Source organism: Apibacter sp. B3706, assembly GCF_011082725.1.
Lineage (GTDB): Bacteria > Bacteroidota > Bacteroidia > Flavobacteriales > Weeksellaceae > Apibacter.
The window spans coordinates 2249185-2297680 of the sequence record NZ_CP049715.1; the positions used below are offsets into that span (position 1 = coordinate 2249185).

Sequence of the window (48496 nt, forward strand, 5' to 3'; positions counted from 1 at the left end):
ATTATACATTTGAGTTGCTACCCCGTTAGCTGTATCCCAGCTGCTGATGCGTTGCGTTTTTAAATCGTTGACAATAGCTTTAATCAACCAATCATCAAAATTTCCTTTTTTTATGATTTCTAACTGATCTAGTAAAAGTTTTTGTACTTGTTCCAAAGATTGTCCTTCTCTTGGAGCTCCATATAAGGAATGAAGACCATAGTCTTTAAAAATAGATATGTAAGATCCAGCCCCTTGAGCTAATTGTTTTTGATTGATATTTATATCGATTAACCCCGCACCGGAATTATTCAAAATCATATTAACCATTTTAACGTAAAGAGCCTCTTTGCTACCGGCTCCACTACACCTAAAAGCTAATTGGATTCTTTCTGAAGATGGACTTTTTACTACTCTTTTAACAACAGAGGTCAACGGCTGTTCAATGGGTTTTTTCAAAACGGGCAATTCTTTATATTTGAAATTGCCGAAATAGGTATCTACTAATTGTATGGTTTCATCAAAATTTAAGTCGCCCACCAATACAATTGCCATATTATTAGGAACATAATAAGTCTCATAATATTCATGAATTGCTTTCATGGATGGATTTTTCAAATGCTCGGATGTTCCTATAGTAGTTTGTTGTCCATAAGGATGGGTAGGAAATAGAGCATCCATCAATTCATAATTAACCAAACGCATATCGTTATCTTGAGCGCGATTAAATTCTTCATAAACAGCTTCCAATTCTGTGTGAAAGAGACGTAAAACTAATTCGGAAAATCGTTCTTTTTCAACAAATAACCATCTTTCTAATTCGTTGGATGGAATATTGTTTTTATAAACCGTTTCATCTAGCCAAGTATGCGCATTGGTTCCGGTTGCGCCCAATTCTGAAATTAATTTGTCGTATTCGTTAGCAATGGCGTATTTAGATGCTTCTTGGGATACTTCATCTATTTTTTTATAAATTTCCTTTTTCTTTTTTGGATTTTTTTCAGCTTTATGTTGTTCGTATAAATCTGAAATACGGTTTAATAATACAGATTCTTTGTCCCAATCAGAAGTTCCGAGTTTACTGGTTCCCTTAAACATCATATGCTCTAAATAATGAGCAAGACCGGTATTCTCGGACGGATCATTAGCAGATCCGGTACGTACCGGAATGTATGTTTGAATTCTTGGTTCATCATTATTTCGGGATAAATATACTTTTAAACCATTTTTCAGCGTATAAATTCTTGAATTGGAGGGATCGTTCGTTACCGTTTCATAAGTATACCCCTTTGAATCTGTTACTGATTTAGTTTTATAGGTTTGTGCGTTCGTGGTCATTATAAAAAATGTTAATACAAGTAATAAAAATATTTTTTTCATATTATTATTAGGTTTAAAGGTGTGAAAATACAAAAGATTTTTGTTAGATTTTATTTTTTCGGAATATAAAATATAAGTATATATATCCAATTAAAGCAGAACATAGGGAGGAAAATAGAATCATAATTTTAGCATGAGTTATATAGTCGGCATGTATAGCCGGATTAAAAGCCAGTAAGGTAATAAAAATAGACATAGTAAATCCAATTCCACCTAAAAAACCGATTCCTATCATTTGCTTCCAATCTGTTTCCGAAGGAAGCCTACAAAATTTCAAAGCACAAGCCAGATAAGTAAATAAAATAATTCCTAAAGGTTTTCCAACGATTAAGCCAAAAAATATTCCAAGAGTGTACGATTGAGAGAAAAGCTCTTGAATATTTAATTGAATAGATAAGGCTGTGTTGGCAAGTGCAAAAAGAGGAAGTATTATAAAATTGACAGGTAATTGGAGTATAGATAGTAATTTCATGGCTTGAACATGGGGATTACCTCCTTCAAAGGGTATGGCAAATGCCAGTAGTATACCCGCAAGAGTTGCATGTACACCGGAATTAAGTAAGCAATACCAAATTCCTATACCGCCGATTATATATAAATATAAATGATTGATCTTTAGTTTTTTAAAAAGTAATAGTATCGTCCATATGAATAAGGCAAAAAATAAAAAGATCCAAGAAAGTTTTTTAGTGTAAAAAAAGGCTATAACTAAAATAGCCCCTAAATCGTCAATTACAGCTAAGGCAGTGAGAAATACACGGAGAGACAAGGGAATTTTTTTTCCTAATAAACTCAATACCCCCAACGCAAATGCTATATCGGTTGCCATAGGAATTCCGGCGCCAGAAATGGTGTCTTTTCCTAAATTTAAATATGCATATATTCCCGCAGGAATAATCATTCCGCCTATAGCTCCCAAAACAGGTAAAAGGGCTTGCGAACGATTGGAAAGTTTTCCAATATGTATTTCACGGATAAGTTCCAATCCCACCATTAAAAAAAATATACTCATTAACCCATCATTTATTAGTTCAGATACAGTTAATGCATTCCCCTGGGTGCTAAAAAGATATTCATTTCCTAATTTGAAGGATACCGATGTTTCCCAAAAATTATGATAGAAAGTGTGAAACGTTGAATTTGACAATATTATGGAAAAGATTGTACACAAGATAAGAAGTATCCCGACGGACTTCTCATTATTCATAAAATCTTTAATCGTTTTTCGCATTATACTCATTTATTGCTAATTACCGTATTGAATTATTAAGATTTGAATTATCGAGGATAATATATATATAGCTAAAATATAATTTTTAAATTTATGTTCACTTATAAATCAAACGGTATACTATTAATTATTTAATTATAAAAATTGAGAAAAAGATAAAACGAACCTTTTCATGCGAATTAACGCTCTATATGTCCAATATATGTCGCAATCTAATGGTATAAGTATTTTAACTACATTTGCATCATATCAGTATAATAAAAAGTAAAATATAAATGCAATCAGTTTTAAGAACATTATTCGGTTATTTAGCCAGACCACAATTATATCCGGAATTAGTAAGAAAAATTTATAAAAATATTTTCGACAGAGGGAGCGCGGTTCAAGGAAAAAAAGAATCCGAAATATGGTGTGCAGAAAGAGCAATCAGTCAGGATGATGCAATTTACCAGATTACAAAAAATGAATACTCTTTATATAAAGATTTTGCAGGACCAATGGAGGAGTCCAAAAAAATTGAGGCGGCTTGTCCGGTTAAAATGGGCGGAGCCGGAGCACTAGATCTTATCTACGCATTATGTGAATATACTCTGGCTAAAAATGTTATAGAAACCGGAGTAGCTTACGGATGGAGTTCTCTGGCGGCTTTATTGTCTTTACAAAAAAGAGGTGGAAATTTGTATAGTTCAGATATGCCTTATTTGGACAGGAATAATGATAAATTTGTTGGATGTGTAGTACCTGATAATCTTAGAAACTATTGGAAATTATTTAGACAAGCAGATAAAGAATCTTTGCCTAAAATATTCAAAGAACAACAGACTTTTGAGATAGCTCATTATGATAGCGATAAAAGTTATAAAGGTAGAATGTGGGCCTATCCTTTACTATGGGAAAGAATAGAAAAAAACGGCTTTTTTATCAGTGATGATATTGGAGATAATTCTGCTTTTATGGATTGGGTAAATCAAAATCATTTACAAACGGTAATTGTCGAATTTGAAGGAAAATATGTGGGAATTGTAAAAAAAGTATAGAGAAATAATTTCTTTATTAAAAAATGGTTATTTAAAATTTTACGGATTACTTCAAGTGTATTTTAATTTTTAATAATATAAATCGTATTATTTTTAGTCATGCAGACATATGAAGAAATTTTAGAGTGGTTGTATACCCAAGTTTCAAATTATCAAAATGTCGGGAATTCTGCATATAAGCCCGGATTTGAAAATATAATAAAACTGAGTGAAATTTTAGGAAATCCTCACAGAAAATTTAAATCCATACATATTGCGGGAACTAATGGAAAAGGGAGTGTTTCTAATATGACCGCCTCCATTTTAAAAGAAGCCGGGTATAAAGTGGGATTATTTACTTCTCCTCATCTTAAAAATTTCACTGAACGGATAAGGGTTGACGGAAAAGAATGCCCCTCAGAGTTTGTATATAATTTTTTAATTACTATTAGAGATCATTTTACTAAGGATTTTAATCCTTCCTTCTTTGAATTAACAACCGCTATGGCTTTTAGCTATTTTGCTAAAGAAAAAGTTGATATAGCTGTAATAGAGGTTGGAATAGGCGGAAGGTTAGATTCAACAAATATCATTACTCCCGAAGTATGTGCAATAACAAGTATATCGATGGATCATGTGGATTTATTGGGAGATACACTTGAAAAAATAGCCACAGAAAAAGCGGGGATTATTAAACCCGGAATTCCTGTAGTTATTGGAGAAGATAAGGAAGAAGTTAAAAAATTACTAGTACATATTGCTCAAGAGCGTAATGCCGAATATATAGATGCGACAAAAAATAAGGTAAACTATCCATCAGATTTAAAAGGTATATATCAAGAAAAAAATAAAAAAACGGTAGTAAGTATTATCGATGTTTTAAATGATAAAGGATTTAAAATATCTGTTGATCAGGTTAAAAAGGGCCTTTTGCATGTAAAAGATTCAATGAACTTTAGAGGAAGATGGGAGATTTTGCAATGGGAAAATCCAGTGATTATCTGCGATACGGCCCATAATGAGGATGGCTTTAAACAATTGGCCGAACAATTTAAACGGGTAACCTATAAAAAACTGAGAATTGTAATCGGTTTTGTAAAAGGTAAAGATTTAGATAAAATATTTCCACTATTGCCGATTGATGCCATCTATTATTTTGTAAAACCGGCTATTCAAAGAGGACTACATCCCAATGAATATACCGAAAAAATAGATTTATACTTCAAAAATTATCAAAAATTCGATAGTGTAGCAGAAGGATTTGATGCCGCTAAAACCCAGTCTGACAAAGAAGATTTGATTTTTATAGGAGGAAGTAATTTTGTGGTAGCAGAAATTTTTTAAAAAAAATATTTGCAAGTATAAAAAATGAGCGTATATTTGCAATCCAATTACGGAACAAAGTAATAAAGAAAAGCTCTTAAATATCTTTGTTTTAAAGGGGCGATTAGCTCAGCTGGTTCAGAGCACCTGCCTTACAAGCAGGGGGTCGCAGGTTCGAATCCTGCATCGCCCACAACAAGAAAAACCTTGATTTTTTTCAGTTAAGGTTTTTTTGTTGGTACAGACCCATGGTGTAACGGTAGCACACCGGTTTTTGGTACCGTTTGTCGGGGTTCGAATCCCTGTGGGTCTACAACAAATTAAATGAAAAAGTATATTTGTAGGATTGTAAAAAATAATTACATTTGCACCGCAAATAGATAATGAAAAGAAAGAATTAAAATGGCAAATCATAAGTCAGCAATAAAAAGAATAAGACAGAATCACGTAAGAAGATTACGTAATAAGTATTATCATAAATCAGCTCGTACAGCTATTAAAGAATTAAGAGCTGAAACAGATAAAACTGTAGCGGTAGGTAAATTACCGGCTGTTTTTTCTCAGATTGATAAGTTAGCAAAAAGAAACATTATTCATAAGAATAAAGCGTCTAACTTGAAATCTAAATTAAACAAGCACGTTAACGCATTAGCGTAAATAAAAATAATAGTAGGCCCGTTCGTCTATCGGTTAGGACTTCAGATTTTCATTCTGGCAAGAGGGGTTCGACTCCCCTACGGGCTACTAATCTCAGGCTTAAATTACTTTAATAATTTAAGCCTTTTTTTATGAAAATTAATTGTCATTTCAGGAAGTAAGAAAAAATTATGAATAAATTAATTGTAATATTTTATAATGTTTATTTACTATTCGATTTAATGGCTTCTTATAATTTTCCAATGCTCAAATCTTTTTAATATAGAGACCTTTTGTTATTTAAAAAGTTTAGAATAACAATAAATGAAGCAAAATATCATTTTTTAATATTATATAGTTATTGGTAAAATTGTATTATAATAGCACCCCCCTTTCAATAGCTAATTCTAATTCTTTTATACTAAGATCCTTTAATTCTTTTTCATAAATTAATCGTTGATAAAGAAAAATATTTACGGTTTTATTAAATATACTTTTTAATATATCTAACGCAGAATAGCTTTCAGGATAAAACCTTTCGTTAAATTTAAATTCATTGCTAATCTTTACATTAAATTCTTTCGTAAAATATGTAAGAAAATCATTTGCATCATGTCCAATTAATCCAAAATCTTCATATAATTTCATTTCAGGTTTAAATTGTATTTTATTCTCCCATTGGGATAATAAAACTTTCTCTAAAAATAATTGTAATTTATGATCAACCATATTTATTAAATTTATGATACCTCTAATTTTAACTACATCATTAATAAAATGATTATTTTTATTCAAAGACACAGAATGTCATTTGAAATTCGTAACTAGTTGTTTACGTGTCTAATCCAATCAATACCATAGTCAATTCATATCAATCACTAAGAAAGTACACAGATCAATGCAGTACTTATAAATTTCAACTATGATAAGGAGGTGAATTAAATGGTTATAAGATAGGATTTTCGTTTTTTACTAAGTAATTGTTGGAGACACCTAATTAGGCAATATTAGGTTATTCAAAAGTATGTGATCTAATGTAGTATGATAAAGTTTTTATATTTTGTAAATGTATAAAAAGGCATAGTAAATTGCAAATATATATTTAATAAAAATACATTTATATTAATAAAATGCATAACAACATAAATATCGACATATAATATAGTTTTATGAATATGCAAAAACTTACCATTTTTTATTAAAAATATGTATATAAAAGCTTTTAATTTGAATAGTTTGTTGATGAAATTTTCATTAAAACTAAAACTCATAAGGAATAGAATAAAATAAAAGTCCTGATTTCAATTGAAATCAGGACCATATGTTTAGTTAAATATTTGAGAAAAGCTATTCGAAGAGAATAACTTACTATGAAAAGAACTTTTTTTAATATTTTTATTTTAAGCTAGCTTAAAAAATATAATTTTGTTAATTTCATAAGAAGTTAACACATATTAGAGATTTTTAACCTTTAAAACATGTAAATTGGAATCTAATTCATAGAGTCTGGGCACTCCTGTAGCTATTTCAAATTTTATAATTTCTTCTGGAGTCATTTTTTCTAAATACATAACTAATGCACGTAAACTATTTCCATGTGCAGCTATGATTATGTTTTTTCCCTCCTTAATTTTTGGAACTATCTCACTTTCAAAATAAGGAATTACTCTTTCTGCAGTATCTTTAAGGCTCTCTCCATTAGGCGGAGCTACATCGTAACTTCTTCGCCAAATATGAACTTGTTCATCTCCAAATTTCTTAGCTGTTTCAGCCTTATTTAAGCCTTGTAGATCTCCATACATTCTTTCATTTAATGCTTTATCAAATTTCGTAGGTACATTTTTTATTCCGGCTTCATTCAACGCGATTTGTAAAGTTTCTTGAGCTCTTTTCAAAGCAGATGAATACGCATAATCAAAATGTAAACCTTTAAGCTGATCGCCGGCTTTTTTAGCCTCTTCTTTTCCTTTGTCGGATAATTCTACATCAACCCAACCGGTAAATTTATTTTCCAGATTCCAAACACTCTGACCGTGTCTCAGTAATACTAAAATTGCCATGATTACAAAATATTTATATTAACTATATTATCTTGAAATAATTGTGCCAATATAAAAATAATGACTATTAATTTACCCATAAATCTGATTAAAATTAAGAAGTAATGAAATAAGTGTTTAAGAAAATGTTAATTTTGAAATTATTTCAAAAAACGGAAAGAGTTAGTAATGAGAAAAAGTAGTTTACTTGTATCAATTCTAATCGGGATTTTTACTATGGCACAAAAACAAAATTTGACTCCTGAATTACTTTGGAGTTTAGGTAGGGTATCTATAGACGCTGTAAATGATACCGGAGACATTATTTATGGTGTTCAATATTATAATGTTGATGAAAATAACAGTACCAGAGATTTATATCATCTAAATCTAGATGGGCAAATTATCAGACTTAATGAAAGTAAAGACAAGGAAAAAGCATTATCTTTTCATTCACAAAATGAATTTATATATTCGGTGGGAGAAGATATCTATTCTTATAATCTAAAAACTAAGAAAACAGAAAAAATTAATAAAGAAAACGAAATTCTTTCCGGGTTACTTTATGCGAATAATTCCAACTATTTTGCTATATCTAAACCGGTAAAATTAGAAAAAGTTTTAGGCTCAGATATATATCCAACAATGGAAAAATCAGATGTGAAAGTTTATGATCATTTAATGTATAGACATTGGGATACCTGGAAAGACGGAAAATTTAAACATATATTCATTGGTAGTACAAACGGAAGTTTGGTGGATATCAATAAGGATGAAAAATATAATTCCGAAGATTATTCATTTTCTCCGGATAGTAAATATTTAGTTTACCAATCCAAAAAACTTTTCGGAACTCAAGATGCAATTTCTACCAATACGGATATATACCTTTATGATATATTTTCACAACAAACGCAAAATTTAACTGTTGAAAATAAAGGATACGATACTAACCCTAAGTTTAGTCCACAAGGTGGAGTATTGGCGTGGTTGTCAATGAAAACAGACGGATATGAGGCAGATAAAAATGATCTAAAAATTTATGATTTGGCTACTCAGAAAACAATAAATTTAACTTCAACTTGGGATAATACGGTAATAGACTATGTTTGGGCTAAAAATGGAAAGAAAATTTATTTTTTGGCCGGTATCAACGCTACTAAACAATTTTTTGAGTTAGATATCAAAACAAAAAAAATCAGACAAATTACCAAAGGTCAGCATGATTATGTTAGCATACGTATCACCGGTGATTATTTGGTTGGAGAGCGTCAAGACATGAATCATGCGTCTGAAATTTATAAAGTAAATATTAAAACCGGAGTAGAAACTAAGTTAACTTCAGTAAATGATGACCTCTATCAAAAGATAAAAAGTTGTAGAGTTGAAGAAAGATGGATTGACACTACTGATGGAAAAAAAATGTTGGTTTGGGTAATATATCCTCCAGATTTTGATAAAAATAAAAAATACCCTACTTTATTATACTGTCAGGGAGGGCCTCAAAGTACGGTATCTCAATTTTACAGTTTCCGTTGGAACTTTCAGATTATGGCATCCAACGGTTATATTGTTGTAGCCCCCAATCGAAGAGGATTGCCTTCTTTCGGCGTGAAATGGAATGAAGAGATATCAGGTGACTGGGGTGGACAACCTATGAGAGACTATTTATCTGCTATTGATGAAGTTTCTAAAGAACCCTATGTGGACAAAAATCGTTTAGGTGCTGTAGGAGCCAGTTATGGCGGTTATTCGGTTTATTATTTAGCAGGTATTCATAAGAAAAGATTTAAAACTTTTATTTCACATTGTGGGGTATTTGACTTAGAATCCATGTATGGATCAACCGAAGAAATATTCTTTCCCAATTATGATATAGGTGGAGCTTATTGGGAAAATCCTCAACCCAAAGCTTATAAAGAATTTAATCCTATTAAATTAGTTTCTAATTGGGATACTCCTATATTGATTATTCATGGGGGAAGAGATTATCGAGTTCCTTATACTCAAGGTCTTGAAGCTTTTCAAGCGGCGCAGTTGAAGGGCATAAAGAGCCGACTTTTGTATTTTCCGGAAGAAAGCCATTGGGTTCAACAACCTCAAAATGGTATAATTTGGCAAAAAGAATTTTTTAAATGGTTAAAAGAGACACTTTAGTTTTTAATTATCCATTCAATATAATAATATCTTATTATATCTATTACAAAAGTTAAAATATATAAATAATGGTCTAAAAAAGGTTGGAAGATTTTTTTTTCCAACCTTTTTTTATAAATATAAAAAAAAACTTTTAATCAAGCTTGTTTATAAAAATTAAAGAAGGCAAGATTATTTTCAATTTATGGTAATATTTTATTCCATTAAAGATGTGAATGTTAAGTGTATTATTAAAATATAAAGGCTTAAATTGGTTATTAAAATTAAATGACATCACATAATAAATGCATTTATTTATTACATTTGAATATAATTTTTAAAGAATTAACTATGAGAAATTTTTTGTTTTTTTTATTATTTATATTTAATTGCCTGCCGATATGGTCTAAACAAATAGATCAGGAAGAAGCAAAACACATTGCTGAAAATTTTATAAATAATCAATTTTCAAACTTAAAGAGAAGTAATGGGTTTAAACTAGACTTAGTTTATACTGCAGAGAATGAAGTAAATAAGCTAAAGAAAAATCATTCCGAAAAGTATTATTATGTTTATAATATTGGAGCAAATCAAGGCTTTATTATCATTTCAGCAGACGATATAAATTATCCGATCATAGGATATTCCAATTCCGGATATTATGATGCAGCTAATCTTCCGGAAAATTTCCAATCTTGGATGAAAACCGTTGAATTGGGTATGCAACAAGCTTTTGATAACTCAACCAAGCCTACCAAAGAAATTGAAAAGGAATGGGAATTATATAGAATTTCAAAAAAAAGCATCCCAACCAGACTTACCGCATTAGAACCGCTTATTAAAACAAAATGGAATCAAAGAACACCTTATAATAGTCAAATTCCTTATGAAGTTCTTACCGGTTGTGTAGCAACGGCTACCGCACAGATTATGAAATTTCATCAACACCCTAAAAAAGGAACAGGTATCATTCCGGCTTATCAGACCATAGACCCCAGTAACAATGTAACCTATAATATACAGCAGATAGATTTAAAGCAATACGAGTATGATTGGGCAAATATGTTAAATGAATATTATAATTCACCTACTCTCAATTATACCAATGAACAAGCAAAGGCTGTAGGGCTATTAATGTATCATATAGGAGCAAGTGCCCAAATGAAATATGGAGTAAAAGAAAGCGGGACTTCAAGCCGGAAAGCTTTAAAGGCATTGTATACTTATTATGATTATGACAAAAGTATAGATTATATAATTCGAGGTAAATATTTCAGTAATTTAAATGAAATACCTATCAGTGATGAAGAATGGGAGGAGATAATAATAAAAGAATTAAATGAAGATAGACCCGTCTATTATTCAGGAAATACGGACAAAAATTCTGGACATGCATTTGTTTGTGATGGATATGATTCCAACGGACTCTTACATTTTAATTTTGGATGGGGAGGAAATCAAGACGGATATTATAATTCAAATGCCCCATTAGAATATAAATATGGCCAAAGTATAGGTATAAATATAAAACCCAATGAAGGAGGAGAAAAAGTAAATAAATATTTTGTAAATAAGCTTACAATTTCAACTAATAAAGTATATAAAGATGAATGTTTTGTAGAAAAACATGATTTATACAACATAAATATAGAAGATACGATTATATATAAAAATCAATACATGGCTTTATATGATCTTAACAATACAATGGTAACTCTACTTAATGAAAGTACAAATCCGAATAATTTTAACAATAATTATTATACGCTAAACAGTACTATTAAAGCAGGGAAGTATCGTTTAAAAGTAGTGGAAAAGAAAGGAGATGCGTATATACCAATTAAAACGGCTCAAAATGTAGATGATACAAGTATAATAGAATTACTGGATGGTGTTAAATCGCATAACCTTAATTTATTAAATAATAAAGTTCTTACGGCTAACATAAAACAAGCTAAACCTAAAGATTACCTGCAAGTAGAATTTTCATTTGGAAATAATCGATGTAAACCTTTTAATGGAACGATAGCTTTAGCTTTGACTAATGATGAGGATAAATTGATCTATATTCTTGGAAAAGATTTAATAAATAATTTAAGAGAGGGTTATTACTATGGATCATATATAATTTCAGGTTACATACCGGATGATATTGCTAATGGAGCGTATCGAATCAGGATCTTTGCACGTGAAAATGATGGTCAAGAATGGCAATTGTTGGATGGGGCAGCCGTTAATTATCTTCCTCTAACCGTTGTAAATGGAAAACTGGGAATAGAAGAACTAAAAAATGATACGAATGAGTTTCTAATCTACCCTAATCCGGTTAAAGATATTTTATATATCAAATCTGATTCAGAACAACAAATTAAATCCATTTCAATTTTTGATTTTTCAGGTAAAGAAGTATTGCAAAGCAATATAGATCCTACTAATGGAGTAAATGTTAGCTCATTAAGTTCAGGAGCTTACATAATAAAAATTAAAACGTCTAAAGAAATAAAGAAATATAAATTTATTAAAATATAAATTTTACTTAAATTATCAGTAAAACATTTAAAATTTAAAAAAGGGTGAAGAATTTTCTTCACCCTTTTTTAGTAGTTAAAAAAATTAATTTTATAAAATGAAAATTAATTAAAATTTAAGTATATTATTATGTAATTATATAATAAATAATCATAATATATATTTTTTTTAAAAATAATTCAATAAATAATTATTTATTTTATTAAATTTGAAGATAACTGAAAAATTTTATTATGAGAAAACTTTTATTATCTATTTTACTATTATTTATATTTAGTAATTTACATTTATGGTCAAAACAAATAGATCAAGAAGAAGCAAAACGTATTGCAGAAAATTTTATTAATAATCAATTTTCCAACCTAAAAAAAAGTCAAAGATTCCAATTACAATTAGTTTATACGGCAGAGAATGAAATAAATAACTTAAAGAAAAATCATTCTCAAAAATATTACTATGTTTACAACATTGGAGCAAATCAAGGCTTTATAATCATTTCAGCAGACGATATAAATTATCCGATTATAGGATATGCCAATTCCGGATATTATGATGCAGCTAATCTTCCGGACAATTTCCAATCTTGGATGAAAACCGTAGAATTGGGTATGCAACAAGCTTTTGATAATTCAATCAAACCTACCAAAGAAATTGAAAAGGAATGGGAATTGTATAGAAATTCAAATAAGGGCATAAATACCAGGATTACTCCGCTGCAGCCTTTACTTAAAACAAAATGGAATCAAGATGAGCCTTATAATAGTCAAATACCTTATAAAGTTTATACCGGTTGTGTAGCAACGGCTACCGCGCAGATTATGAAATTTTATCAATACCCTAACAAAGGAATTGGTATCATTCCGGCCTATCAGACCACAGACCCTAGTAACAATGCAATCTATAACATTCCACAGATAGATTTACAACAATACGAATATGATTGGTCTAATATGTTAAATGAGTATTATAATTCACCCACTACCAATTATACTAATGAGCAAGCAAAGGCTGTAGGGCTTTTAATGTATCATATAGGAGCAAGTGCTCAAATGAAATATGGAGTAAAAGCAAGTGGAACTTCTAGCGAGAAAGCATTAAAATCATTGTATACTTATTTTGGTTATGATAAAAGTATAGATTATATAATAAGAGGTCGATATTATAATGGAAATTTTAATGAAATACCTATCAGTGATGAAGAATGGAATACTATCATAATAAAGGAATTAAATGAAGGTAGACCCGTCTATTATTCAGGAAGTACGGAAAATAGATCGGGACATGCATTTGTTTGTGATGGATACGATTCCAACGGACTCTTGCATTTTAATTTTGGATGGGGAGGATATCAAGATGGATATTACAATTCAAATGCCCCATTAGAATATAAATATGGCCAAAGTATAGGCATAAATATAAAACCCAATGAAGGAGGAGAAAAAGTCAATAGATATTTTGTAAATAAGCTTTCGATTTCTAAAAATAAAGTATATAAAGATGAATGTTTTGTAGAAAAACATGATTTATACAACATAAGTATAGAAGATACCATTATATATAAAAATCAATATATGGCCTTATATGATCTTAACAATACAATGGTAACCCTACTTGATGAAAGTAATCATCCGTATAATTATAACAATAATTATTATACGCTAAACAGTACTATTAAAGCGGGGAAGTATCGTTTAAAAGTTGTGGAAAAGAAAGGAGAGGCGTATATACCTGTTAAAACGGCTCAAAATGTAGATGATACAAGTATAATTGAATTACTGGATGGTGTTAAATCGCATAATCTTAATTTATTAAATAATAAAAATCTTACGGCCAACATAAGACAAGCTAAACCTAAAGATTATCTTAGAGTAGAATTTTCATTTGAAAATAATCGATGTAAACCTTTTAATGGAAAAATAGTTTTAGCTTTGACTAATGAGAAGGATGAATTGCAATATATACTTAGAGAAAATTCAGTAAATAATTTCGGAGAAGGTCATTACTATGGATCATATATAATATCAGGTTACATACCAGATGATATAGTAAATGGAGCGTATCGAATCAGAATTTTTGCACGTGAAAATGATGGTCAAGAATGGCAATTCTTGGAAGGAGCAACCGTTAATTACCTTCCCCTAACCATTGTAAATGGCAAATTGGGAATAGAAGAGCTGAAAAATAAAACGAATGAATTTGTAATCTATCCTAATCCGGTTAAAGATATTTTATATATCAAATCTTATTCAGAACAACAAATTAAATCCATTTCAATTTTTGATTTATCAGGTAAAGAAGTATTGTGTAGCAATATAGATTCTTCTAATGAGGTAAATGTGAGTTCATTAAGTTCAGGGGCTTACATTATAAAAATTCAAACGTCTAAAGAAATAATGAAATATAAGTTTATTAAAAAATAATTCATAAAATTTAATATATAAATAAGCGTTTCCCAATAACCTAAAGGAAACGCTTTTTGCTATAAAAAACTATATAAATTTGTAATGAAAATGTTTGAAATTTTATTTATATCACTGCATTACTAATTAATAAATATCTCATTTAAAAAATCTGTATATTTGTCCTTATAGCATTTAAAAAATTGAAGTAGATTAATATAAATCTAAAGTAATAAGCCATGAATTTACATGAATATCAAGGAAAAGAAATACTTGCATCATTTGGAGTAAGAGTCCAAAGGGGAATAGTTGCTACTACACCGGAGAAAGCTGTAGAAGCAGCTAAAGAAATGAATGATCAAACAGGTACCAAATGGTGGGTGGTAAAAGCTCAGATTCATGCAGGAGGAAGAGGAAAAGGAGGAGGAGTTAAATTGGCAAAATCTTTGGATGAAGTTAAAGAAATCACCTCCGAAATCATAGGAATGAATCTAATCACTCCCCAAACACCTAAAAAAGGTAAGAAAGTTCATCAGGTATTTATTGCGGAAGATATGTATTATCCCGGAGAGGGTAAAATTGAAGAATTTTATATGTCTGTTTTATTAGACAGAGTGAAAGGAAAAAATGTAATTATATATTCTACAGAAGGAGGTATGGACATTGAAACGGTAGCAGAAAAAACTCCGTCACTTATATTTAATGAAGAAATAGACCCATCGGTTGGTTTACAAAATTTTCAAGCAAGAAAAATTGCTTTTAATCTCGGATTGTTCGGAGAGGCGTTTAAAAATATGGTAAAATTTGTGACTGCATTATATAAAGCTTATATAAAAAGCGATGCTACCTTATTCGAGATAAATCCAGTTTTAAAAACATCAGATAATCAAATTGCGGCAGTAGACGCAAAAGTTACCATTGATAGCAACGCTCTTTTCAGGCATCCAGAATATGTGAAATTAAGAGATATAAGAGAAGAAGATCCAACTGAAGTACTAGCAGGAGAGGCAGGATTAAATTTCGTAAAACTAGAAGGCAATGTAGGATGTATGGTAAACGGTGCCGGATTAGCTATGGCAACGATGGATATCATTAAACTTTCAGGAGGAGACCCGGCAAATTTTTTAGATGTTGGGGGAACTGCTGATGCTGAAAGAGTAGAAAAAGCATTTAGAATAATTTTAGCGGATGATAGAGTACAAGCGATACTCGTAAATATATTTGGAGGTATTGTTCGTTGCGATCGAGTAGCGCAAGGCATTTTAGATGCCTATAAAAATATGAGTGATTTTATAAAAGTTCCAATCATAGTACGATTACAGGGAACTAATGCAGAAATAGCTAAAAAAATGATTGATGAAAGTGGATTAAAAGTTATATCTGCTCTTACCTTAGAAGATGCGGCAAATGAGGTTACAAAAGCTTTAGCATAATCATAAAAATAAATAGTAAAAAAGGCTATCAATGGATAGCCTTTCTTTATTATTATTGTAAAGGAGTCAAAAAGGGATAAGTTAACCATTGAAAGCTATTGGAATTTGTTTTTTTGACATAGCCAATACCCGGATAAGGAAGATGATAACCAAAAACAAGGGTTTTATCCCTGCTTAAAGTATCAAGAACGGAAATACGTGTTTTAACTGCCAAATCAAAATTCCAGTCAAAAGATGTTCCCCATTCAGGATGTGGGAATAATAATACTCCATAATGAACTAAATCAGCAATATGGACCAATGATTCATTGTTGGAATAAATTGTTGAAATAATATGTCCCGGAGTGTGTCCCGGAGCTAATGAAAATGTAATGCAATTTAAAATGGTTTCCTTATCCTTGATAAATTTAATTTTCGATTTTATCGATTTTAATTTAGTACTGATTGCTTTAATACTTTCTTTTAATTCAGCTTCATTTCCTGATCGTTTAGACTTTGAAAAATCCTGTTTTTTACCCGTCCAGAAATCATATTCTTTTTTAGTTAAATAAATAGTGGCATTCGGAAAAACCGGTTTATTATCGGCAACTAATCCTCCAATATGATCTAAATGAGCATGAGTAATCACAATATCTGTAATTTGTTCCGGTTTAATACCGACCACAGATAGGGCGTTAAGCAATTTTCCACCATTACCATTAATCTCTCCCGTTCCGGTGTCAAATAAAATTAAATGGTTATCCTTTTTTAATAATAATACATTTAAGGCCAATTTTAATTTATCGGTAGGTAAATAATTGTCTAAAAGTATTTTATTAACATCTTCGGCTTTTGCTACAGGTGCTATTTCAGGTTGTACCGAGGGATTATAAAAGTAACCATCGGTAAGTAATACTCCTTGAATATCACCGATTTTCAAATTTTGGAATCCGGAATTATTAAAATTTTGAGCAGATGTAACCCCGGTAACAAAAAGGGTAAATACAATTAATTGATTTAAAAAGTTTTTCATATTTAAAGGTTTTTAAAGATTTCATTAGGAAGCTTTTAAAGTTAATATGGCTTTTTGTAAAATTAAGTTATTCGGAAAAGTTACCGGAAATCCATCATCGGTACGTAGCACAACATAGAAAGCCTTAATATCTTCAACAGTTGCGGTGATTGGATTATCTTTATCAATAATTTTTATAATGTCTCCTATCCGAAATGGAACTGTGAAATAGATGATAAAACCCGCAGTTACATTGCTTAATAATGACCATTGGGCAAAAAAGGCGACACCTACAATTGCAAAAAAAGAGGCAAATGTAGCAAATATCCATTCCGGAGTAACTCCCCATATGGTTATAAGAAGAACAAAGCCCAAAATATTAATTAATATACTTGAATATTTAATCACTACTCGTGTTCGTAATTCTTTAATATGGGTATGATTACCATATTTTAAAATTATTTTATTTATAATAAGTTTTAAAAAATATATCCCCATAATAACAATTATAGTAGCTATTAATTGAAGGTGATAATCTTTAAAAAATTTACTTAATAATTCCATTTTATATTATATCGTTTGTTTTGTTTGTAAATATTCTTTGTAAACTAGTTGTATGCTGTTGGAAAGGCATTTTTTTCTCAAAATAAAAAAATCAATACTACTTTTTTAGAAAAAAATGTTTAGCTTACTTTATATATACACATAAGTTTTAAGGCTCATTTAAAAAAAGAAATATTCTCCTAAGATGAAATGTCTTATTTACAATACATTATTTATTATTAATGATAAGTTCGGCATTATGGTATATAATTATTATGAACTCGTTAAAACGAAGGCAAATTTACAAACAAAATTCATCAATTTTTATTTAATTTAGAACTAATTTATCAGATTATAAAAATTTAATACCGGGATATGTTGAATTATATTATTTCATACGGTATTTTAATTATAAAATTTTACATTGTATTTTTGTACTACTTATGATTACTCAAGAAAATCTAAAAGAATTACAGACAAGGATAAACGATTTGTATGAATACTTAGAAATAGAAAAAAAGCAAGTAGAAATACAAAATGAAGAAGAAAAATCTGCAGATCCTTCATTTTGGGAAGATCCAAAAGAAGCAGAAAAAATATTAAAACAATTAAGAGCCAAAAAAAAATGGGTTGAAGAGTACCGGGAAATCCACGCACAATATGAAGACTTAGTGGTTTTATACGATTTTTTTAAATCAGGAGATGTTTCCGAAGATGAAATAAATTCTCATTATCAGACAGTTGTTACTTTGCTTGAAAATATAGAATTTAAAAATATGTTATCATCTGAAGGAGACGATTTAAACGCTGTGATACAAATAACAGCAGGAGCAGGTGGTACCGAAAGCTGTGATTGGGCGAGTATGCTCATGCGTATGTATATTATGTGGGCAGAAAAACATAATTTTAAAGTGAAAGAGCTTAATTATCAGGCTGGAGATGTAGCAGGTGTAAAAACTGTAACATTAGAGATTGAAGGAGACTATGCCTTTGGTTATTTAAAAGGAGAAAACGGAGTGCATCGATTGGTTCGAATTTCACCGTTCGATTCCAATGCAAAAAGACATACCTCTTTTGCTTCTGTGTATGTGTATCCTTTAGTAGATGAATCCATTGAGATTCAGATTAATCAAGCTTCGCTTTCATGGGATACGTTTCGTTCCAGTGGAGCCGGTGGACAAAATGTTAATAAAGTGGAAACAGGAGTTAGATTACGCTATAAATATAAAGATGATGACACAGCAGAAGAAAAAGAGATCATCATTGAAAATACAGAAAGTAGATCCCAACTACAAAATAAGGAAAAAGCATTGCAATTATTAAAATCACGCTTATTTGAAATTGAACTTGAAAAAAGAAATGCGAAACGCGATGAAATAGAGGCGGGTAAAATGAAGATAGAATGGGGAAGTCAGATAAGAAATTATGTAATGCAGCCCTATCGATTGATTAAAGATGTTCGAACAGGTACTGAAACTTCAGATGTTGACTCAGTTATGAATGGTAATATAGATGATTTTTTAAAGTCCTATTTAATGTTGATGGGACAGAGACCTCAATAAGATACGATAAAATAAAATTATTTATATTTGTTTTTAATAAAAATAAAAATATTTGATAAATTATGGGTATTATACTACTATTTGTTCTATTTATATTATTTTTTTTAGGCGCGCCTATATTTGTTGTAAAGCAACAAACATCAGTAATAATTGAAAGATTTGGAAAATTTAATTCCTCACGAAATGCTGGGATTAATTTTAAAGTTCCTTTCATAGATAAGATCGCAGGAAGAGTTAATTTAAAAATCCAGCAATTGGATGTAATGATTGAAACAAAAACAAAAGATAATGTATTTGTTCACCTTAAAGTTTCAGTCCAATATCATGTAGTTCAAACAGCTGTGTATGATGCATTTTACAAATTACAAAATCCATACGAACAAATCACTTCTTATGTTTTTGATGTAGTACGTGCTGAAGTTCCTAAATTACGGTTAGATGATGTATTTGAAAGAAAAGATGACATAGCAATTGCTGTTAAAAGTGAATTGCAAGAAGCGATGCAGAGCTATGGGCACAGCATTGTAAAAGCCTTAGTTACAGATATAGATCCGGATGAGCAAGTTAAACAAGCAATGAATCGTATAAATTCAGCAGAAAGAGAAAAGGTTGCTGCAGAATATGAAGCAGAAGCAGAGCGTATAAAAATTGTAGCTAAAGCCAAAGCAGAAGCAGAAAGTAAACAATTACAAGGAAAAGGTATTGCTGATCAAAGGAGAGAAATCGCACGAGGTTTAGAGGAATCAGTTAAAGTATTAAACGGAGTAAATATAAACTCACAAGAGGCCTCTTCTTTAATTGTAGTTACTCAACATTACGATACATTAAGCTCGATAGGAGCCAGTTCTCGATCTAATTTAATATTGCTGCCCAATAATCCGAGTGCAGCAAGTGATATGTTAACTAATACAATCACTTCTTTTGTAGCTTCACAAAAAGTTAGCGATCAATTAAATGATAAACGATCCATGTAATAAAATTAATTAAAGAATATAAAAAAGAGGCATTGATTTCCAATGCCTCTTTTTTATGAAAATATATTAGATATTTATCCAAAAATTATTTTTTAGTGGCCTCCTTAATATCATTTTTAGAATCCTCAGCAGCATTTTTCACACCTTCTTTAGCGTTATTAGCTGTTTCTTTGATATTATGGTTTTGATCGTTTGCTTCGTCCTTAACTTTATCAACAGTCTTGTCTAAGCTTTCTTTAGCTTCATGAGCTGTTTCTTTTATATGAGCGGTAGCAGAATCGGTAAAATTTCCAATTTTTTCACCTAAAGTCGCTGTATCTTTTGCAAGAGAATCAGCAGTTGAACTAGAGGCATCTACATGATTAACTTGTTTTTTTTCACAAGCAATAAAAGAAATAGAAGTAATAGTAGCAATAGTTAAGATGTTTAAAATTGTTTTTCTCATAACGATAAATTTTTAAATGATTTTTTTTGAAATTTAATTTATTTTTAGTTGCTCTCATCTAATGCTGAGCTGGGAGCAATTTCTTGCTGAGGTTGAGCATTCATGCCCGGGATAGCAGGATTGTTATTGTTCTTAAGGTTAGCAGAACTGTCTATAGGAGGAGCCGGCGCTATTTCTTGCTGAGGCTGAGCATTTAGTCCTTGCACGGAATTTATTTCATTAGTTTTATTTTTATGATTATTTTCACATGCAATGAAGGAGCTAGTTATACTAAGTAACGTGATGGCAGTAAATTTCAAAAAATTTTTATTCATCACTTAAGGTTTTTGTTAAGTTTTAAAAAAGTAAAAATTTACTTTCAGAAAAAAGGCTACAAAAAAGTTGTAACCTTTTGTGAATTTTGTTTAATTTAAACAAATTATTTTGCTTTTTCAGCTTCCTCAGCTTTAGGAGCAGCAGCTTCTTCAGCTTTAGGAGCTTCAGCTTTAACTGTGTCTGTTGCAGGAGCTTGAGTTTGAGGAGCTTCTTCAACCGCAGTAGAATCAACAGCTGGAGCAGCAGTTGCAGTAGAATCAGTTGTAGCAGCAGCATCACTACTAGCTTGTTTTTTATCACATGCGATGAAAGAAGTTGTTGCAATAACAGTTACAGCTGCAATGTTTAAGATTAGTTTTTTCATTTTTTAGTTTTTTTAATTATATATAATTTAAATTAGAGAAACAAATATAGGAGAGTTAAACTTTGTTGCAAGATTCAAATGCTTGTAATATTTTTGTAAAAACTGTTTTTTGGATTTTACAAAAAATATATACTGATTATCAGTGTGTTAAAATTATTTTACAAATGAAGGGTCAGGAAAAAATACTTTTTGAGCAATTAAAAAAGGAGGTTACCCAAACCTTTTTAGAAGATTTTCCTACCTTAAATCCTGACATTTCAAAATGGAAAGGATTAGACATTATATATTTTCAAGAACATTTAAGACAGAAAGTTAGAGGAAACGTTAGCGAAAAATGGTTCTATACCTATTTTAAATCTTCATTTGAAAAATTACCCAGAATTGATATGCTCAATTTATTAACTCAATATTGTGGATATAAGAGAGGATGGACAGAATTTCAGGAAAAATATCAATCTAAAATATCTCAAGACAATCTAACTTCACATGTGACGAATGAGCCATTGATAAACAAAACCGTTGGCGATGATAAAAAAAAATTTTTAGAAAATGTAGAGGTAAAAACTAATGGTTATGATGATGAAACTATACAAACAGAATCTTTAGGCATAAATGTATCTAAAAATAAAAATCATTCGTTTGGCATTAAAAAATTAATATATATACTGTTAGGATTGATCACATTATTAGTTGTAGTTTTTTCAGTAGATAAATATTACGAATATAGAAATACCTTCAAGTTTTGTTTTTATGATGCCGATAGAAGCTCTTTAATAAAATCCAAATTAGAAATAATTATCCAAAAAAATGGAGTATCTCCTGAATATTATACTGTTACTAACGGTTGTTTTACCTATCGATCATCAACAGACACTCTCAAAATGACTATTAGCTCACCGATGTATAAAAAGGAATCTTTTGTAGTCGGACTTAAAGAAATAAGAGATAAGGGAGAAGAGAATAATAGAAACTTCAAATTGAGACCTGATGATTATGCTATCATGTTATATTATTATTCAACAGGTGTAAACGATGCAGATGAAAATAAAAAATCGCAATTAATAAAACAAAGAAAAGAAGAATTAAATAAACTAATCGCTGATGATGCACTTATTTATCAAGTATACGATAATGAATTATTTGGTGTTGAAGTGCTGGATAAGAAAAAATACATTGACTTTATGACTACTCCTACTACCTCACTCAAAAATTATATTCTGATTAACAGTCAGATTAATAAGAACAAAAAAATAGATTTAATTAAATTCAAAATACAAAAAAATGAAAAATAAGCATATAATTCAAATTATTATAGTTTTTCTGATAATAGGTTTTGTAGCTTGTAAGAAGGAAAAGTATTACGAAGGAGAAAAAGATCCCATTAAAATAAAAGAATATAACAACAAAAATTATTATGCTTCTGAAAAAATGGATTCATTGGCAGTAATATCACATATAACAGAACAAAAGTTACAAGAAGTTTATGATTTAGCTATTTTAGCAACCGAAAATAAATCAAACAAAGATATTGATACTCTTATAGTTTCACAATTAAAAGGATATTTTCCTAAAAAAGACACGGTGTATGTGAGTAAAATTGTGAATAATTTGGATTCTTTAAAGGTAAAATATGTTACAATTGAACTTGAAAAGAAAAAATCAGATACCACTACTATTCTAAATGATTCAATAGGAGTAGTACATTATAAGGTTCATTATTATAATAATAAGAAAAAATATTTCTCTACTCAGAGATCCCAAGCAAATTATATTTTAAAAAAGAATCCGGAAAAATTTAAATCGGAATTTAAATTTTACTTTACCTCAATTGGAAAAACCGAATAATAATTGGGAGTTATAATATAATCCAAAGGTATATCCGATCTTGAAATATCGTTAATTGAATCCAAGGGTTCAAAAAAAGAAAGTCCAACTTTAGTAGAAGAAAGGTGGTTTTTAAGGAAGTTGTCATAATATCCTTTACCATATCCTACGCGGTTTCCTAAAATATCATAAGCCAATAAAGGAGTAAATATGCAATCTATATTCTTAATTTGTATATTATCTTGATCTGTCGGTTCAGGGATTCCCCACAAATTTTTTTCAAGTTTAGTTTCAGGAGTAAGTTCAAAATGTAATAAAGAATTATGATGGACTTTGGAGCAATAAACCTTTTTTTGATTAGCCCACAAATAATTTAGTATGAAAGAAGTATCAACCTCCTTTTTGTCAGAAATGGTTAAGAAAATATGGTAAGAATTGTAGTCGGACAAAATGGATTTTTTCCACTGTAAAAAAATTTGCTCAGATTTAGATAATACCTGCTTTTTCGTAAGCAAAGATCTTAACATTAGAAAATTCTTACGAGCCTCTTTTTTTAACATGAATCATATTTTTTTTACAGAAATAATTTTAACAGGACAGGCTTTAGCCGCTTTATCTGCAGCCTCAAAACAATTGTTATCAGGATTTTTTAAAGTGAAAAAACCCTTTTTTTCAGTAGACCTTAGTAAAACAGATTTTCCATCTTTTTTAGACATGCGGAAATTTTCAGGATCAAACTCCGAACAATAATTGCATCCTATGCATTTATCTCTTTGCAATGTAATGATTACCATATTTTAATTAAAAATTCGAAAATCTACGCTTTAACAACTTTATATAATTTATCGGACGGACGTATTTTAAAACCAATAGGTAAAGTAAGTATATCTCCCTTTTTAGCTTCCTGAGCGGGTATATCATCGACCATCATCGAAGAAACTTCAGCTTCTTGTGAACCGGTAGTAGGTCCCTGAATTAATATTTTATCACCAACATTTAAACTATAAGCCTCAATCTCAAATTCACCAATTTTAGTTTTCGGGTAAAAATGTCGACCTTTTCCAATATAAACCTTTTTTTGTGTAGCATTAGATCCCGGATTATCAGACCATTCCCCTAATTTTTGCCCAAGATAATAACCGCTCCAAAATCCTCGGTTATAAACAGTTTCTAACTTTTTCATCCATTCGGCTACTGCTTCTTTAGTAAAAGATCCGGAAGCAATGGCATCAATGGCTTCACGATAGCATTTAGTTACAGTAGCTACGTATTCCGGCGCCCTTCCTCTACCTTCTATTTTCAATACTTTTACCCCGGAATCAATAACTTGATCAAGAAAATCAATTGTACATAAATCTTTAGGGGACATCATATATTCATTATCGATTTCAATCTCAAAACCGGATTCTTGATCGATAACGGTGTATTTTTTTCTGCAATTTTGCTTACAAGCTCCTCGATTAGCAGAAGAATTATGAGAATGTAGACTCAAATAACATTTCCCCGATACAGCCATGCACAAAGCGCCATGTCCAAAAATTTCAATTTCAACTAATTTTCCACCCGGGCCTTTAATTTGTTCTTTATTAATTTGAGAAGTGATCTTTTTAACTTGACTTAAGCTCAATTCTCTGCTTAAAACCATAGTATCGGCAAATAAAGAATAAAATTTTACCGTTTCAATGTTGGTAATATTTATTTGGGTTGAAATATGAACTTCCATTCCAATTTGTCTCGCATAAGCAATAACCGCTTGATCCATGGCAATAACTGCTGTTATGGAAGCAGATTTTGCTCGATCCAAGACAGTTTTTATTATGGATAAATCGTGATCATAAATAATTGTGTTCAAGGTCAAGTAGGTTCGTACCCCTTTTTGAGAACATCTTTTGGAAATTTCTTCCAAATCGTCTAAAGTAAAATTAACAGATGAACGCGCACGCATATTTAATTGCTCGACTCCAAAATAAATTGAATCTGCACCATTATCCAAAGCTGCTTGCAATGATTCAAAATTACCTGCCGGACACATCAATTCTATCTTTCCACTTTCTGTCATTACTGAATTAAAATTTTACGCAAAAATAATAAATATAACCTATATAAAAAGAAGCCTTTATTTAGGTTGGTAAACCATGATTAAAACCTTTCAATATTTCCCAGTTAATTTTAGCCTGTTAAATATTTATTAACGCATAATATCATCTTAGAGAAAACCGTATCTTTGTAAAGAAATTGATATAATGATAAGGAAAATAGCAATATTCCCACTAGTTGTATTAATACGCTTTTATCAGATCGCTATATCTCCTTGGATGGGAAATAATTGCAGGTTTACTCCCACCTGTTCCGCATATATGTTGGAAGCATTAAAAATTCATGGACTGTTCTATGGATTTTGGTTGGGAAGTAAACGTATTTTTCGTTGTCATCCTTGGGGAGGAGAGGGGTACGATCCGGTGCCACATAAAAAACATAATTAAAACTAGATGAATCAACTTTTATATATTACTTGGGATCCGAGTTTAGGTATACATATAGGCAGCTTTACCTTAAGATACTACAGCTTGATGTATGTTATTGCTTTTGGCTTAGGTTTTTATCTCATGGAATTTATTTTTAAAAAAGATAAGGAAGATAAAAAATTATTAGATCCCTTGTTCATCTATATGTTTTTGGCCGTAATAATTGGAGCTAGATTGGGGCATGTGCTTTTTTATCAAAAACAATTATTTATACAAGATCCATTAGCAGTTTTCTTACCCATACGAACTAAACCTCATTTTGAATTTACAGGCTATTCAGGATTAGCCAGTCATGGAGCTGCTATAGGAATTCTAATTTCTTTATATCTATTTACAAGAAAATATTTAAAACGAACTTTTTATTGGATATTAGACAGAATAGTTATTCCGGTTTCCATAGGAGGAATGTTTATACGTTTTGGAAATTTTTTTAATTCGGAAATTATTGGAAAGCCTTCTTCACTTCCATGGGCTGTACTTTTTATTCAACAGGATACCGATGAATACGGAAGTATTGTTCCACGCCATCCCTCTCAATTATATGAAGCCTTTGGCTATTTACTTTTGTTTATATCCCTTATGTTTATCTATTTAAAAACCGATAAAAAGAAATATTCGGGTTGGATATTTGGATATTTTTTAATTGTACTTTTCGGTATCAGGTTTATCGTAGAATTTTTTAAGGAACCACAGGGAGAAGAATATATTAATTGGCTGGGATTAAATACCGGACAATGGTTAAGTGTACCCTTTATTATCGCAGGAATTTGCATACTAGTTACCGCAAAAAATAGGATTTATACATCAAAAGCAATATAAAATGAAAAATCTAATAACAAAACTAATACTATGTTTGCTGATTGTTATAAGTATAGTGGGTTGTAAAGATCCTAAGAATATAAGTATTAGTACCAATTTCGATAAATTAGATGATAAACCCTTACACATAGGAGATAAATTACCTTTAGAATTTAATACACAAGATGGAATTATTGATTCGTATAGTATTAAATTGAATGATCAAACATACGATAAAAAAAATATTACTTTAAATGAATCCAATGCTAAGTTGGGAACAAATTATATAGTACTCACAATCAATTATAATGGAAAATATAAAAAAGAAATTGATGCAACTTTTACCGTGTTTCCAAACGAAAAAGAAAAGGATCTACATTATAAATTGATTCAAGAATTTCCGCACAATCCTGAATTATTTACACAAGGATTTACCTATAAAGACGGATGGATTACGGAAAGTTCAGGACTTTATGGGAAATCATTATTAGTTAAATATAAATTAGGTTCAACTTCTTACTCTCAAAGCGTTAAAATAGACCCTAAATTTTTCGCAGAAGGGTTTGCCTTGCTAAATGAGAAATTATATTTACTTACTTGGAGAGAAAAAAAAGGATTCATTTACAATGCATCAGATTTTAAACTTTTAAAAGAATTCAACTATCCGGGTACTTTATATGAAGGTTGGGGAGCAACAACCATAGGAGATGAAATGGTTGTTTCTGACGGGTCTTCTGAATTAAAGTTTTATGATAAAGATTTTAATTTAAAAAAGAGTATTTCAGTGATTGGTTATGAAAATATTTATTCTAGGATTAATGAATTGGAGTACGCTAACGGATATATTTATGCCAATGTTTTCGATGAACCAATCATTTTAAAAATTGATCCTAGTACAGGAATTGTGGTTGCTAAAGCAGATTTTTCGGATTTAGTTAAAATGAACCAAACCAATGAGGAGGCTGTTTTGAATGGGATTGCCTATGTTGATGGAGATACTTTCTTAATTACTGGAAAACTATGGTCTAAAATTTATAAAGTTGAATTTACGAAGTAAGTAAAATGATTTTTCTAGTGAATCGTGATTATAGCTAAAATATAATTTTAGAAAAAAAACACCATTTCCATTCTCTATATACATTAACTTAAGGGATCGTTTAATTTACATGTTTTTCAGCATGATAAGATGAGCGAACTAGCGGGCTGCTTTCAATATGTCTGAAATTTCCTAAACTTTTAGCGTAATCTTCATAATCTTTAAACTGTTCCAACGAAATAAATTCCTTTACAGGAAGATGCTTTTTACTAGGTTGTAAATATTGACCGATCGTGATTACATCAACTTGGGCGTCATGTATTTCTCTAATAGATTCATAAACTTCAGAAGGTTTTTCTCCAAGACCTAGCATAATTCCTGTTTTCGTTCTTCGTTGCCCTTGTTCTTTCATATATCGGAGAACTTCCAAACTTCGATCATATTTTGCCTGTATACGTACTTCACGGGTTAATCGTCTAACCGTTTCCATATTATGGGATATGACATCAGGAGCAGCTTCCAGAATTCTATTTATATGCCTGTGAATTCCTTGGAAATCAGGTATTAAGGTTTCCATGGTTGTGTTGGGACTAATTCTGCGTACCGCTTTTATGGTTTCTGCCCAAATAATAGATCCCATATCTTTAAGATCATCACGGTCAACGGAAGTTAATACCGCATGTTTAATTTTCATTAATTTAATAGAACGCGCAACTTTTTCGGGTTCCTCCCAATCAATTTCAGAGGGGCGCCCTGTTTTAACACCACAAAACCCACAACTTCTGGTACAGATATTACCCAAAATCATAAATGTCGCAGTGCCTTCACCCCAACATTCTCCCATATTTGGACAGCTTCCACTTTGGCAAATCGTATTAAGCTTATATTTATCTACAATTCCCCTAAGTTCTTTATAATTCTTACCGGAAGGCAGCTTAACCCGAATCCATTTAGGTTTTGTTATTGTTGACGAGTCCATAAAACAAATTTATATCGTACAAAGTTAGTAACTTTATTACGGATAATTATTTAAGCTATAAATATAAAAAAAATATAATTATATAATTATACTGCTATAAATATATAAAATTAGGAGTTTTAATATAAATTTTAACGATTTATTAGCAGCACAATTAGAATAAAATAGTGAACTTTGCAGCTAGCTAATTTTTAGAAAGCATGGAGTATACATCGACTTCCGAAGATATAAAAATTATTATTGAAAAAGTACGGGAAAAAAGCAAAGATTTTAGTTTACTAAGTAAAGAAATAAATCAGGTGATCGTTGGTCAAAAATACATGATTAACCGCCTGTTAATTGGTTTATTAAGTAACGGTCATGTTTTATTGGAAGGTGTTCCCGGATTAGCAAAGACTTTGGCAATAAAAACACTTGCAGAGGCTCTTGATGGAGAGTTTTCTCGAATTCAATTTACGCCTGATTTATTACCTGCGGATGTTTTAGGAACCTTAATATATAATATGAAAGAAAACGATTTTTCTATTAAAAAGGGGCCTATCTTTGCTAACTTTATTTTGGCAGATGAAATTAATCGTTCTCCGGCTAAGGTTCAATCAGCTCTGTTGGAAGCCATGCAGGAAAAACAGGTAACCATTGGAGATGAAACATTTAAATTGAAAGAACCTTTCTTGGTTTTGGCAACACAAAACCCTATAGATCAAGAAGGAACTTATCCACTCCCTGAAGCTCAAGTCGATAGATTTATGTTAAAATGCGTTGTTTCTTATCCTGATTTTGAACAAGAAAGAACAATCCTTAGACAAAATATTTCAGGAGAAAAACATGAGGTTAAGAAAATTATCACTTTAGAAAAGATATTTGAGGCGAGGGAGTTGGTGAAAGAAATTTACATGGATGAAAAGATTGAAAGTTATATCCTAAATGTGATATTTGCTACCCGTTATCCTGAAAAATATAATATGCCAAATCTTAAACCTTACATACTTTTCGGCTCTTCACCTAGAGGTAGCATAAGTATGGCATTGGCGGCAAAAGCAAATGCTTTTCTAAACCAAAGAGGATTTGTAGTACCGGAAGATGTTAAATCCGTTGCCAAAGATGTCCTTCGTCATCGCGTCGGAATAACCTATGAGGCAGAAGCAGAAAATATAACTTCCGAGGATATTATTGATCAAATTCTCAGTTCAGTAAAAGCTCCGTAGTATTATAAAAAATAAAAAAATTGACGACAGAAGAACTTCTAAAAAAGGTAAGGCTTATTGAGCTAAAGTCTAAAAGAAGAATTAATTCAATATTCTTAGGGGAATATCACAGTTCTTTTAAGGGCATAGGAATGACATTTTCAGAAGTTCGTCAATACCAATTTGGAGACGATGTCAGAAAAATTGATTGGAATAAAACAGCCCGTTTTAATGAACCTTTTGTAAAAATATTTGAAGAGGAAAGAGAAATGGTATCTATGATTTTAATAGATATTAGCGCCTCGATGAATTTTGGAACCAAAAAACAATTAAAAAAAGAATTGGTTGCTGAAATAGGAGCAACTCTTGCTCTTTCTGCCATTAAAAATAATGATAAGGTAGGGTTGGTTTTATTTTCGGATAAAATTGATTGTTTTATTGCTCCCAAAAAAGGAAATGCTCACATTGTAAGAATCATAAAAACGATTTTAGAAGCAGAGCCTAAACATACTAAAACAGATTTATCGGTAGTTTTTGATTTTATTATAAAAACTATAAAAAGAAAATCTACCATTTTTCTTATATCTGATTTTGATGTCACCTATTTTGAAAGAAATTTACGGATATTGACTAAAAAGCATGATATTACAGGGATTCGAGTTTACGATCGTTGGGAGAAAATATTTCCCGATATGGGCTTAATTTATCTTGAAGATTTAGAGACAGGAAAATTGCAATGGGTAGATACTTCTTCAAAAACTGTTCGAGATAAATATTCAGCATATTATCAGCGATTAACTACTACAACAGAAAATGCATTTATTAAAAATGGTGCCGGTTTTGTAAATATTCCTTCCGAAGGTGATTATATAAAAATATTGTTTAATTATTTTAGAGGACATCATTAATTGTGAAGTTTAAAATTTTCATAGTATATTTTTTTATAGCAGTAATACTTATTCGTGCACAAATCCCTGTTTCCAAAATTTCAACAGATAATATAAAATTTGGAGAACCTATTGTTTTAAAAATAACAGTTAAAACCGGTCAAAAGGATACCATAATTTTTCCAACGATTACAGATACACTCAGTGAAAAATTTGAAGTTTTAAGACAAAAAAAAGATACGCTAAGAAAAAACAATTCTATTTTTATAAGTGACAGTATAATTTTTTCAGCTTATGAAGAAGGAACTTTTTCGGTTCCGCCTCAAAGAATTTTAGTCAATTCAAAAGAATATTTTACTCCTTCCTATAAAGTCACGGTAGCTCCTGTTGTTACGGATAGCGTAAAAACTCCTTTATTCGATATTAAAAGTATTGTACAGATTCCTAAAAATGTATGGGATTATATACAGCCTTACCTAGGGTATGTACTAATATTACTTGTAATCCTAGTATGTGTAATCATCTATTTGATAAGAAGAAAGAATAAAAAATCGGAAACCCATAAAAGCGAACCGGATGTATTAGCCATTAAAAGATTGAAAAAGCTCAAGAAGTCTAATTACATAGCTAAAGATTTATATAAAAAATATTATTCAGAATTAACGTCCATAATAAAAGAATATATGGAAGCTCGTTGGAATTTTCCGGCAACCAAACTTTTATCTGATGATTTGTTGGAGTATTTAAAAAAAGAAAAATGGATAGATGAAAATGAAATTGAAAATCTGAGCGGTATTTTCAAAACTTCAGACTTGGCAAAGTTTGCGAAATATAAACCAACTCCGGAAGAAACGAAATTACATATGGAAAAGGCAATTAATTTCATAAATCTTACTAAAACAGATTCACCTAAAATAAAGCTGCAAGATGAATCATAATATACTGTTTGGTTATCCTTGGATGTTGCTTCTTTTACTGGTAATACCCATTTTTATATATTTAAAATTTAGAACGAAAGTTAAGACAAAGGCGGTATTGATACCGAATGTCTCTGCTTTTAAATCGGAAAAAAATTATAAAACATATTTAAGGCCTTTATTATTTTGGATACGTTTGCTTATCCTAGCATTATTAATATTTGCCATGGCAAGACCTAAAGTTATAGGCACCTCGCAAGTTTACCAGAGCGATAAGGGGATAGATATCATGCTGACTGTTGATGTTTCTTTAAGTATGTTAGCAAAGGATTTGAATCCGGATAGATTATCAGCACTTAAAAAAGTAGCGCAGAAATTTGCATTAGAAAGATATGTTGACCGAATCGGGTTAATTGCTTATTCCGGAGAAGCACTTACTATGGTTCCTCTTACGGTAGACAGAAAAATTCTTATTCAACAAATTGAAAATCTAAGAACGCAGACACTTGAAGGAGGAACGGCTATAGGGGTGGGCTTAGCTACAGCTGTCAATCATCTTAAAAAAAGTAAGGCAAAAAGTAAAGTAGTTATTTTAATGACAGACGGAGTAAATAATGACGGATATGTAGAGCCAATTGTTGCAGCAGATATTGCAGCTGCTGAAGGGATTAAAGTCTATACCATAGGTATCGGTACTAATGGCTACGCATTATTTCCTACTCAAATAGACCGCTTAACCGGAAAAATTTATTTTGAAAAACAAAAAGTGGAAATTGATGAAGATTTATTAAAGAAAATAGCCCAAAAAACAGGCGGAGCCTATTTTAGAGCTACTGATGTGGAAAGTCTTCAAAATATTTACAATAGAATAAATAAATTAGAAAAATCAGATATAAATGATTTAAAATATTATAATTATAAAGAGAAATATAGAATATTTCTATTTCCTGCATTAATACTTTTGTTACTAGAATTATTCTTAAGAGGCTTTGTAGTTAGAAGTATAAATTAAAAAGATATTATGAATTGGCAGTTTGAGAAAATATCATATTTTTATTTATTGTTATTCATACCCTTTCTATTATGGAGATTACTATATCTCATAAAATGGAAAAAGTCCAAAATAAATCAATTTGCTGAACCAAGTTTTCAAAAAATGATTTTTGGAAAGGTAAATTATTCAAAATTTATTTTAAGTAATATAGGAATAATTATAGCCTATATCCTGATGATTTTAGGATTAGCTAACTTTTTAGGAGGAACAGAGAAAAAAGAAGTAAAGAGTGAAGGAATTGATTTGGTTTTTGTAATAGATGTCTCCAAATCCATGAATGCAGAAGATATAGCTCCTTCAAGATTGGAAAAAGCCAAAAAAATTGTTTGTGATTTTTTATCTAAACTAGGGGGGGATCGAGTAGGAATAGTAGCATTTGCAGGAAATTCCTATCCCATTATGCCTTTATCCAGTGATTATAGCGTTGCTCAGCTCTACTTAAATGGTATTGATACTAATCTTATTACAACCCAGGGAACAAATATAGCAGATGCCGTTTTAAAAGCTTCCACTCTTTTATCTCAAACCTCCAATACATCCAAAGTAATTTTTATAATATCTGATGGAGAAGCCCACGAAGGAGACGTTAAACGGGCAATAAATACGGCAAAGAAAAATAAAATTTCCATATTTTCCGTAGGGGTAGGTACAACTCAAGGAGCCCCCATTCCTTTATTTTATGAAGGTAAATATTCAGAATACAAAAAAGATGATAATGGGGATATTGTATTAACGAAATTGCAAGAAAGTACATTAAAACAATTGGCAGCAGGAACCGGAGGTAAATATTTCTATGGCGGTCATAATACAAAAGATGTTGTTAATAAGCTATTTAAATCCATGTCCACCTTAGACAAAACTAACCAATCCGTAAGTATTAATTACGACACAAAACAGTATTTTCATTATTTTATAGGAGCCGCATTTTTAGTTATTTTTATTGTTTCTTTAACAAATTATAGGAGAGATTTTATGATTTAATCTTAGTATCTTTGTTAAAATGTATTTAAAAAATAAATATTTAGTTATAATTTTTATTTCACTAATAAATATTTTTCAAGCTCAGACGAAAGCATCAAGAAAGCATTTATTAGAGGGTAATAATAAATATTTGGCTGAATCTTATAAAGATGCAGCAGCTAATTATTTATATTCGATACAAGACGGAGAAGATTCATATAGATCTAATTACAATTTAGGAAATGCCATGTATAAACTAAAAAAATATGATGACGCATTGATTCAATATGAAAAATCACTCCAATTGGCAGCAAATCAGTCGGAAAAAGCCAATGCTTTATTCAATATGGGAAACAGCTATTTTCAAAAAGGAGAATATGAAAGAGCAGCCGAAGCGTTTAAAAATACTTTGAAATTAAATCCGAAAGATGATAAGGCGAGGTATAATTATACGATGTCAAAACAAAAAGTAAAAGAAGCTCAACAAAAACATGAGGAGCAAAATTCCAAAGATCAAGATAAGAACCAAGGAGATAAAGAAGATAAAAAGGATAATTCTCAGCAAAATGGAAATGATCTACTGAATTCATCCAATGCTAAAGAAGATAAAACTGATAATTCAACCGATAAAAAAGATAAAGATAATTCTTTAAATAATAAAGAAACACAGCCCAATAAAAATGAAAAAAATTCAATAAACAATCAGAAATCACAAGCTGATACAAATAATGCTAATCTGTCAGATGCCTCTAATCAACATTATGAAAATATTTTAGGAGCAATGGAAGAACAAGAAAAAAGAGCGCATCAAAAGATTATTAATAAAAGAGCTAATTCAAATCAAGGACAAAGTAGCAAAGATTGGTGATGAAGAAATATGTAATACTCTTTTTACTTATCTTTTTAAGCGGAATTTGGGCAAAAGCTCAGGTTTCTTTTCAACTCATACCCCAAAAAAATGAGGTAGGAGTCAATGAGCCTGTACGCCTACAATTTTTACTTTCCATTAAAAATGAAGAAATTAAAAATATGGGGCGTTTAAAATTACCTTCTTTTTCTAATACGCAGGTAATTGGCAGGCAGGTAATTCAGAACCAAGGCTTTGATGATGAAGGGAACAGTGTTTTCGAATATGGAATTGAAATTATATTAAGAGCTGTTAAAAAAGTGAATATCCGTATAGATGCCGCACAAATAACTGTTAATAATAGGAAATATGAGACCAAGCCCACCGTAATAACTGTGTCAGGAAATTCTAGTGGAAGTGAAGATGACACAGCTTTTAATTCAAAATTGGGTGAAGTATTTCTTAAATTTAAAGTATCAGAAAAGAATCCGTATCAAAATGAAGGGGTAGTTGCTAATTTAAAATTTTATACTCGAAGGATTGAATTACTCAATAGTATGACCAATCTGGTTTCTCCGGATTGGCAGGGGGTATTTGTACAGCCGGTAAAAGAAAGAAGCCATACCTACGAACAGGAAATAATTAATGGAGAATCCTATTTTTCAAGAGTTATAGGGACTTATGTTATGTTTCCAACTCAATCGGGAACCCTTGTCATAAATCCGTTTACCTTAACATTAACAATTCCGGATGGATTTTTTGATGAACACGATTTAAATATAAAATCTGCACCGGTTACATTACAAGTTAAGAGACTTCCTGATAATGCTCCAAAAGATTTTCATGGGCTGGTAGGTCAATTTACTATGAGAGCTTCAGCAAACAAAAAAGATTTACAAGCAGAAGAAGCAGTAACTGTAAATGTAGAAATAAATGGTAAGGGAAATCTTACGCTTCTTAAATCCCCCGGACTTCTAATGTCTGATGATATAGAACAATATACCCCTAAAAGTAAATTTGATTCAGAGGCAACCGTACAAGGGATAAAAGGAAAATTAAATACATCTACCATATTAGTTCCTCAAAAAGAAGGTACTTACAATATAAATGTAGAATCAATTAGCTATTTTGATCCCATAGATGAGAAATATAAAAGTTTAATTGTACAACCAATTCCCATTAAAGTATCAGGAAATACTTTAGCAAAAAATGATGAAAAAACCGGTACAGTCATCAAAAAGGACACAAGTGATGTCAACCAATATGATCCCAAATCTGCTATTAAAAATAAGGTCACCGAAGTATTGAAAAGAGACCATAACAGCTTAGGAAAAATATTGATAATTATATTATTTACAGGAGTTATATCAATTATAGTTATTCTGGTAATTTGTATATTAATAATAAAAAGAAATAAAAAAAATAAGCTAAAAAAACAAGAAGAAGAACAATCGTTTGATTCATTAAATAAAGAAAAAAAATTTACATCACGTAATTTACCTTATACAAGCTCTAACATTACTAATGATTTTAAAAATGAATTATCACAATTAAATCATTTAGCACAAGAAGGAACAGATAAAAAAGAATTTTACATTCTTTTGGAAAAGACTTTGATAGAAGCAGCAAAACAATATTTAAATTTAGAAAAAGATAGTTTTGTTTCTACTTCAGACTTAGAAGATGAATTAGCTCAGAGATTAGGAGATGAAATTTCAGAAGAATGGAAGAATATGGTTATTCAATCTCAAATTGAACGATATTCAAGCGTAACAGAACAAGAATCCCTAGAATCTGTGTATACAAAAGCTAAAGACTTAATTAAGAAATTAAATATAAAAAAATAGAGCGCCTAAAAACTTTTTAGGAAATTTAATTAACAAAATTCTTTAAAAATATAATTTTACTATGCCTTTACATTTTTCTATCCAGGAAATAGCAAGTTGTTTTATGGTTTTATTTGCCATTATAGATATTTTTGGCAGTGTTCCCGTAATAGTAAGCATAAAAAGTAAAGTCGGTTATCTTCAGGCTAAAAAAACAACATTGGTAGCTTGTGCAATCATGATATCCTTTTTGTTCGTTGGTGATAAATTACTAAAACTTATAGGAATTGATGTATATTCATTTGCTGTAGCAGGTGCTTTAGTTTTATTTGTTATTGCACTGGAAATGATTTTGGGCATTGAAATTAATAAAATCGATGAGCCGCATTCTGCTTCCATAATTCCTTTAGCATTTCCATTAATAGCAGGAGCAGGAGCTTTAACCGCCGTATTGGCTTTAAAAGCAGAATATCATACGGAAAATATAATCATAGCCATACTCCTTAATATGGTAGTCGTATATTTAGTATTAAGATATTCGGGTAAATTAGAACAAATTTTAGGACAAGGAGTAATTTCAATTATGAAAAAAGTTTTCGGTATTATCTTATTAGCTATTTCCATTAAGTTATTTACTGCAAACATAACCTCTTTGTTAGAAAAAGTATCTCCTTAAAAAATAAGATCTCATTTTGTATATTTGTAAAAATATAAAGATGAAATATTTTTTAAATCTTACTCTTTTAGCTTTTGTCCTCTTAATAATTTTTAATGCAACGCGAATTAATTATAGTTACGGGATAACTACCGATCCAAACGATAAATATTTTTATTCAATTTTATTTGCTATTGTAGGCATTTTAATAGTATTCATAATAAAAGGACTAAAAAAATTATCCCAAACCAAATAAATTAATCTGAAAATTTAATTTTTTCAAGCAATTTCAAATAACAGCTCTCCAATTCTTTATAGGCAGGTATTTTTTTGTCTTTACCATTATAGACAATCATTAGTAAATGAGATGTTGTAAAAGTGTTGTTTAGCTCATTTTTATGCAAGCGGAAACATTCACGCAAAAGTCTTTTTACCCGATTTCTATCCACTGCATGTTTAAAAATTTTTTTAGAAACGGACACTCCAACCTTATGGGTTTCCAAAAATTCAGGAGAAGGACAATAAACCATAGCTAAAGGATATTTTTTATTCCACGTCCCTTTTTCAAACAAATATTTAATAAGCTTATATCCTTTTAAATGTTCTTCTTTCGTATACTTTTGGTTCATATAATATGCATTTCATCACAATACCATTCCCAAAGATGATATTATTGAGACTTTTGATTACATAAAATTTCAAGAAATGTTTTGTCAAAGATAGGGCATTTGTAATAATCATAAACATTAATTAATTTTGTATAACAATAAAAACTAATATAAAATATGTATCCAGAAGAAATGGTTGCGCCAATGAAAGCGCAATTAACAAATAAAGGTTTTGAAGATTTAAACACATCAGAAAAAGTAGAAGAAGCATTAAAAAGACCCGGTACAACCTTATTAATAATTAATTCCGTTTGTGGATGTGCTGCCGGAGGAGCTCGTCCCGGAGTAATATTATCTGTAGAAGGCGAAGGAAAAAAACCGGATCATTTAACTACTTCATTTGCAGGATTTGATGTGGATGCAGTTAAAACCGCTAGAGAACATCTTGCCCCTTTTCCACCTTCATCTCCGTCCATAGCACTTTTTAAAGATGGAGAATTGGTTCATTTTCTAGAAAGACATCATATTGAAGGTCATTCTCCTGAAATAATTGCTGAAAATTTAAAACAAGCATACGCTGAATTTTGCTAACATGTCTTTAAACGAAGAACAAATACAATCTCTGTCAGAAAAAATCGTTGAAAAATTAAAAACGGTTTACGATCCTGAAATTCCCGTGGATGTTTATGAACTAGGATTGATTTATGATATTCAGATTAGTACAGAAGGAGACGTGGAAATATTGATGACCTTGACAACCCCTAATTGTCCCGTGGCAGAAACATTACCCATGGAAGTAGAAGAAAAAATCAGTGCTATAGATGAAGTAAAAGAAGTAAATGTAAAAATTACTTTCGAACCAACTTGGGATAAAGATATGATGAGCGAAGAAGCTAAATTTAATTTAGGACTTTTATAGCATCATAAGACAAAAGCTAAGTAACTAAACTCTAGTAAGTAAATGATAGTAAAGGACAGATCAAATTATATTAATCTGTCCTTTTTTCCTAAATTTAAAAAGTAGTGGAATTGAATAAATTTAAGTGATAATAGAAAAGTGAAATTTGAGATTATGTTGAAATTGAAGCAAATGGTTAAAAAATTTATACAACTTTAACTCAATAAATACTATCATCTCAATTCACCGGTAAATAATTACATTTGTTAAATATAAGATTGATCTCATGAGATTATTTATAGGAGAGATATATCCGAATGAAGTGCAACTAAGGGAAGAAGAAGAACACCATATAGTAAGAGTGTTGCGATTGAAAGAAGGAGATATGGTCTATGTGACCAATGGAAAAGGAGCATTAATAAAAGGACAATTACAAATAACAGGAAAGAAAGTTAAGGTTCAAATAATTGAAACTTTTCCCCATTCAAATAGTGGGCAAAATGGATTACATATTGCTATTGCTCCAACTAAAAATATAGACAGATTTGAGTTTTTTGTAGAAAAAGCAGTTGAATTAGGAGTATCTAAAATTACTCCACTTTTATGTACTAATTCAGAGAGAAAGGTTTTAAATACGGAAAAAATCAAGAAACAAATTGAAACCGCCTGTAAACAATCTTTGAGAATAAATTTTCCTGAACTCTATCCATTAACTCCTTTGAAGGATTTTATACAATCTTCGAAAACAAAATTATACCTTACCCATTGTTATAAAGAATATGAGAAGATCACTTTAAACGAAACGTTAAACAGAGAAAAAGAAATAACCTTAATGGTTGGACCGGAAGGAGATTTTTCTAAAAAAGAAGTAGAAGAGCTTTATTCTTTAGGCTCTATAGGGGTTAGTTTAGGAGAGAATCGTTTGAGGACAGAAACTGCCGGAATTTTCATTGCTTCCAGTTATTATTTTTTTCACAACCAACCATAAACAGAATCATTAAAATTTATATGATCAATTTTTTATTGACTATAATTTTAAATAAAATGTTATGACCTATAAAATTAAGTTTTAAGTCAATTATTGTAAGTGAACCAAATAATCAACAATAATTTGAACCGAATCAGGTTTACTAAAGACATATTCGCGAGCTCTTTCACCCATTCTATATCTTTTATTTGTATCTGTAAGTAATTCAACGAGTACTTCATTAAATTCATTTTGATTGTGAATTACTTTTGCTCCTCCATACTGGATTAATTCTACGGCCTCGATAAATTTATCATAAATGGGTCCGAATAAAACTGGAGAAGCAAAAACGGCCGGCTCCAATACGTTGTGTACCCCTTCTTTACCAAATGCACCTCCCACATAAGAAATATCGGCATAGGAATAAACTTTCGTCAATATACCAACCGTATCTAAAATTAATACTTGATAGTCTGCAGGATGGGTGTGACTTAATTCTGAAAATAATACCGTTTTAGGTAATAACTCCGCTTTTAATTTCTGAAAATATTCATGATTCATATTATGTGGAGCTATAAGTATCTTACAATTCATAAAGAAAGAAGAATTAATAAAGTTTTTTAACAGCGTATCATCTTCTTTCCACGTACTTCCTGCAACAATTAAGGTATTGGTTCCTTTAAACAAAGACAACCAGCTTAAGTGGTTATTCTGTTTACTTAACATTTTAACTCTGTCAAAACGTGTATCCCCTGAAACCGTTACTTGTTGAATGCCGATGGAATTCAATAATTTTTTTGAATTTTCATCCTGTACAAAAAAATGAGTTACTTTCTTTAAAATCGATACAAACCATTTTCCGTTAGGCTTAAAATATATCTGGTCTTGACGAAAAATACTTGAGATAAATAAAGTAGGTATTTTTTTTGCCGCAAGTGCTTGCAATATATGATACCAAAAATCATATTTTACAAAAATAGCATAGCTTGGATGTAAGAGTTCAATTAACTGATGGGCATTTGATGGAGTATCTAAGGGAATGTAAAATATAAGATCTGCTATACAATTATTTTTAACCACTTCATATCCGGAAGGAGAAAAAAAACTAAGAGCAAATTTATGTTTTGGAAATTTTTTCTTTAAAGCAGTTAACACAGGAAGTCCTTGTTCATATTCACCAAGAGATGATGCATGCATCCAAATCACTTGATCCGTTGGTGAAATTTTATTTTGTATTTCCGAGAAGACATGAGTCCTTCCTTGTACCCAAAGTCTTGCTTTAGGATGAAATAAAGAAGCAATCTTCATTCCTGCTCCCATAAGTTTAATGCCGAAAGAATATAAAAATGAATTCAAAATTTATCTGTTACTGTTATTTAAAATTTAACTTTTTTCAAGACTCTAGTTTAAAAAGAATTGCCTTAATTCAATTAAGGCAATTTTTATTCATATTTGAGTTGAAAAATAAATTAATATTTGGAAATAGTACAAATATCTTTTCGATAAAAAGTACTATTGATTAGTAAGCTCTCGCAAATAAGACTCTTCTTTTGGAAGGATTCCCTGAATATATACATATTCCCTCTTCCTCTTTAGCATCTAAAGGGATGCAACGAATGGTTGCTTTCGTTTCAGCTTTTATTTTTTCTTCTACTTCTAACGAACCATCCCAATGAGCAGAAATAAATCCGCCTTTTTCGTCCAATACTTTTTTAAATTCCTCGTAAGAATTTACTTCGGTAATTAAAGAATCTCTGTGTGATTTCGCTTTATTGAAAATATTTTGTTGAATTTCTTTCAATAAATCTTGAATGTGTTCAGCTAAACCATCTACAGAATGTTGATGCTTTTCTAAAGTATCTCTTCGAGCTATTTCAACTTGTTTATTTTCAAGATCCTTAGGGCCAATGGTAACCCGAACCGGTATGCCTTTTAACTCATATTCATTAAATTTCCAACCCGGTTTATATTCAGTTCTATCATCAAATTTAACACTAATTCCCAACTTTTTAAGTTGAGAGATAAGTGTATCTGCTAATTCAGAAATTGCATTTAATTGTTCGTCATTTCTATGAATAGGTACAATAACTACTTGGATTGGAGCTATATTGGGAGGAAGTACTAATCCATGGTCATCGGAATGAGACATGATTAAAGCTCCGATAAGACGGGTAGATACTCCCCAAGAGGTAGCCCAAACATATTCTTGTTTACCCTCTTTTGATTGATATTTCACATCAAATGCTTTGGCAAAATTCTGACCTAAAAAATGAGAAGTTCCGGCTTGTAACGCTTTACCGTCTTGCATCATAGCTTCAATACAATAAGTTTCTTCAGCACCTGCAAATCTTTCCGCAGGAGATTTTACCCCTTGAATTACAGGAATACCCATAAAGTTTTCAACAAAATCGGTATAAACATTTAACATTCTTTCAGCTTCTTCAATAGCCTCTTCTTTGGATACATGGGCAGTGTGTCCTTCTTGCCATAAAAATTCAGCAGTTCTTAAAAACAATCGGGTTCTCATTTCCCAACGAACTACATTAGCCCATTGATTAATTAAAATAGGTAAATCCCTATGAGATTTAATCCAGTTTTTATAAGTATTCCAAATTATGGTTTCAGAAGTTGGCCGAACAATCAATTCTTCCTCCAATTTGGCATCCGGGTCAACAATCACTCCCTTTCCGTCAGGAGAATTTTTTAATCGATAATGAGTAACTACAGCACATTCTTTGGCAAAACCTTCCACATGATCCGATTCTTTAGACAGATAAGATTTGGGAATAAACAAAGGAAAATAGGCATTTTCATGTCCGGTATCTTTAAACATCTGATCCAATTGTCGTTGCATTTTTTCCCAAATAGCATATCCATAAGGTTTTATAACCATACATCCTCTAACCCCGGAATTTTCAGCCATATCGGCTTTTATTACCAGTTCGTTATACCATTTACTGTAATCTTCTTCTCTTGATGTAAGTGTTGCCATAATGCTTTTCTACTGTTTTTAAACTTTCTGTAATTATAACTGTCATAATTCTTAAGATACTTTGTCACATTACTATTGCAGCAAAATAGGTATTTCTTAATTGGTACGACTTTTGCGAATTTAAAATGATTCAAGAACAAAATTATAATAAATATATAAACTACTAAAAAATATCATGAAGAATATCAGTTGTAATTTAGGACGAGTTTTCATGAAAGTTGGTACTCTCTTATGGGTGTCGGTTTTTTTAACATCATGTTATGTCGGCCAATCTTCATATGCCGGTGAGGATAGTGTATATTATTCAAATAAGACTCGAAAAAATAATAAACAAAAGTCTTATGATTACGTATATGATGAGGGTACAAGCTCATCCAATTCATATTCAGACAGTCAAGTAAGAATAGGTAAAAAATATATTGATCCAAATTCTAATGCCAGTGATTTATTATACGATGATGATTATAACAAAAGTGATGCTTCTTCCAATACTGTTTATCGCTACAGTGATGAAATCAATCAATCTTATTCCAATAATAATAGCAGAGACGGTTGGGGAGATGATGGCGGAACTGTAGTTAATAATTATTATTACGGAGGTTACAGTCCTTATTATTCCTATTATTGGGGCGCACCCTATTGGGGATGGAGAAGTTATTGGAGTCCCTATTATGGATGGAATTGGGGCGTTTCAGTAGGCTGGGGCTGGGGATGGTCCGGTTGGGGATGGGATTATCCTTCATATTGGGGTCCATCTTGGGGTTGGAATTATCCGGGTTATTGGAGGCCTCATCACCATTATTGGGATAATGGTTGGTGTTGTTCAAGATATTATGCTAATTACGGATCAAGATCTTCTTATTTGAATAGTTCAAGAGGAAACTCATATATTTCAAGATCTTACGGAACGTCTCGTTCAAGACAAATACAAGACATTCAAAGACAAAATAGTAGAAATACCATCATTTCGGGAAGCCGAAGTAATGGGATAAGTAATTCAAGAATCAATAGAGGTTCTACATCTACTATTTCAAGAAACAATGAAAGTGGAAGAAACGGTTCAATTATAGGCGGCTCAAGAGCTAATGCAGCAGTTGTTACTCCCGAAAATTCAAGAAATAATTCCGGAGCTGTAATTGGAGGCTCAAGAAATAATACGATAACTAATTCAGAAGGCTCTAGATCCACCGGAGTAATTAGAGGTTCCCGAAATAGTATAGGTACATTGGAAGGATCAAGAAATCAAGTGGGGATTGGAAATTCCGGAAACGGAAGAGAATCATCCAATTCAGGAACTATAAGAGGGTCTAGAAACAGTACGGGAATTATAGGTGGATCCAGAAATTACGAATCAGGTTCTTCTAGAATATCTTCACCAAACTATCAAACACCAAGTTCAAGCAGTCGTGAAAGTTCTCGCGGATCTATAATTGGAGGAGGTAATCGAGGCTTTGGAGGAGGTTCCATAAGTAGTGGCAGCCGTGGCGGCTTTGGAGGAGGCTCCCTGGGAGGTGGTCGCGGAGGCGTTATAGGTGGTAGAAGATAATATAATAATATAACTCAAATTATGAACAAGAAATTATTATACGGTTTTATCCTTTCATCCATGGTTTTGATAGGTAAATCACAAACCAATAGATTTTATCCCAATGATGTATCTGATGCTTTTAGTATTTTTGGTGATAATTCCAATAATACAACAGGTACTGCTAGATATATAGGTATGGGGGGATCTATGGGGGCTTTAGGAGGTGATCTTAGTGCCGTAGAAACAAACCCTGCCGGTCTAGGTATTTTTAGAAATTCTGTAGCGAATATTTCAATGAGTATCTTATCTAATAAAAATAAAGCTACTATGGGCAACGGAGTAAATTCCAATACCGATACCAATTTTAATGTTCCCGGTGCCGGAGTTGCATTGGCTTTAGGTGATGAAGCAGACTTATTTAAAGTAAACGTTGGAGTAAACTTTTCTTATCAAAGAGTAGATAACGACGTAAACTTTTCCAGAAATACCAAATTAAATTATTTATATCCTAATAAAGATAATGTAGATCAACTTTATGAAATGGTCAATTATGATCAGTATACCAATGGATATAAATCAAAAATGAAATTCAGTTTGGCAACCAATTACATGGATAGATTATATTTCGGTATTGGATTAGATTGGCATTATTTAAATATTGATCGCAATTCTGAATATGGTCATAGAAACACAGTAGATGGGGAATATATGAAATTCAATGAGCAATTAACGCCTTATAGTCAAGAAGCCAACGGTTTCGGATTAAATGTGGGGGTAATCGGTAAAATTACACCTGAGATTCGTTTAGGGGCTGCCTATCATTCTCCTATTTGGTGGTCTGATATGGATGATTACCGATGGATATATGGATACGATGATAAAGGACAATTCGTAGAAGATTATGTTTATTATGATCATTATAAAAATGTATCTCCCGGAAAATTGGTATTAAGTGGCGCTTTTGCTTCCAATATCGTCGATGATGATAATTCCTTGGCCTTTAATTTTGATTTTATTAATTACTTTAATAAAGACATGGAATTTAAAGGAGATGTTGACTATAGGTTAAATAATAATTTTGTTAATGACTACGTAAGAAATTCACAAGAATACCGCGCAGGTATTGAGTACAGGTTTAGAGAACTTAAATTACGCGCCGGTTACGCTTATGCATCTTCTCCTGTAAAAAGTAATTCTATATCAGGAATATGGGATACAAACAGTGATCCTGTATTTGTGAAAAATTACTTAGCAGGTGAAAAAATAAATTGTCTTTTGGAGCCGGATATGATATGGTCAATTTTTGTGGACCTAGGATATCAGTATATTAAAACAGATTATCGCACGACCCTTTCCGGTGACTTTTATACGGTAAGTGGATCCAATCTTGCAATAAGTTTAGATAAACCGTATTTAGGAAAAGTTAATAATATCCAAAATAATTTTGTATTAACTTTGGGTATGAGGTTTTAAAAATATATTCACAATAAAAAATCCTAACTTTTGTTAGGATTTTTTTTTATTTATTTTGAGTAAATCTCTGATTTCAGTTAATAATTCTTCTTGAGAAGGTGGTTTAGGCGTGTTATCTTGTTCTTTTTTCTCTTCGTCTTTCTTATTAAGTCTATTGATCACTTTTATCATCATAAATAAACAAAAAGCAATAATTAAAAATGATAGACAAGTGGATAAAAAGTTACCATATTTAATAGCTGTTCCCGGAATGGTTAATTTAGCCAAATCGGTCAAATCAGCCATCTTTAATGCAGGAGTGAGAACAAGAGGGGTGATAATATCTTCAACTAAAGACGTGATAATCTGGTTAAATGCGCCCCCGATAATTACACCGACAGCCATGTCAACCACATTTCCCCTTAGGGCAAATTCTTTAAATTCTTTTATTAAACTCATAAATAATAATTTTAATTATAATTGCAAAAATAAATTAAATTTCAAATTAACATAATATATGCTGATTGGGTTAGGTTTCAAATACTATTCCGAAATTTTCATCAAATAATAAAATACCGTCCCTTTTCTCCTGAGATTCGGGAACTGTAAATCCTTTTATTTTTGTTGTCTTACCTTTACCTATAGATCGGATATTTGTTTAAAGTTAATTTTTTGCCCGAATATTTCAAAAGGTATAGTAAAACTGCAATTTTTAAAATCGGAACAGCCGTAAGCAGATTTTCCTTTGATCAATTTATGAGTTTTTACATTTTGGACAAAATAAATCTTCTACAGGTCGTAGGGGTGTGGTTTGCTTTTTAGATTTTTCGTTTATTTCAGTATTTTTTTTCTCTTGTATGGATATTCGTCTGTATTGACAGTTTTTAACTTCTTGGGTCAGGTCGGTTACATTTCGATAAGTTCCTTTTTAAAAAGATCGGAAGAATATTCCCCTTTTTCAATGAGTCTGAGTTTTTTTTTCCCAGAGACCTGTAAGCTCCACGCTTTTAAAAATTTCGCTTTGTACGTGTCGATCAGATCCATTCCCGTTGAGGTGGCATAAATTTTTTTTTTTTTCTCGATATACTTTCTGTGTAGTAAAGTTTCAATAATATTTGCTCGAGTAGAAGGACGTCCAATACCATTATCTTTCATTACTTCCCTCATCTCTTCATCATCTACTTGTTTACCGGCGGTTTCCATACTTCTTAATAAAGTAGCCTCGGTGAAATATTTAGGAGGTGTAGTTTTTCCTTGATGAATGAATGGATCGTGAGGACCGCTTTCTCCAACTTCAAAAACCGGAATTAAATTTTCCTCTTTTTTCATTTTTTTTTATCTTTTTCATAGATGATTCTCCATCCCGGTTCCAAAATTTGTTTACCGCTTGCTTTAAAAGGTACTTCACCAACTTTTGAAGTTACCAAAGTATTGGAAATTTTACATTCAGGATAAAATACAGCAATAAATCTTCGGGCAACAAGATCATAAATCTTTTTTTCATCAGTCGAGATACCTTCGGGTAAAATATCGGTAGGTATAATAGCATGATGATCCGTAACTTTAGTGTCATCGAAAACAGCTTTCGATTTTGGTATCGGATTTTCTAAAAGAGGAGCAATAAGATTTTCATAATATTTCATGCCGGAAAGAATTCCGTGGATCTTAGGATATAAGTCTTCCGAAAGATAAGTGGTATCAACCCGAGGATAGGTAACGAATTTCTTTTCATAGAGGCTTTGAATGTATTTTAAAGTATTATCAGCAGAATAACCGTACTTTTTATTTGCCTTTACTTGTAGAGAAGTCAAATCAAATAAACGAGGATTCTTTTCTTTTCCCTCTTTCTTCTCGAAAGAAACTATTTCAAAAGGATATTTCTGTAAATATTCTAATCCTTTTTTAGCTCGGTCTTCGCTTTTCAATCGGTCGATATCAGCAATGAATTCCACATTCTTATATATGGTTTTTAATTCCCAGTATTCCTCAACAACAAAGAATCAATTTCTTTTTGCCGTTGAACAATCATTGCCAACGTTGGCGTTTGAACTCTACCGATTGATAATAAGGTTTTATTTATGGCAAATTTTTTAGTAAAAAGTCGGGTAGCATTTATTCCCAAAAGCCAATCACCGATTGCGCGGGCACTTCCGGCAGCATATAAATTTTCATATTGGGAAGAATCCTTAAGGTTTTCAAATCCCTCTTTTATAGACTGTTCTGTCAGAGATGATATCCATAATCGTTTTACGGGAACTTTACATTTTGCTTTAAGCAATACCCACCGTTGGATCAATTCACCTTCCTGTCCGGCATCCCCGCAATTGATTACCTCTTCACATTCAGCAACCAGGCTTTCTATTACTTTGAATTGTTTTTCCACCCTTTGTTGGAAATAAGCTTAATCCCAAAATTAGACGGTATGATAGGAAGGTCTTCCAAATACCAATACTTCCAGTTCGGGTTATAATCATGAGGCTCTTTTAACGTACACAAATGACCAAAAGTCCAGGTAACTTGATAACCGTTTCCCTGGTAAAATCCGTCTTTTCTCTCTTTTGCCCCTACAATTGAGCAATATCTTTAGCGACGCTTGGTTTTTCAGCTATACATACAATCATTACTGATGGAAGGATTTTTCTGCAAAATTGCAATTTTTTAAGTATACTAAGTAATTCTTTTAAAAAAGGTCGGATTATCATTTGAATAATTTATGATTTGAAAACAATATTTGACACTAATTATAAAAATTAATTCAAAATTTTGTCCAAGAACAGTTAAAACCGCATTAAATTTATAGTAAAATAAATAAAAGTTTAAAAGATGTTTTTAGCATTAATAGTTTAAATTTGTGAAATTATGCTTAATCCAGTATCATTTGTAGCATTGAATCATAATCAGAGAATTTTACAAATAAATCTATATGTTAGAAGTTAAGAATCTATGTTTTTCATACACTAAAGATAAAAAAATAATTGAATCTCTTTCTTTCTCTTTAAAGCAAGGAAATATGCTGGCACTTGTAGGAGAAAGTGGAAGCGGTAAAAGTACCATTTTAAAGTTAGTTTATGGTTTGTTGGAATGGGAGAGTGGAGAAGTTATTTATAGAGGAAAAAATTAGCAGGATTTAAAGGAAATTTAGTTCCCGGAGAACCTGAATTTAAATATTTGGAACAAGATTTCGGGCTTATGCCCTATGCAACCGTTGGAGAAAATGTGGGTAAATTTCTCTCTAATATAGATTTGAAAGAAAAGCAAAACAGA

At 31.0% G+C, this 48496-nt stretch carries 47 protein-coding genes, 3 tRNA genes and 1 pseudogene (1 of these 51 cut by a window edge); 31 read left to right on the forward strand and 20 right to left on the reverse strand.

The features are described from left to right. On the reverse strand, positions 1–1359 hold the beginning of the coding sequence (locus G8C41_RS09830; RefSeq protein ID WP_166007572.1) for a M16 family metallopeptidase. The gene continues 1557 nt to the left of window position 1, outside the view; only the first 1359 of its 2916 coding nucleotides appear in the window; it begins with the start codon at positions 1357–1359; its stop codon lies beyond the left edge, outside the window. Between the two features lie 43 nt (positions 1360–1402). Next, positions 1403–2590 (reverse strand): Na+/H+ antiporter NhaA, encoded by a 1188-nt coding sequence (nhaA, locus tag G8C41_RS09835; RefSeq protein ID WP_166007574.1) that lies wholly within the window; start codon positions 2588–2590, stop codon positions 1403–1405. 275 nt (positions 2591–2865) lie between these two features. Between nhaA and G8C41_RS09840 the strand changes: the two genes are divergently transcribed. From G8C41_RS09840 to G8C41_RS09865, 6 genes are all read left to right on the forward strand, one after another. After that, a complete protein-coding gene (locus G8C41_RS09840) occupies positions 2866–3627 on the forward strand; it encodes a class I SAM-dependent methyltransferase (RefSeq protein ID WP_166007576.1) in 762 nt (253 codons plus the stop codon). A 99-nt stretch (positions 3628–3726) separates the two neighbouring features. After that, positions 3727–4950: a bifunctional folylpolyglutamate synthase/dihydrofolate synthase gene (locus tag G8C41_RS09845; protein ID WP_166007578.1), complete on the forward strand. Its 1224-nt coding sequence runs from the start codon at positions 3727–3729 to the stop codon at positions 4948–4950. A 97-nt stretch (positions 4951–5047) separates the two neighbouring features. Continuing rightward, positions 5048–5122: transfer RNA gene (locus G8C41_RS09850), tRNA-Val, on the forward strand. A 49-nt stretch (positions 5123–5171) separates the two neighbouring features. Continuing rightward, positions 5172–5242 (forward strand) — tRNA-Gln (locus G8C41_RS09855). An 89-nt stretch (positions 5243–5331) separates the two neighbouring features. Continuing rightward, entirely contained in the window at positions 5332–5586 is a 255-nt protein-coding gene (gene rpsT / locus G8C41_RS09860) for a 30S ribosomal protein S20 (protein ID WP_105296844.1), read from the forward strand. 15 nt (positions 5587–5601) lie between these two features. Continuing rightward, positions 5602–5673 (forward strand) — tRNA-Glu (locus G8C41_RS09865). Positions 5674–5940: 267 nt separating this feature from the next. Here the strand turns inward: G8C41_RS09865 and G8C41_RS09870 are convergent. After that, a complete protein-coding gene (locus tag G8C41_RS09870; RefSeq protein ID WP_166007580.1) occupies positions 5941–6366 on the reverse strand; it encodes a DUF1493 family protein in 426 nt (141 codons plus the stop codon). Positions 6367–7019: 653 nt separating this feature from the next. Next, the gene (locus G8C41_RS09875) at positions 7020–7625 is read right to left on the reverse strand and encodes a 2,3-bisphosphoglycerate-dependent phosphoglycerate mutase (RefSeq protein ID WP_160568812.1); all 606 of its coding nucleotides are present in this window, start codon (positions 7623–7625) and stop codon (positions 7020–7022) included. A 168-nt stretch (positions 7626–7793) separates the two neighbouring features. On the opposite strand from G8C41_RS09875, the gene G8C41_RS09880 reads away from it, so the two are divergent. The 4 genes from G8C41_RS09880 (at position 7794) to sucC (ending at position 16101) form a co-directional block, all read left to right on the forward strand. Further along, positions 7794–9761, forward strand: coding sequence for a S9 family peptidase (locus tag G8C41_RS09880; protein ID WP_166007582.1), 1968 nt, complete (start codon positions 7794–7796; stop codon positions 9759–9761). Between the two features lie 330 nt (positions 9762–10091). Continuing rightward, the gene (locus G8C41_RS09885) at positions 10092–12269 is read left to right on the forward strand and encodes a thiol protease/hemagglutinin PrtT (protein WP_166007584.1); all 2178 of its coding nucleotides are present in this window, start codon (positions 10092–10094) and stop codon (positions 12267–12269) included. Between the two features lie 233 nt (positions 12270–12502). After that, positions 12503–14689: a thiol protease/hemagglutinin PrtT gene (locus G8C41_RS09890; protein WP_166007586.1), complete on the forward strand. Its 2187-nt coding sequence runs from the start codon at positions 12503–12505 to the stop codon at positions 14687–14689. A gap of 218 nt (positions 14690–14907) precedes the next feature. Beyond that, positions 14908–16101, forward strand: coding sequence for an ADP-forming succinate--CoA ligase subunit beta (gene sucC / locus G8C41_RS09895; RefSeq protein WP_166007588.1), 1194 nt, complete (start codon positions 14908–14910; stop codon positions 16099–16101). Between the two features lie 52 nt (positions 16102–16153). Here sucC and G8C41_RS09900 read toward each other — a convergent pair whose 3' ends face one another. Beyond that, positions 16154–17113, reverse strand: coding sequence for an MBL fold metallo-hydrolase (locus tag G8C41_RS09900; RefSeq protein WP_166007591.1), 960 nt, complete (start codon positions 17111–17113; stop codon positions 16154–16156). Between the two features lie 24 nt (positions 17114–17137). Then, positions 17138–17656 carry a mechanosensitive ion channel family protein gene (locus G8C41_RS09905; RefSeq protein WP_105296836.1) on the reverse strand — a complete coding sequence of 173 codons (519 nt, stop codon included), beginning with the start codon at positions 17654–17656 and terminating at the stop codon, positions 17138–17140. A gap of 422 nt (positions 17657–18078) precedes the next feature. Between G8C41_RS09905 and prfB the strand changes: the two genes are divergently transcribed. Both prfB and G8C41_RS09915 read left to right on the forward strand, forming a co-directional pair. Next, on the forward strand, positions 18079–19197 hold the full coding sequence (gene prfB / locus G8C41_RS09910; protein WP_166007593.1) for a peptide chain release factor 2: 1119 nt from the start codon (positions 18079–18081) through the stop codon (positions 19195–19197). A gap of 62 nt (positions 19198–19259) precedes the next feature. Continuing rightward, complete coding sequence (locus G8C41_RS09915; protein WP_166007595.1) at positions 19260–20171, forward strand: SPFH domain-containing protein; 912 nt, start codon at positions 19260–19262, stop codon at positions 20169–20171. Positions 20172–20256: 85 nt separating this feature from the next. Here G8C41_RS09915 and G8C41_RS09920 read toward each other — a convergent pair whose 3' ends face one another. The 3 genes from G8C41_RS09920 to G8C41_RS09930 form a co-directional block, all read right to left on the reverse strand. Further along, a complete protein-coding gene (locus G8C41_RS09920; protein WP_166007597.1) occupies positions 20257–20616 on the reverse strand; it encodes a hypothetical protein in 360 nt (119 codons plus the stop codon). Positions 20617–20660: 44 nt separating this feature from the next. Continuing rightward, entirely contained in the window at positions 20661–20930 is a 270-nt protein-coding gene (locus G8C41_RS09925; RefSeq protein ID WP_160556893.1) for a hypothetical protein, read from the reverse strand. Between the two features lie 104 nt (positions 20931–21034). After that, complete coding sequence (locus tag G8C41_RS09930) at positions 21035–21295, reverse strand: hypothetical protein (protein WP_166007599.1); 261 nt, start codon at positions 21293–21295, stop codon at positions 21035–21037. Between the two features lie 164 nt (positions 21296–21459). Here G8C41_RS09930 and G8C41_RS09935 point away from each other — a divergent pair, with 164 nt between their 5' ends. Next, positions 21460–22587, forward strand: a complete 1128-nt coding sequence (locus G8C41_RS09935) for a hypothetical protein (RefSeq protein WP_166007601.1) — start codon at positions 21460–21462, stop codon at positions 22585–22587. Beyond that, positions 22577–23140 (forward strand): hypothetical protein, encoded by a 564-nt coding sequence (locus G8C41_RS09940; RefSeq protein WP_166007603.1) that lies wholly within the window; start codon positions 22577–22579, stop codon positions 23138–23140. Before G8C41_RS09935 ends, G8C41_RS09940 begins: the two co-directional genes overlap by 11 nt. On the opposite strand, the gene G8C41_RS09945 is transcribed toward G8C41_RS09940, so the two are convergent. From G8C41_RS09945 to G8C41_RS09955, 3 genes are read right to left on the reverse strand one after another with little or no spacing between them, the layout of a single operon-like run. Then, positions 23110–23679: a 5-formyltetrahydrofolate cyclo-ligase gene (locus G8C41_RS09945; protein ID WP_166007605.1), complete on the reverse strand. Its 570-nt coding sequence runs from the start codon at positions 23677–23679 to the stop codon at positions 23110–23112. The two genes, G8C41_RS09940 and G8C41_RS09945, sit on opposite strands and share 31 nt — an antisense overlap. A gap of 3 nt (positions 23680–23682) precedes the next feature. Further along, positions 23683–23913, reverse strand: coding sequence for a ferredoxin (locus tag G8C41_RS09950; protein WP_105296827.1), 231 nt, complete (start codon positions 23911–23913; stop codon positions 23683–23685). Positions 23914–23936: 23 nt separating this feature from the next. Beyond that, entirely contained in the window at positions 23937–25178 is a 1242-nt protein-coding gene (locus G8C41_RS09955) for a U32 family peptidase (RefSeq protein WP_105296826.1), read from the reverse strand. A 184-nt stretch (positions 25179–25362) separates the two neighbouring features. On the opposite strand from G8C41_RS09955, the gene yidD reads away from it, so the two are divergent. Genes yidD through G8C41_RS09970 form a run of 3 tightly spaced genes read left to right on the forward strand, consistent with a single transcriptional unit; the run spans position 25363 to position 27499 of the window. Continuing rightward, positions 25363–25602 carry a membrane protein insertion efficiency factor YidD gene (gene yidD, locus G8C41_RS09960; protein ID WP_160541664.1) on the forward strand — a complete coding sequence of 80 codons (240 nt, stop codon included), beginning with the start codon at positions 25363–25365 and terminating at the stop codon, positions 25600–25602. Between the two features lie 6 nt (positions 25603–25608). Further along, a complete protein-coding gene (gene lgt / locus G8C41_RS09965) occupies positions 25609–26463 on the forward strand; it encodes a prolipoprotein diacylglyceryl transferase (protein ID WP_160556900.1) in 855 nt (284 codons plus the stop codon). Position 26464: 1 nt separating this feature from the next. Beyond that, positions 26465–27499 (forward strand): glutaminyl-peptide cyclotransferase, encoded by a 1035-nt coding sequence (locus tag G8C41_RS09970; RefSeq protein ID WP_166007607.1) that lies wholly within the window; start codon positions 26465–26467, stop codon positions 27497–27499. A 100-nt stretch (positions 27500–27599) separates the two neighbouring features. Here G8C41_RS09970 and lipA read toward each other — a convergent pair whose 3' ends face one another. Then, positions 27600–28457, reverse strand: coding sequence for a lipoyl synthase (lipA, locus tag G8C41_RS09975; RefSeq protein WP_166007609.1), 858 nt, complete (start codon positions 28455–28457; stop codon positions 27600–27602). Positions 28458–28657: 200 nt separating this feature from the next. Between lipA and G8C41_RS09980 the strand changes: the two genes are divergently transcribed. The 8 genes from G8C41_RS09980 to G8C41_RS10015 all read left to right on the forward strand — a co-directional run bounded on the left by G8C41_RS09980 (position 28658) and on the right by G8C41_RS10015 (position 36808). After that, positions 28658–29662 carry an AAA family ATPase gene (locus G8C41_RS09980; protein WP_166004733.1) on the forward strand — a complete coding sequence of 335 codons (1005 nt, stop codon included), beginning with the start codon at positions 28658–28660 and terminating at the stop codon, positions 29660–29662. A 20-nt stretch (positions 29663–29682) separates the two neighbouring features. Then, positions 29683–30549, forward strand: coding sequence for a DUF58 domain-containing protein (locus G8C41_RS09985; protein WP_166007611.1), 867 nt, complete (start codon positions 29683–29685; stop codon positions 30547–30549). A 2-nt stretch (positions 30550–30551) separates the two neighbouring features. Beyond that, positions 30552–31466, forward strand: coding sequence for a BatD family protein (locus G8C41_RS09990; protein ID WP_166007613.1), 915 nt, complete (start codon positions 30552–30554; stop codon positions 31464–31466). Further along, entirely contained in the window at positions 31456–32457 is a 1002-nt protein-coding gene (locus G8C41_RS09995) for a vWA domain-containing protein (RefSeq protein WP_166007614.1), read from the forward strand. The genes G8C41_RS09990 and G8C41_RS09995 overlap by 11 nt, the downstream gene beginning before the upstream one ends. A gap of 9 nt (positions 32458–32466) precedes the next feature. Beyond that, positions 32467–33480 carry a VWA domain-containing protein gene (locus tag G8C41_RS10000; protein WP_166007616.1) on the forward strand — a complete coding sequence of 338 codons (1014 nt, stop codon included), beginning with the start codon at positions 32467–32469 and terminating at the stop codon, positions 33478–33480. A gap of 19 nt (positions 33481–33499) precedes the next feature. Further along, entirely contained in the window at positions 33500–34327 is an 828-nt protein-coding gene (locus G8C41_RS10005) for a tetratricopeptide repeat protein (RefSeq protein WP_166007618.1), read from the forward strand. Further along, entirely contained in the window at positions 34327–36153 is a 1827-nt protein-coding gene (locus G8C41_RS10010; protein WP_166005735.1) for a BatD family protein, read from the forward strand. Before G8C41_RS10005 ends, G8C41_RS10010 begins: the two co-directional genes overlap by 1 nt. 61 nt (positions 36154–36214) lie before the next feature. Further along, positions 36215–36808 carry a MarC family protein gene (locus G8C41_RS10015; RefSeq protein ID WP_105296814.1) on the forward strand — a complete coding sequence of 198 codons (594 nt, stop codon included), beginning with the start codon at positions 36215–36217 and terminating at the stop codon, positions 36806–36808. 236 nt (positions 36809–37044) lie between these two features. On the opposite strand, the gene rnpA is transcribed toward G8C41_RS10015, so the two are convergent. Then, the gene (rnpA, locus tag G8C41_RS10020; protein ID WP_166005736.1) at positions 37045–37416 is read right to left on the reverse strand and encodes a ribonuclease P protein component; all 372 of its coding nucleotides are present in this window, start codon (positions 37414–37416) and stop codon (positions 37045–37047) included. 156 nt (positions 37417–37572) lie between these two features. On the opposite strand from rnpA, the gene G8C41_RS10025 reads away from it, so the two are divergent. From G8C41_RS10025 to G8C41_RS10035, 3 genes are all read left to right on the forward strand, one after another. Continuing rightward, positions 37573–37986, forward strand: coding sequence for a BrxA/BrxB family bacilliredoxin (locus tag G8C41_RS10025; RefSeq protein WP_160541676.1), 414 nt, complete (start codon positions 37573–37575; stop codon positions 37984–37986). Between the two features lies 1 nt (position 37987). Further along, on the forward strand, positions 37988–38314 hold the full coding sequence (locus G8C41_RS10030; RefSeq protein WP_160568858.1) for an SUF system Fe-S cluster assembly protein: 327 nt from the start codon (positions 37988–37990) through the stop codon (positions 38312–38314). 265 nt (positions 38315–38579) lie between these two features. Further along, positions 38580–39281, forward strand: coding sequence for an RsmE family RNA methyltransferase (locus G8C41_RS10035; protein WP_166005737.1), 702 nt, complete (start codon positions 38580–38582; stop codon positions 39279–39281). 90 nt (positions 39282–39371) lie between these two features. Here G8C41_RS10035 and G8C41_RS10040 read toward each other — a convergent pair whose 3' ends face one another. Continuing rightward, positions 39372–40616 carry a 3-deoxy-D-manno-octulosonic acid transferase gene (locus G8C41_RS10040; RefSeq protein WP_255466941.1) on the reverse strand — a complete coding sequence of 415 codons (1245 nt, stop codon included), beginning with the start codon at positions 40614–40616 and terminating at the stop codon, positions 39372–39374. A 163-nt stretch (positions 40617–40779) separates the two neighbouring features. Next, on the reverse strand, positions 40780–42252 hold the full coding sequence (proS, locus tag G8C41_RS10045; protein WP_410488971.1) for a proline--tRNA ligase: 1473 nt from the start codon (positions 42250–42252) through the stop codon (positions 40780–40782). 175 nt (positions 42253–42427) lie between these two features. On the opposite strand from proS, the gene G8C41_RS10050 reads away from it, so the two are divergent. Both G8C41_RS10050 and G8C41_RS10055 read left to right on the forward strand, forming a co-directional pair. Then, positions 42428–43798 carry a hypothetical protein gene (locus tag G8C41_RS10050; RefSeq protein ID WP_166005738.1) on the forward strand — a complete coding sequence of 457 codons (1371 nt, stop codon included), beginning with the start codon at positions 42428–42430 and terminating at the stop codon, positions 43796–43798. Between the two features lie 21 nt (positions 43799–43819). Continuing rightward, positions 43820–45253, forward strand: a complete 1434-nt coding sequence (locus tag G8C41_RS10055) for an OmpP1/FadL family transporter (protein WP_166007620.1) — start codon at positions 43820–43822, stop codon at positions 45251–45253. A 33-nt stretch (positions 45254–45286) separates the two neighbouring features. Here G8C41_RS10055 and mscL read toward each other — a convergent pair whose 3' ends face one another. The 4 genes and pseudogenes from mscL to G8C41_RS10245 all read right to left on the reverse strand — a co-directional run bounded on the left by mscL (position 45287) and on the right by G8C41_RS10245 (position 47934). Next, positions 45287–45691, reverse strand: a complete 405-nt coding sequence (gene mscL, locus G8C41_RS10060) for a large-conductance mechanosensitive channel protein MscL (RefSeq protein WP_166007622.1) — start codon at positions 45689–45691, stop codon at positions 45287–45289. 447 nt (positions 45692–46138) lie between these two features. After that, on the reverse strand, positions 46139–46561 hold the full coding sequence (locus tag G8C41_RS10235; RefSeq protein WP_410488972.1) for a DNA topoisomerase: 423 nt from the start codon (positions 46559–46561) through the stop codon (positions 46139–46141). After that, a pseudogene (locus tag G8C41_RS10240) lies at positions 46558–47615 on the reverse strand (DNA topoisomerase). Before G8C41_RS10240 ends, G8C41_RS10235 begins: the two are co-directional and overlap by 4 nt. A gap of 181 nt (positions 47616–47796) precedes the next feature. After that, the gene (locus G8C41_RS10245) at positions 47797–47934 is read right to left on the reverse strand and encodes a hypothetical protein (RefSeq protein ID WP_410488973.1); all 138 of its coding nucleotides are present in this window, start codon (positions 47932–47934) and stop codon (positions 47797–47799) included. 221 nt (positions 47935–48155) lie between these two features. Between G8C41_RS10245 and G8C41_RS10070 the strand changes: the two genes are divergently transcribed. Continuing rightward, complete coding sequence (locus tag G8C41_RS10070; protein ID WP_166007624.1) at positions 48156–48353, forward strand: ATP-binding cassette domain-containing protein; 198 nt, start codon at positions 48156–48158, stop codon at positions 48351–48353. Positions 48354–48496 lie beyond the last annotated feature (143 nt).

Coding starts and splice junctions, on each gene's coding strand:
- G8C41_RS09945 (WP_166007605.1), bottom strand. CDS start 23,679: ATGTTAAAAAAAGAGGCTCGTAAGAATTTTCTAATGTTAAGATCTTTG.
- G8C41_RS09970 (WP_166007607.1), top strand. CDS start 26,465: ATGAAAAATCTAATAACAAAACTAATACTATGTTTGCTGATTGTTATA.
- G8C41_RS10070 (WP_166007624.1), top strand. CDS start 48,156: ATGTTAGAAGTTAAGAATCTATGTTTTTCATACACTAAAGATAAAAAA.
- G8C41_RS10235 (WP_410488972.1), bottom strand. CDS start 46,561: ATGAAAAAAGAGGAAAATTTAATTCCGGTTTTTGAAGTTGGAGAAAGC.
- G8C41_RS10025 (WP_160541676.1), top strand. CDS start 37,573: ATGTATCCAGAAGAAATGGTTGCGCCAATGAAAGCGCAATTAACAAAT.
- G8C41_RS09900 (WP_166007591.1), bottom strand. CDS start 17,113: ATGAAAAACTTTTTAAATCAATTAATTGTATTTACCCTTTTTGTTACC.
- yidD (WP_160541664.1), top strand. CDS start 25,363: ATGATAAGGAAAATAGCAATATTCCCACTAGTTGTATTAATACGCTTT.
- G8C41_RS09885 (WP_166007584.1), top strand. CDS start 10,092: ATGAGAAATTTTTTGTTTTTTTTATTATTTATATTTAATTGCCTGCCG.
- G8C41_RS09905 (WP_105296836.1), bottom strand. CDS start 17,656: ATGGAATTATTAAGTAAATTTTTTAAAGATTATCACCTTCAATTAATA.
- lipA (WP_166007609.1), bottom strand. CDS start 28,457: ATGGACTCGTCAACAATAACAAAACCTAAATGGATTCGGGTTAAGCTG.
- G8C41_RS09890 (WP_166007586.1), top strand. CDS start 12,503: ATGAGAAAACTTTTATTATCTATTTTACTATTATTTATATTTAGTAAT.
- rnpA (WP_166005736.1), bottom strand. CDS start 37,416: ATGAACCAAAAGTATACGAAAGAAGAACATTTAAAAGGATATAAGCTT.
- G8C41_RS09920 (WP_166007597.1), bottom strand. CDS start 20,616: ATGAGAAAAACAATTTTAAACATCTTAACTATTGCTACTATTACTTCT.
- proS (WP_410488971.1), bottom strand. CDS start 42,252: ATGGCAACACTTACATCAAGAGAAGAAGATTACAGTAAATGGTATAAC.
- G8C41_RS09940 (WP_166007603.1), top strand. CDS start 22,577: ATGAAAAATAAGCATATAATTCAAATTATTATAGTTTTTCTGATAATA.
- G8C41_RS09980 (WP_166004733.1), top strand. CDS start 28,658: ATGGAGTATACATCGACTTCCGAAGATATAAAAATTATTATTGAAAAA.
- lgt (WP_160556900.1), top strand. CDS start 25,609: ATGAATCAACTTTTATATATTACTTGGGATCCGAGTTTAGGTATACAT.
- mscL (WP_166007622.1), bottom strand. CDS start 45,691: ATGAGTTTAATAAAAGAATTTAAAGAATTTGCCCTAAGGGGAAATGTG.
- G8C41_RS10055 (WP_166007620.1), top strand. CDS start 43,820: ATGAACAAGAAATTATTATACGGTTTTATCCTTTCATCCATGGTTTTG.
- G8C41_RS09955 (WP_105296826.1), bottom strand. CDS start 25,178: ATGACAGAAAGTGGAAAGATAGAATTGATGTGTCCGGCAGGTAATTTT.
- G8C41_RS10015 (WP_105296814.1), top strand. CDS start 36,215: ATGCCTTTACATTTTTCTATCCAGGAAATAGCAAGTTGTTTTATGGTT.
- G8C41_RS09925 (WP_160556893.1), bottom strand. CDS start 20,930: ATGAATAAAAATTTTTTGAAATTTACTGCCATCACGTTACTTAGTATA.
- G8C41_RS09840 (WP_166007576.1), top strand. CDS start 2,866: ATGCAATCAGTTTTAAGAACATTATTCGGTTATTTAGCCAGACCACAA.
- G8C41_RS09935 (WP_166007601.1), top strand. CDS start 21,460: ATGAAGGGTCAGGAAAAAATACTTTTTGAGCAATTAAAAAAGGAGGTT.
- G8C41_RS09915 (WP_166007595.1), top strand. CDS start 19,260: ATGGGTATTATACTACTATTTGTTCTATTTATATTATTTTTTTTAGGC.
- G8C41_RS09995 (WP_166007614.1), top strand. CDS start 31,456: ATGAATCATAATATACTGTTTGGTTATCCTTGGATGTTGCTTCTTTTA.
- nhaA (WP_166007574.1), bottom strand. CDS start 2,590: ATGCGAAAAACGATTAAAGATTTTATGAATAATGAGAAGTCCGTCGGG.
- G8C41_RS09880 (WP_166007582.1), top strand. CDS start 7,794: ATGAGAAAAAGTAGTTTACTTGTATCAATTCTAATCGGGATTTTTACT.
- G8C41_RS10245 (WP_410488973.1), bottom strand. CDS start 47,934: ATGATAATCCGACCTTTTTTAAAAGAATTACTTAGTATACTTAAAAAA.
- G8C41_RS10005 (WP_166007618.1), top strand. CDS start 33,500: ATGTATTTAAAAAATAAATATTTAGTTATAATTTTTATTTCACTAATA.
- rpsT (WP_105296844.1), top strand. CDS start 5,332: ATGGCAAATCATAAGTCAGCAATAAAAAGAATAAGACAGAATCACGTA.
- G8C41_RS10030 (WP_160568858.1), top strand. CDS start 37,988: ATGTCTTTAAACGAAGAACAAATACAATCTCTGTCAGAAAAAATCGTT.
- G8C41_RS09875 (WP_160568812.1), bottom strand. CDS start 7,625: ATGGCAATTTTAGTATTACTGAGACACGGTCAGAGTGTTTGGAATCTG.
- prfB (WP_166007593.1), top strand. CDS start 18,079: ATGATTACTCAAGAAAATCTAAAAGAATTACAGACAAGGATAAACGAT.
- G8C41_RS10050 (WP_166005738.1), top strand. CDS start 42,428: ATGAAGAATATCAGTTGTAATTTAGGACGAGTTTTCATGAAAGTTGGT.
- G8C41_RS09950 (WP_105296827.1), bottom strand. CDS start 23,913: ATGGTAATCATTACATTGCAAAGAGATAAATGCATAGGATGCAATTAT.
- G8C41_RS10000 (WP_166007616.1), top strand. CDS start 32,467: ATGAATTGGCAGTTTGAGAAAATATCATATTTTTATTTATTGTTATTC.
- G8C41_RS10010 (WP_166005735.1), top strand. CDS start 34,327: ATGAAGAAATATGTAATACTCTTTTTACTTATCTTTTTAAGCGGAATT.
- sucC (WP_166007588.1), top strand. CDS start 14,908: ATGAATTTACATGAATATCAAGGAAAAGAAATACTTGCATCATTTGGA.
- G8C41_RS10035 (WP_166005737.1), top strand. CDS start 38,580: ATGAGATTATTTATAGGAGAGATATATCCGAATGAAGTGCAACTAAGG.
- G8C41_RS09845 (WP_166007578.1), top strand. CDS start 3,727: ATGCAGACATATGAAGAAATTTTAGAGTGGTTGTATACCCAAGTTTCA.
- G8C41_RS09930 (WP_166007599.1), bottom strand. CDS start 21,295: ATGAAAAAACTAATCTTAAACATTGCAGCTGTAACTGTTATTGCAACA.